64 protein-coding genes (2 of these 64 running past the window's edge) are annotated in these 54796 nt (G+C 60.1%); 15 read left to right on the top strand and 49 right to left on the bottom strand.

Features of this window, described 5'->3' with window-relative positions:
• From J3P86_RS07420 to J3P86_RS07390, 7 genes are all read left to right on the top strand, one after another.
• On the top strand, nt 1-705 hold the 3' portion of the coding sequence (locus J3P86_RS07420; RefSeq protein WP_434699807.1) for a 2-hydroxy-3-oxopropionate reductase. Its footprint begins 186 nt before the window's first position; 705 of the gene's 891 nt are visible here — the last part of the coding sequence; the start codon falls outside the window, past its left edge; its stop codon occupies nt 703-705.
• Between the two features lie 148 nt (nt 706-853).
• The gene (locus J3P86_RS07415) at nt 854-2134 is read left to right on the top strand and encodes a glycerate kinase type-2 family protein (protein ID WP_434699806.1); all 1281 of its coding nucleotides are present in this window, start codon (nt 854-856) and stop codon (nt 2132-2134) included.
• A complete protein-coding gene (gene pyk, locus J3P86_RS07410; RefSeq protein ID WP_434625296.1) occupies nt 2124-3539 on the top strand; it encodes a pyruvate kinase in 1416 nt (471 codons plus the stop codon). Before J3P86_RS07415 ends, pyk begins: the two co-directional genes overlap by 11 nt.
• Nucleotides 3540-3663: 124 nt before the next feature.
• Nucleotides 3664-4563, top strand: a complete 900-nt coding sequence (locus J3P86_RS07405) for an urea transporter (protein ID WP_434699804.1) — start codon at nt 3664-3666, stop codon at nt 4561-4563.
• A gap of 21 nt (nt 4564-4584) precedes the next feature.
• Nucleotides 4585-5409, top strand: coding sequence for an ion transporter (locus J3P86_RS07400; protein WP_434625300.1), 825 nt, complete (start codon nt 4585-4587; stop codon nt 5407-5409).
• 93 nt (nt 5410-5502) lie between these two features.
• Complete coding sequence (locus J3P86_RS07395) at nt 5503-6501, top strand: sulfate ABC transporter substrate-binding protein (protein WP_434569423.1); 999 nt, start codon at nt 5503-5505, stop codon at nt 6499-6501.
• 235 nt (nt 6502-6736) lie between these two features.
• Complete coding sequence (locus tag J3P86_RS07390; protein ID WP_434699802.1) at nt 6737-7936, top strand: MFS transporter; 1200 nt, start codon at nt 6737-6739, stop codon at nt 7934-7936.
• Between the two features lie 60 nt (nt 7937-7996).
• Here the strand turns inward: J3P86_RS07390 and J3P86_RS07385 are convergent, their stop codons facing one another.
• The 4 genes from J3P86_RS07385 to J3P86_RS07370 all read right to left on the bottom strand — a co-directional run bounded on the left by J3P86_RS07385 (nt 7997) and on the right by J3P86_RS07370 (nt 11315).
• Complete coding sequence (locus J3P86_RS07385; protein WP_053149901.1) at nt 7997-8188, bottom strand: PLDc N-terminal domain-containing protein; 192 nt, start codon at nt 8186-8188, stop codon at nt 7997-7999.
• A gap of 70 nt (nt 8189-8258) precedes the next feature.
• A complete protein-coding gene (locus J3P86_RS07380; RefSeq protein WP_434569425.1) occupies nt 8259-8789 on the bottom strand; it encodes a hypothetical protein in 531 nt (176 codons plus the stop codon).
• A 90-nt stretch (nt 8790-8879) separates the two neighbouring features.
• Nucleotides 8880-9398 carry an ankyrin repeat domain-containing protein gene (locus J3P86_RS07375; protein WP_305496129.1) on the bottom strand — a complete coding sequence of 173 codons (519 nt, stop codon included), beginning with the start codon at nt 9396-9398 and terminating at the stop codon, nt 8880-8882.
• A gap of 93 nt (nt 9399-9491) precedes the next feature.
• Complete coding sequence (locus J3P86_RS07370; RefSeq protein WP_434699801.1) at nt 9492-11315, bottom strand: long-chain-acyl-CoA synthetase; 1824 nt, start codon at nt 11313-11315, stop codon at nt 9492-9494.
• Nucleotides 11316-11670: 355 nt separating this feature from the next.
• Between J3P86_RS07370 and J3P86_RS07365 the strand changes: the two genes are divergently transcribed.
• Nucleotides 11671-11949, top strand: a complete 279-nt coding sequence (locus tag J3P86_RS07365; protein ID WP_186637286.1) for a DUF3509 domain-containing protein — start codon at nt 11671-11673, stop codon at nt 11947-11949.
• Nucleotides 11950-12035: 86 nt separating this feature from the next.
• Here the strand turns inward: J3P86_RS07365 and mtnC are convergent, their stop codons facing one another.
• From mtnC to aroC, 5 genes are read right to left on the bottom strand one after another with little or no spacing between them, the layout of a single operon-like run.
• Entirely contained in the window at nt 12036-12719 is a 684-nt protein-coding gene (mtnC, locus tag J3P86_RS07360; RefSeq protein WP_434625309.1) for an acireductone synthase, read from the bottom strand.
• A 4-nt stretch (nt 12720-12723) separates the two neighbouring features.
• On the bottom strand, nt 12724-13269 hold the full coding sequence (locus J3P86_RS07355; protein WP_434699799.1) for a 1,2-dihydroxy-3-keto-5-methylthiopentene dioxygenase: 546 nt from the start codon (nt 13267-13269) through the stop codon (nt 12724-12726).
• 18 nt (nt 13270-13287) lie between these two features.
• A complete protein-coding gene (locus J3P86_RS07350; protein ID WP_434699797.1) occupies nt 13288-13908 on the bottom strand; it encodes a methylthioribulose 1-phosphate dehydratase in 621 nt (206 codons plus the stop codon).
• Nucleotides 13905-15050: an MFS transporter gene (locus J3P86_RS07345; RefSeq protein WP_434699796.1), complete on the bottom strand. Its 1146-nt coding sequence runs from the start codon at nt 15048-15050 to the stop codon at nt 13905-13907. Before J3P86_RS07345 ends, J3P86_RS07350 begins: the two co-directional genes overlap by 4 nt.
• Nucleotides 15051-15084: 34 nt before the next feature.
• Nucleotides 15085-16176 (bottom strand): chorismate synthase, encoded by a 1092-nt coding sequence (gene aroC / locus J3P86_RS07340; RefSeq protein WP_434625315.1) that lies wholly within the window; start codon nt 16174-16176, stop codon nt 15085-15087.
• 129 nt (nt 16177-16305) lie between these two features.
• On the opposite strand from aroC, the gene J3P86_RS07335 reads away from it, so the two are divergent.
• Together J3P86_RS07335 and J3P86_RS07330 are read left to right on the top strand one after the other, a co-directional pair.
• Nucleotides 16306-17271, top strand: coding sequence for an alpha/beta hydrolase (locus J3P86_RS07335; RefSeq protein ID WP_434699795.1), 966 nt, complete (start codon nt 16306-16308; stop codon nt 17269-17271).
• Between the two features lie 118 nt (nt 17272-17389).
• Entirely contained in the window at nt 17390-18178 is a 789-nt protein-coding gene (locus J3P86_RS07330) for a hypothetical protein (RefSeq protein WP_434569433.1), read from the top strand.
• A gap of 281 nt (nt 18179-18459) precedes the next feature.
• On the opposite strand, the gene prmB is transcribed toward J3P86_RS07330, so the two are convergent.
• Complete coding sequence (gene prmB, locus J3P86_RS07325) at nt 18460-19368, bottom strand: 50S ribosomal protein L3 N(5)-glutamine methyltransferase (RefSeq protein ID WP_434699793.1); 909 nt, start codon at nt 19366-19368, stop codon at nt 18460-18462.
• Nucleotides 19369-19621: 253 nt separating this feature from the next.
• Here prmB and J3P86_RS07320 point away from each other — a divergent pair, with 253 nt between their 5' ends.
• From J3P86_RS07320 to J3P86_RS07305, 4 genes are all read left to right on the top strand, one after another.
• Nucleotides 19622-20212, top strand: coding sequence for a cysteine hydrolase family protein (locus J3P86_RS07320; protein ID WP_434699789.1), 591 nt, complete (start codon nt 19622-19624; stop codon nt 20210-20212).
• Between the two features lie 129 nt (nt 20213-20341).
• Nucleotides 20342-20662, top strand: coding sequence for a hypothetical protein (locus tag J3P86_RS07315; protein ID WP_305496140.1), 321 nt, complete (start codon nt 20342-20344; stop codon nt 20660-20662).
• A gap of 74 nt (nt 20663-20736) precedes the next feature.
• The gene (locus J3P86_RS07310) at nt 20737-21294 is read left to right on the top strand and encodes a Smr/MutS family protein (RefSeq protein ID WP_434603147.1); all 558 of its coding nucleotides are present in this window, start codon (nt 20737-20739) and stop codon (nt 21292-21294) included.
• A gap of 278 nt (nt 21295-21572) precedes the next feature.
• The gene (locus J3P86_RS07305) at nt 21573-22442 is read left to right on the top strand and encodes an HNH endonuclease (RefSeq protein ID WP_434699788.1); all 870 of its coding nucleotides are present in this window, start codon (nt 21573-21575) and stop codon (nt 22440-22442) included.
• On the opposite strand, the gene J3P86_RS07300 is transcribed toward J3P86_RS07305, so the two are convergent.
• From J3P86_RS07300 to J3P86_RS07275, 6 genes are all read right to left on the bottom strand, one after another.
• On the bottom strand, nt 22428-22958 hold the full coding sequence (locus J3P86_RS07300) for a hypothetical protein (protein WP_434699787.1): 531 nt from the start codon (nt 22956-22958) through the stop codon (nt 22428-22430). The genes J3P86_RS07305 and J3P86_RS07300 overlap by 15 nt on opposite strands.
• Nucleotides 22959-22985: 27 nt before the next feature.
• Entirely contained in the window at nt 22986-24074 is a 1089-nt protein-coding gene (locus J3P86_RS07295) for a DNA cytosine methyltransferase (RefSeq protein ID WP_434699785.1), read from the bottom strand.
• On the bottom strand, nt 24074-24784 hold the full coding sequence (locus J3P86_RS07290) for an MAE_28990/MAE_18760 family HEPN-like nuclease (protein WP_434699784.1): 711 nt from the start codon (nt 24782-24784) through the stop codon (nt 24074-24076). The genes J3P86_RS07295 and J3P86_RS07290 overlap by 1 nt, the downstream gene beginning before the upstream one ends.
• The gene (locus J3P86_RS07285; RefSeq protein ID WP_434699782.1) at nt 24781-25953 is read right to left on the bottom strand and encodes a DUF262 domain-containing protein; all 1173 of its coding nucleotides are present in this window, start codon (nt 25951-25953) and stop codon (nt 24781-24783) included. The genes J3P86_RS07290 and J3P86_RS07285 overlap by 4 nt, the downstream gene beginning before the upstream one ends.
• A gap of 65 nt (nt 25954-26018) precedes the next feature.
• Complete coding sequence (gene umuC, locus J3P86_RS07280; RefSeq protein WP_434699781.1) at nt 26019-27296, bottom strand: translesion error-prone DNA polymerase V subunit UmuC; 1278 nt, start codon at nt 27294-27296, stop codon at nt 26019-26021.
• On the bottom strand, nt 27289-27714 hold the full coding sequence (locus tag J3P86_RS07275) for a LexA family protein (protein ID WP_043041970.1): 426 nt from the start codon (nt 27712-27714) through the stop codon (nt 27289-27291). The genes umuC and J3P86_RS07275 overlap by 8 nt, the downstream gene beginning before the upstream one ends.
• Before the next feature lie 99 nt (nt 27715-27813).
• Here J3P86_RS07275 and J3P86_RS07270 point away from each other — a divergent pair, with 99 nt between their 5' ends.
• Nucleotides 27814-28515 (top strand): SOS response-associated peptidase family protein, encoded by a 702-nt coding sequence (locus tag J3P86_RS07270; RefSeq protein WP_434699780.1) that lies wholly within the window; start codon nt 27814-27816, stop codon nt 28513-28515.
• Here the strand turns inward: J3P86_RS07270 and J3P86_RS07265 are convergent.
• From J3P86_RS07265 to J3P86_RS07105, 33 genes are all read right to left on the bottom strand, one after another.
• Nucleotides 28512-28703 (bottom strand): hypothetical protein, encoded by a 192-nt coding sequence (locus J3P86_RS07265; protein ID WP_411386991.1) that lies wholly within the window; start codon nt 28701-28703, stop codon nt 28512-28514. The two genes, J3P86_RS07270 and J3P86_RS07265, sit on opposite strands and share 4 nt — an antisense overlap.
• Nucleotides 28704-28786: 83 nt before the next feature.
• Nucleotides 28787-29581: a DNA adenine methylase gene (locus tag J3P86_RS07260; RefSeq protein ID WP_434699779.1), complete on the bottom strand. Its 795-nt coding sequence runs from the start codon at nt 29579-29581 to the stop codon at nt 28787-28789.
• A 504-nt stretch (nt 29582-30085) separates the two neighbouring features.
• Nucleotides 30086-30628 (bottom strand): lysis system i-spanin subunit Rz, encoded by a 543-nt coding sequence (locus J3P86_RS07255; protein WP_434699778.1) that lies wholly within the window; start codon nt 30626-30628, stop codon nt 30086-30088.
• Nucleotides 30610-31173, bottom strand: a complete 564-nt coding sequence (locus tag J3P86_RS07250) for a glycoside hydrolase family 19 protein (RefSeq protein WP_434699777.1) — start codon at nt 31171-31173, stop codon at nt 30610-30612. Before J3P86_RS07250 ends, J3P86_RS07255 begins: the two co-directional genes overlap by 19 nt.
• Nucleotides 31174-31240: 67 nt before the next feature.
• The gene (locus tag J3P86_RS07245; protein ID WP_434699776.1) at nt 31241-32287 is read right to left on the bottom strand and encodes a phage late control D family protein; all 1047 of its coding nucleotides are present in this window, start codon (nt 32285-32287) and stop codon (nt 31241-31243) included.
• A gap of 63 nt (nt 32288-32350) precedes the next feature.
• Nucleotides 32351-32557: a tail protein X gene (locus J3P86_RS07240; RefSeq protein ID WP_434699774.1), complete on the bottom strand. Its 207-nt coding sequence runs from the start codon at nt 32555-32557 to the stop codon at nt 32351-32353.
• On the bottom strand, nt 32532-33377 hold the full coding sequence (locus tag J3P86_RS07235; RefSeq protein ID WP_434699772.1) for a phage tail protein: 846 nt from the start codon (nt 33375-33377) through the stop codon (nt 32532-32534). Before J3P86_RS07235 ends, J3P86_RS07240 begins: the two co-directional genes overlap by 26 nt.
• 9 nt (nt 33378-33386) lie before the next feature.
• Nucleotides 33387-35963 (bottom strand): phage tail tape measure protein, encoded by a 2577-nt coding sequence (locus J3P86_RS07230; RefSeq protein WP_434699771.1) that lies wholly within the window; start codon nt 35961-35963, stop codon nt 33387-33389.
• Nucleotides 35964-35978: 15 nt separating this feature from the next.
• A complete protein-coding gene (locus tag J3P86_RS07225; protein ID WP_014339634.1) occupies nt 35979-36101 on the bottom strand; it encodes a hypothetical protein in 123 nt (40 codons plus the stop codon).
• Nucleotides 36064-36390 carry a phage tail assembly protein gene (locus J3P86_RS07220; RefSeq protein WP_434699770.1) on the bottom strand — a complete coding sequence of 109 codons (327 nt, stop codon included), beginning with the start codon at nt 36388-36390 and terminating at the stop codon, nt 36064-36066. The genes J3P86_RS07225 and J3P86_RS07220 overlap by 38 nt, the downstream gene beginning before the upstream one ends.
• 66 nt (nt 36391-36456) lie before the next feature.
• A complete protein-coding gene (locus J3P86_RS07215; protein WP_043041982.1) occupies nt 36457-36966 on the bottom strand; it encodes a phage major tail tube protein in 510 nt (169 codons plus the stop codon).
• A 12-nt stretch (nt 36967-36978) separates the two neighbouring features.
• The gene (locus J3P86_RS07210) at nt 36979-38142 is read right to left on the bottom strand and encodes a phage tail sheath subtilisin-like domain-containing protein (protein ID WP_434699768.1); all 1164 of its coding nucleotides are present in this window, start codon (nt 38140-38142) and stop codon (nt 36979-36981) included.
• 87 nt (nt 38143-38229) lie between these two features.
• Nucleotides 38230-38655, bottom strand: a complete 426-nt coding sequence (locus J3P86_RS07205; protein WP_434699767.1) for a phage tail protein — start codon at nt 38653-38655, stop codon at nt 38230-38232.
• Between the two features lie 9 nt (nt 38656-38664).
• Nucleotides 38665-40830 (bottom strand): phage tail-collar fiber domain-containing protein, encoded by a 2166-nt coding sequence (locus J3P86_RS07200; RefSeq protein ID WP_434699766.1) that lies wholly within the window; start codon nt 40828-40830, stop codon nt 38665-38667.
• A complete protein-coding gene (locus J3P86_RS07195) occupies nt 40823-41431 on the bottom strand; it encodes a phage tail protein I (protein WP_434699764.1) in 609 nt (202 codons plus the stop codon). The genes J3P86_RS07200 and J3P86_RS07195 overlap by 8 nt, the downstream gene beginning before the upstream one ends.
• Entirely contained in the window at nt 41428-42312 is an 885-nt protein-coding gene (locus J3P86_RS07190) for a baseplate assembly protein (RefSeq protein ID WP_434699763.1), read from the bottom strand. The genes J3P86_RS07195 and J3P86_RS07190 overlap by 4 nt, the downstream gene beginning before the upstream one ends.
• On the bottom strand, nt 42309-42635 hold the full coding sequence (locus tag J3P86_RS07185; RefSeq protein ID WP_069971005.1) for a GPW/gp25 family protein: 327 nt from the start codon (nt 42633-42635) through the stop codon (nt 42309-42311). The genes J3P86_RS07190 and J3P86_RS07185 overlap by 4 nt, the downstream gene beginning before the upstream one ends.
• Nucleotides 42636-42639: 4 nt before the next feature.
• A complete protein-coding gene (locus tag J3P86_RS07180) occupies nt 42640-42888 on the bottom strand; it encodes a hypothetical protein (protein ID WP_434699762.1) in 249 nt (82 codons plus the stop codon).
• A gap of 58 nt (nt 42889-42946) precedes the next feature.
• Nucleotides 42947-43510 (bottom strand): phage baseplate assembly protein V, encoded by a 564-nt coding sequence (locus tag J3P86_RS07175; RefSeq protein WP_081352406.1) that lies wholly within the window; start codon nt 43508-43510, stop codon nt 42947-42949.
• Nucleotides 43507-44031, bottom strand: coding sequence for a hypothetical protein (locus J3P86_RS07170; RefSeq protein WP_434699761.1), 525 nt, complete (start codon nt 44029-44031; stop codon nt 43507-43509). Before J3P86_RS07170 ends, J3P86_RS07175 begins: the two co-directional genes overlap by 4 nt.
• On the bottom strand, nt 44024-44686 hold the full coding sequence (locus J3P86_RS07165) for a hypothetical protein (protein ID WP_434699760.1): 663 nt from the start codon (nt 44684-44686) through the stop codon (nt 44024-44026). The genes J3P86_RS07170 and J3P86_RS07165 overlap by 8 nt, the downstream gene beginning before the upstream one ends.
• Nucleotides 44683-44997: a head-tail joining protein gene (locus J3P86_RS07160; RefSeq protein ID WP_434699759.1), complete on the bottom strand. Its 315-nt coding sequence runs from the start codon at nt 44995-44997 to the stop codon at nt 44683-44685. Before J3P86_RS07160 ends, J3P86_RS07165 begins: the two co-directional genes overlap by 4 nt.
• 2 nt (nt 44998-44999) lie before the next feature.
• Complete coding sequence (locus J3P86_RS07155) at nt 45000-45995, bottom strand: major capsid protein (protein ID WP_434699758.1); 996 nt, start codon at nt 45993-45995, stop codon at nt 45000-45002.
• Nucleotides 45996-46055: 60 nt separating this feature from the next.
• Nucleotides 46056-46265 (bottom strand): hypothetical protein, encoded by a 210-nt coding sequence (locus J3P86_RS07150; RefSeq protein WP_417693725.1) that lies wholly within the window; start codon nt 46263-46265, stop codon nt 46056-46058.
• A gap of 45 nt (nt 46266-46310) precedes the next feature.
• A complete protein-coding gene (locus tag J3P86_RS07145; RefSeq protein ID WP_014339648.1) occupies nt 46311-46655 on the bottom strand; it encodes a head decoration protein in 345 nt (114 codons plus the stop codon).
• Complete coding sequence (locus J3P86_RS07140; protein WP_434699757.1) at nt 46652-47812, bottom strand: head maturation protease, ClpP-related; 1161 nt, start codon at nt 47810-47812, stop codon at nt 46652-46654. Before J3P86_RS07140 ends, J3P86_RS07145 begins: the two co-directional genes overlap by 4 nt.
• Nucleotides 47809-49290, bottom strand: coding sequence for a phage portal protein (locus tag J3P86_RS07135; RefSeq protein WP_434699756.1), 1482 nt, complete (start codon nt 49288-49290; stop codon nt 47809-47811). The genes J3P86_RS07140 and J3P86_RS07135 overlap by 4 nt, the downstream gene beginning before the upstream one ends.
• On the bottom strand, nt 49290-49496 hold the full coding sequence (locus J3P86_RS07130) for a phage head-tail joining protein (RefSeq protein ID WP_014339651.1): 207 nt from the start codon (nt 49494-49496) through the stop codon (nt 49290-49292). The genes J3P86_RS07135 and J3P86_RS07130 overlap by 1 nt, the downstream gene beginning before the upstream one ends.
• 1 nt (nt 49497) lies before the next feature.
• Nucleotides 49498-51510, bottom strand: coding sequence for a phage terminase large subunit family protein (locus J3P86_RS07125; RefSeq protein ID WP_434699754.1), 2013 nt, complete (start codon nt 51508-51510; stop codon nt 49498-49500).
• A 4-nt stretch (nt 51511-51514) separates the two neighbouring features.
• Nucleotides 51515-52117 (bottom strand): hypothetical protein, encoded by a 603-nt coding sequence (locus J3P86_RS07120; RefSeq protein WP_014339653.1) that lies wholly within the window; start codon nt 52115-52117, stop codon nt 51515-51517.
• Between the two features lie 147 nt (nt 52118-52264).
• Nucleotides 52265-52609, bottom strand: a complete 345-nt coding sequence (locus J3P86_RS07115) for a phage holin family protein (protein WP_417693736.1) — start codon at nt 52607-52609, stop codon at nt 52265-52267.
• Nucleotides 52610-53121: 512 nt separating this feature from the next.
• Nucleotides 53122-53481, bottom strand: a complete 360-nt coding sequence (locus J3P86_RS07110; RefSeq protein ID WP_053124085.1) for a hypothetical protein — start codon at nt 53479-53481, stop codon at nt 53122-53124.
• Nucleotides 53474-54796: the 3' portion of a VapE domain-containing protein gene (locus J3P86_RS07105; protein ID WP_434699753.1), read on the bottom strand. The gene runs 897 nt beyond the window's last position; only the last 1323 of its 2220 coding nucleotides appear in the window; its start codon lies beyond the right edge, outside the window; it ends in the stop codon at nt 53474-53476. The genes J3P86_RS07110 and J3P86_RS07105 overlap by 8 nt, the downstream gene beginning before the upstream one ends.

Here is a 54796-nt window from a genome sequence, read left to right as displayed (position 1 = left end):
GTCATGGTCCCGGATACCCCACAGGTCGAGGACGTGCTGTTCCGCGCCGACGGCGTAGCGGCCGGCGTGGGCGCGGGCAAGGTGGTGATCGACATGAGTTCGATCTCCCCCACCGCCACCAAGGCGTTCGCGGCGAAGATCAATGAAAAAGGCGCGCAGTACCTCGACGCCCCGGTGTCCGGCGGTGAAGTCGGCGCCAAGGCCGCGACCCTGAGCATCATGGTCGGTGGCGACAGCGCCGCGTTCGAGCGTGCGCTGCCACTGTTCCAGGCGATGGGCAAGAACATCACCCTGGTGGGCGGCAACGGCGATGGCCAGACCGCCAAGGTGGCGAACCAGATCATCGTCGCGCTGAACATCCAGGCCGTGGCCGAGGCCCTGCTGTTCGCCTCGAAGAATGGCGCCGACCCGGCCAAGGTCCGTGAAGCGTTGATGGGCGGTTTCGCCTCGTCGAAGATCCTCGAAGTACACGGTGAGCGCATGATCAAGGGCACCTTCGACCCGGGCTTCCGCATCAGCCTGCACCAGAAGGACCTGAACCTGGCCCTGCAAGGCGCCAGGGAGCTGAACATCAACCTGCCCAACACCGCCAACGCCCAGCAAGTGTTCAGCACCTGCGCGGCCATGGGTGGCAGCAATTGGGACCACTCGGCGCTGATCAAGGGGCTGGAGCATATGGCCAATTTCTCGATTCGCGATAACTGACATAGCCGACACCCTGTGGGAGCGAGCCCGCTCGCGAAGGCGGTCAACCTGCCAATCAAGCGTTGACTGACACACCGCCTTCGCGAGCAGGCTCGCTCCCACAGGTAACCGAGTCGCCTCAGCCAATAATAAAAATCGGGAGCCCGCCATGTCGGTCGATCCGCAACAATTGCTGCGCGAGCTGTTTGCCACGGCCATCGACGCGGCCCATCCGCAGCACGTCCTCGAACAGTACCTGCCCGCTGACCGCAGCGGTCGGGTGATCGTCATCGGTGCCGGCAAGGCCGCCGCGGCCATGGCGCAAGTGGTCGAGCGCTGCTGGCGCGGCGAAGTCAGCGGCCTGGTGGTGACCCGCTACGGCCATGGCGCGCCCTGCGAGAAAATCGAAGTGGTCGAGGCCGCTCATCCAGTACCGGACGCCGCTGGCCTGGAAGTGGCCGGACGGGTGCTCGAACTCGTCAGCAACCTCAACGAAGACGACCGGGTGATCTTCCTGCTGTCCGGCGGGGGCTCGGCGTTGCTGGCCTTGCCGGCGGCCGGCATCACCCTGGCCGACAAGCAATCGATCAACAAGGCCCTGCTCAAGTCCGGCGCCACCATTGGCGAGATGAATTGCGTGCGCAAGCACCTCTCGGCGATCAAGGGAGGCCGACTGGGCAAGGCCTGCTGGCCGGCGACCGTCTACACCTACGCGATTTCCGATGTGCCCGGCGATCTCGCCACGGTTATCGCCTCCGGCCCCACCGTGGCCGACCCCAGCACTTCGGCCGACGCGCTGGCGATTCTCAAGCGCTACGGCATGGAGATCCCGGCCTCGGTGCGCACCTGGCTGCAAAGTCCGGAATCGGAGACCGTCAAGCCCGGCGACCCGAGCCTGACGCGCAGTCATTTCCAGCTCATCGCCCGCCCTCAGCAATCCCTCGAAGCCGCGGCGGTGAAGGCTCGCCAGGCCGGTTTCAGCCCATTGATCCTCGGTGACCTGGAAGGCGAATCCCGGGACGTGGCGAAGGTCCATGCCGGCATCGCCCGGCAAATCGCCCTCCACGGCCAGCCCTTGGCTGCGCCGTGCGTGATCCTTTCCGGCGGCGAAACCACGGTCACCGTGCGCGGCAATGGCCGTGGCGGGCGCAACGCCGAGTTCCTGCTGAGCCTGACCGACAGCCTCAAGGGCCACCCCGGCATCTATGCACTGGCGGGCGACACCGACGGCATCGACGGCTCCGAAGACAATGCCGGCGCCATCATGACCCCGGACAGCTATCGCCGCGCCACCGAGCTGGGCCTGAACGCCAGTGATGAACTGGATAACAACAACGGCTACGGCTACTTCGCCGCGCTGGACGGGTTGATCGTCACCGAGCCGACCCGCACCAATGTCAACGATTTTCGCGCCATCCTGATCCTCGAGAACCCGAAAAATGACGCCTGACAAGAAGGTCAAGATCCTCGCGACACTCGGCCCCGCCACCCGTGGGATCGATGACATCCGCGAACTGGTGCAGGCCGGAGTGAACATCTTTCGCCTGAACTTCAGCCACGGCGACCACGCCGACCACGCCCAGCGCTACCAGTGGATCCGCGAAGTCGAGCAGCAGCTCAATTACCCGCTGGGCATCCTGATGGACCTGCAAGGACCAAAACTGCGGGTCGGCAAGTTCGCCGATGGCAAGGTGCTGTTGCAGCGCGGTCAAGCCTTGCGTCTGGACCTGGACCCGACGCCAGGCGATCAGCGTCGGGTCAACCTGCCCCACCCGGAAATCATCGCCGCGCTGGAGCCGGGCATGGACTTGCTGCTCGATGACGGCAAGCTGCGCCTGCGGGTAACCGCCAGACACACCGACGCCATTGATACCGAGGTGCTCAACGGTGGCGAACTGTCGGACCGCAAGGGCGTGAACGTGCCCCAGGCCGTGCTCGACCTGAGCCCGCTGACCGCCAAGGACCGCCGCGACCTGAGTTTCGGCCTGGAGCTGGGCGTGGACTGGGTGGCGCTGTCGTTCGTGCAGCGTCCCGAGGACATTCGCGAAGCCCGCGCGCTGATCGGCGACAAGGCGTTCCTGATGGCCAAGATCGAGAAGCCCTCGGCCGTCGCGCAACTGCGGGAAATCGCCGAACTGAGCGACGCGATCATGGTTGCCCGAGGTGACCTGGGCGTCGAGGTGCCGGCCGAGAGCGTGCCGCAGATTCAGAAAAACATCATCGGCACCTGCCGCGCCCTCGGCAAACCGGTGGTGGTGGCGACACAGATGCTTGAGTCGATGCGCTTCTCCCCGGCGCCGACCCGCGCCGAAGTCACCGATGTCGCCAACGCCGTGGCCGAAGGTGCCGACGCGGTGATGCTGTCGGCGGAAACCGCCTCGGGCGACTATCCCCTCGAAGCCGTGCAGATGATGAGCAAGATCATCCGCCAGGTGGAAAACGGCCCGGACTACCAGGCACAACTCGACGTCAGCCGACCGAAAGCCGAGGCCACGGTGTCGGACGCCATCAGTTGCGCGATCCGCCGGATCAGCAACGTGCTGCCCGTGGCGGTGCTGGTCAACTACAGCGAGTCGGGCAGCTCCAGCCTGCGGGCGGCGCGGGAACGGCCGACGGTGCCGATCCTCAACCTGACGCCCAACCTGCAGGCGGCCCGTCGCCTGACCGTCGCGTGGGGCGTGCATTCGGTGGTCAACGATCGGCTGCGGCAGGTGGACGAAGTGTGTTCCACCGCGCTGGAAATCGCCCAGGCCCAGGGCATGGCCCAGCGTGGCGACACCCTGCTGATTACCGCCGGCGTGCCGTTCGGGCAGCCGGGGTCGACCAACTCGCTGCGTATCGAGACCCTCATCTAGCGCCTGTACTGGCCCCTTCGCGAGCAGGCTCGCTCCCACAGGGTTTTGTGATCGCCGCAAATCCAGTGTGGGAGCGAGCCTGCTCGCGATGAAGTCGACCCGATCCCTCTGACACACACCAACCATGCCCAACACCCACTGCCCAGACTGGGCCACCGCCCTGCTCAACGGCTTCAGCCAGATTTTCCTCCAGCGCCATCCCCTGTGCGGCCTGTTCTGCCTCTTGGCGATTCTGCTCACCGCGCCAGCGTTGTTCGGCGGCGCGCTACTGGGCGGCGTGGCCGGATTGCTGACGGCCCAACGACGTGGTTATGCCAAGGAGGATCGGCAGGCCGGGCTGTTCAGCTATAACGGCATCCTGCTGGGTTTGCTGCTGAGCCTGGCATTGCCTTGGTCAGCCCTGTTGCCGCCATTGATCATCGCCGCTGGCGGCCTCAGCGCAATGCTCACCCAACAGTGGCTCAAGCGCACCCGAGGCCCACGCTGCCTGCCCGCCTACACCGCGCCTTTCGTCGGGCTCGGCTGGTTGCTGCTGGGTCTCGCCCCGCCTGCGCCCTCGCCCGCTGCACTGGAGCAGACACTCCCCAACCTGTTGCTTGCCCCGCTTAACGGCCTCGGCCAGGTCATGTTTCTCGACCAGCCCCTGGCTGGTGTGCTGATCACCATCGGCCTGCTGATCGCCAACCGTCGCGCCGTCGGCTGGGCGCTGTTCGGTTCCGTCGCAGGCTTTGCCTTCGCCTGGCTGCACGATTGCCCGCACACCTTGTCCGGCCTGGGCGGCTACAACCCGGCCTTGGTGGCCGTGGCCCTCGGCCAACAGGCACGCGGGCCATGGCAGCCGCTGGCGGGCGTGCTGCTGGCGGTCCTTCTCGCACCGGGTTTCGCGGCGCTGGGCGTGGCGCCATTGACGGCGCCATTCATTCTCGCGTGCTGGCTGGTGCATGCCACCGCGCGGCTTTGGCACCCAGGCTGTCTCGACATCGCGCCTTGCGCTCTGCGGGGCAATCACCCTAGGCTGCGCTGATCATTGGTGCAGGCGAAGGTTATGGACAGCAATAACAACTGGCGTGAACGCCTCTACGTGATCATTTTCCAGACCGACACGGTGGCCGGCCGCCGCTTCGACAGCACGCTGCTGTTGATCATCCTTGCGAGCCTGGTGATCGTGATGCTCGACAGCATCGACAGCGTGCACAAGAACTACGCGGCCCTGCTGGCCTACATCGAGTGGGGTTTCACGTTGATTTTCATCGTTGAATACGGCCTGCGCCTGTACTGCTCGCCCAAGCCGCTGCGCTATGCGTTCAGCTTTTATGGCCTGGTGGACCTGCTGGCGATCGTGCCGGGCATCCTCGCGTTGTACTACAGCGATGCCCAGTACCTGCTGATCGTACGGATCATCCGCATGCTGCGGATTTTCCGCGTTCTCAAGCTCAGCCCCTACCTCAAGCAGGCCAACTATCTATTGGCCGCACTGCGCGGCAGCAAGCAGAAAATCATCGTGTTCCTGGTCAGCGTGTCGACCCTGGTGACGGTGTTTGGCACCCTGATGTATGTCATCGAAGGCCCCGAGCATGGTTTCACCAGCATTCCCAAGGGCATCTATTGGGCTATCGTGACATTGACCACCGTAGGCTTCGGCGACATCGTGCCGAAGACGCCGCTGGGCCAAGTGGTTTCGTCCCTGGTGATGATTACCGGCTACTCGATCATCGCCGTACCGACGGGTATCTTCACTGCGGAACTGGCCACCGCCATGCGCGGTGACCAGCTCAAGCACAATTGCCCGGTGTGCAGCAAAAACAACCACGACCATGGCGCTGCTTTCTGTTCTCGTTGCGGTAACGCACTGTTTAAGAAATTGGAATAAGCAAAGCACTTTTTAATTCTTGATGACCTATAAGCTAATCGCTAGGGTGCTGGCTTATCGCCCGCATCCCTTGCCAATAAAAAGGACCTCGCAGTGAAGAATTTCTTTGGCGCCTCCCTCCTCGCCGCCGGCCTGGCGTTCGGCAGCCTGGCCCACGCCGCCCCGACTCTGCTCAACGTTTCCTACGACGTGATGCGGGATTTCTATAAGGACTACAACGCCGCGTTCCAGAAACACTGGCAGGCCGAGCACAACGAAAGCATCACCGTGCAGATGTCCTTTGGCGGTTCGAGCAAGCAGGCGCGCTCGGTAATCGATGGGCTGCCAGCGGATGTCATCACCATGAACATGGCGACTGACATCAATGCCTTGGCCGACAACGGCAAGCTGGTTCCGGATAACTGGGTCACCCGCCTGCCGAACAACAGCGCGCCGTTCACCTCGGCCACCGTGTTTATCGTGCGCAAGGGCAATCCGAAAGCGCTGAAGGACTGGCCGGACCTGCTCAAGGACGGCGTCCAAGTGATCGTGCCCAACCCGAAAACCTCGGGCAACGGCCGCTATACCTACCTTTCGGCCTGGGGCTATGTGCTGAAGAATGGCGGCGATGAGAACAAGGCCAAGGATTTCGTCGGCAAGCTGTTCAAGCAGGCCCCTGTGCTGGACACCGGCGGTCGTGCCGCGACGACTACGTTCATGACCAACCAGATCGGCGATGTGCTGGTGACCTTTGAGAACGAAGCGGAAATGATCGCCCGTGAATTCGGTCGCGACCAGTTCGAAGTGGTCTACCCAAGCGTCTCCGCCGAAGCCGAGCCACCGGTCAGCGTTGTGGATAAAGTCGTCGAGAAGAAAGGTTCCCGCGCCGCCGCCGAGGAGTACCTCAAATACCTGTGGTCGCCCGAAGGCCAGGAAATTGCCGCCGCCAACTACCTGCGTCCTCGCGACCCGGCGGTGCTGGCCAAATACACCGACCGTTTCCCGAAAGTGGATTTCCTCTCGGTGGAAAAAACCTTCGGCGACTGGCGCACCGTGCAGAAGACCCATTTCAACGATGGTGGGATTTTTGACCAGATCTATAGCGGGCAATAAGCCCCGGCTCAGCTAACCAGTCAAAACTTGTGGGAGCGAGCTTGCTCGCGATTGCGTCTGTATACTTAGCATCACTGATACAGAAAGACCGCTATCGCGAGCAAGCTCGCTCCCACAAGAGTCTGAAGACCACCATCAATTCCGGGCATGACTGCTATCAACCCCAAGCCCTGTTCCAGTGCCCTGCAAGTCTTTAGCCTCTCGCCATCCCTTTCAATCGATCGATGAGATTGCCATGAGTGCTCATTCACCCGCCTCGCCCGCTGCCCTGACCCGAGGCATGGTCCTGCTGTTTGCCTTCTGCTGCGGCGCCATCGTTGCCAATATCTACTACGCCCAACCCATCATCGAACTGATCGCGCCCGACGTCGGCCTGTCCAGCACCATGGCCAGCCTGATCGTCTCGCTGACCCAGATCGGCTACGCCCTGGGCCTGTTTTTCCTGGTGCCGCTGGGGGATCTGCTGGAAAACCGGCGCTTGATGATTTTCACCACCGTGGTGGCAATTGCCAGCCTGCTGGGCGCGGCGTTTACCGAGCAGCCGAACGTGTTCCTGCTGGTGTCATTGCTGGTGGGGTTCAGTTCCGTCTCGGTGCAAGTGCTGATTCCGCTGGCGGCGCACCTGGCACCGGAAGAATCCCGGGGACGGGTCGTGGGCGGGATCATGGGCGGCCTGCTGTTGGGGATCCTGCTAGCGCGGCCGGTGTCCAGCCTTGTCGCCGATCACCTTGGCTGGCGGGCGATGTTCATGATCGCCGCCGCGTTGATGGCGGCAATCAGCATCGTCCTGGCATTCACCGTGCCCAAGCGCCAGCCCGAGCACCGCGCCTCCTACGCGCAACTGCTGGGCTCGCTCGGCACCCTGTTACGCCAGCAGCCGCAGTTGCGCCAGCGGGCTTTGTACCAGGCGTGCATGTTTGCCACGTTCAGCCTGTTCTGGACCGCCGTCCCCCTGGAGCTGTCGCGCAACCATGGTTTGTCCCAGACTGAAATTGCGCTGTTTGCGCTGGTCGGCGCCATCGGTGCCGTCGCCGCGCCGATTGCCGGCCGCCTGGCGGACGCCGGCCACACCCGAATTGCTTCGCTGCTGGCCATGCTGTTCGCCAGCCTGAGTTTCCTGCCGGCGTTCATCCATCCCGCTTATAGCGTGATCGGCCTTGCGGTGACCGGCGTGGTTCTGGATTTCTGCGTGCAGATGAACATGGTCCTGGGCCAGCGCACCATCTACGCCCTTGACGCAAAAAGCCGCAGCCGCCTGAACGCGCTGTACATGACCAGCATCTTTGTCGGCGGCGCTTTCGGTTCGTCCATCGCCAGTGCCGTCTACGAACATGGCGGCTGGCTGTGGGTGGTGATCATCGGTAGCGCCTTCCCGTTGCTGGCCCTGTTGCGTTTCCTGAGTGCTTCGCAGAAGGCTTCGCTGGCGACGGCCTGATACCGTCGAGCAAAAAAAACCCGACAGGCCAGGACCTGTCGGGCTTTTTTCATGGAGCGGTCAGACCCGCACGTTGCCCCGCGGCCCGGCAATCGCCCAGATGATCAGGCCCAACACCGGCAGCAGGAGAATCAGCAGCACCCACAGGACTTTCGCCCCGGTGCCCGCGCCACTCTTGAGCACATTGATGATCGCCCAGATATCGAGCGCCAGGATGATCAGGCCAATCAGGCCGTTGAAAGTGGAACCCATGGTGTCGCTCCCGAATGGTGGTATGCACACTTAGGATAGCGGGGTCCGGGCAAGGGTTCCGTTTATTGTTTCAGACGTGAACCGCGATCTTGAGCGCTTCCAGGGCGGGGGCCGCGGCGATGCCGACTTCGCCACACAACTCCAGCACACGCGGCACGTCGTTGCCGTACACCAGCACCATCTGCAATTCATCGTCGAGCAACTGGCTGAAGTTCATCAGCACGTAGCCGCCGCTCTCCTTGTTCAGGCTGCTCATCTGGATCTGGATACGATTGAGCGCGGTCAGCGCCTCGGTCTTCGCCAGTTGCTTGGGCTTGAGGTTGAACGCGACGCCAGGGCCGAACGAGGCGACGATCTGCTCGAACAGGTCGACGTAGGAGTCGGCCTGGAACAGCACGGTGTCCGGCAGACTGCCTACCACCACCCACTCCCCCAGCGGGATCGGGAAGCTGTCGTCATAGTTGATGTCCGGGTTCGCCGCCAGGAACGTCACCGGGTCGGCGTAGGCCTGGGCCGCTTCGTCGGCGATTTTCTCGATGTCCGCCTCGCCCAGGCAGCCGGAGCTGATTTTGCTGATGAGTTCGACGAGTGCGGCTTTCATGGGGCGGATCCTGTGGCTGAATTTTCTGGCGCGCAGGATAGCGCATCACCCCAGGTCAAGTCAGGAACCCTGTAGCCAGGGAGCCAGGCTTCAGCCCAACAACTTTTCCAGCTGCGCCGTGGTGTCCACCGCCCCCATGGTCCTGGCCGCGTCCAGCGCCGAGACGCCGTTGGCATCCTTGGCCTTCGGGTCGGCGCCTTTGCTGATCAGGTAATCGACTATTTCCACTCGGTTGAACATCGCCGCCATCATCAGCGCCGTGCGGCCATCGAACGAGGAGCCTTCGACTTGCGCGCCGCCATCGACGAGGGCCGAAACCACCGCCAGATCGCCCTTGAACGCCGCACCGGCAATCGGGCTCTGGCCGTTGTCGTTGCGGATTTCCGGATCGGCCTTATTCTCCAGCAGCACTTTTACCGTCTCCACGTGCCCGTGGTACGCGGCCAGCATCAGCAAGGTGTCGCCCTTGTGATTGCGCAGGTTCGGCGGCAGGCCCTTGCTCAACAGCGCGGCCATCATCGCGGCATCGCCCTGACGAGCGACGTTGAATACCTGCTCGGCAAACTCCGCAGCTTCTTCCGGGGTCATCTGGCGGCTTGTATCGGACATGGACAACTTCCTCTGGCTTTTGCAAAGCCGCTAGTTTCCCGAGGGACTCAAAGCCTGTCATCCCTTTTTTCTCTGCAAGAGCCATAGCCACAATCAATAGCGGTACTGCCCACCCTGGATCCGCGTCGCCAGTTGGCGGTCCACCCGCACGTAGGTCGAGGTGTCGGGGAGCCAGGCGTAGATCGGTTCCTCGCCCGTGAGGCAGGGGTCAAAGGCTTCGGCCTTGAGGCGGGTTTTCTGGTACTTGAACGTGCCGGTCGTTTCCATCTTCACCTTGATCCGCAGGAACAGCGGCACCGCGTAGGCCGGCAGCTTGCCTTGCAGAAATTGCAGCAGCTCGCTGAAATCCAGGGTCGCCAGGGACTCGGCCGGGGTGATCGCGGCCATCCCGGCGCGGCCGTTGGTTCCGGTGATCTCCACGCCGTAGGCCACCGCCTCGGCGATCTGTGGATGTTGCAGGAGCGCGTTTTCGACTTCGGTGGTGGAGACGTTTTCGCCTTTCCAGCGATAGGTGTCGCCGAGGCGATCAACGAACTGCCCGTGGCCGAAGCCGATATTGCGCAGCAGGTCGCCGGTGTTGAAATAACGATCGCCTGGGACGAAGACGTCTCGGCAGACGGTTTTTTCGGTCTTGGCCGGATCGGTGTAGCCATCCAGCGGCGCCTTGTCGTCGATGCGCGCCAGCAGCAGGCCCGGCTCGCCCTTGGGGACTTTCTGCATGCGCCCTTGCAGGTTGCGCAACGGCGCGCCGCTGTCATGGTCGTACTGCACCAGTTCCCAACCCATCAGGGAAAACCCGACCGTGTTATCGAAGTTCAGGATGTTGGTGAAGCCGATATTGCCGTCGCTGGCCGCATACAATTCACAGATATGGCCAATCCCGAAGCGGGTCTTGAAGGCCAGCCAGGCGCCCGGGCGCAAGCCGTTGCCGATCATCTTCCGGACCTCATGCCGCCGGTCGTCGGCGCTGGCGGGCTGCTCGATCAGGTAGCGACACAGTTCGCCGACATAACCCAACGTGGTCGCCCGGTAGCGACGCACGTCGCTCCAGAATTGGCTGGCGCTGAACTTGCGGCGGATGGCGAACCCCGAGGCACCGCAAACTGCCGCGCCCCAGCACACACACAGGCCGGTGGCGTGATACAGCGGCAGCGTGCAATAAACGACGTCATCGGGCTGCATGTCCAGGGCGATCAGGCCAAAACTGGTCGAGGTGCGCATCCAGCGTCCATGGCGGAATACGCCGGCCTTGGGTAACCCGGTGGTGCCCGAGGTGTAGAGATAAAAACAGGGATCGTTGAAAAACACCTGTCTGCCAAGCGGGTTATCGCCTGGGTAATCCTCGCTGCCGACCATCAGGTCGACGAATCCGCACGGAACCGCGCCACTGTCCTGGTCGGCAACCCACCAGGTCCGCGCATCCGCCAGCGCCGTTCGGCCGCGCACGTCGTTGAAGACAGCGACCCGTTCATCCCCGACCACCACCGCCACCGGCGCGACCAACGCCAGGCTGTGCACCAGGGCATCTCCGGTTTGCGATGTGTTGATCATCGCGCTCACCGCCCCGACCTTCGCCACCGCCAACACCGTAATCAGCAGCTGCGGGCGGTTTTCCAGAACAATCGCCACGCAGTCGCCCTTGCCAAGACCTTGCGCCAGCAAGTAATGGGCAATGCGATTGGCCTGTTCGTTGACCTGTGCATAAGACAGTACCGTGTCGCCGCAGAGCAGCGCCGGGCCGTGGGGATTGCGTTGCGTGGCCTGTTCGAAACACCAGCCAAGGCCGCAAGGCTGGGTGGGGTCCTGGACGTTGGCGAGTTTCAGGCCCTTGATGATTCGCGGAACAACTTTGGCGATGACGGGCAGTTTGCGCAGCATCATGCCCCAGGTAATAGCGTCGCTGGGTGTACGACTCATGGACGATCCTTCCCCGTTCGACCTTGTGGGCCGCGGTTCTTGTTATGGGTTGGGCGAATCTGGAGGGAAATTACGCCAGCGATTCCGGTGCTGTACATGCGGTTTTTGCAATGTTTTGTATCCGCTGCGGGGAACAGGCGAAGCGGGAGCGCCAGGATGCGGTTTGGTTCCAAAAATAATCGAGCACCCCCGCAAAATGCAGGATGCACGATGGCCGTTCATGCAAGATGCACGAATGCAAAAAACCCTGAAAATATTAACTTATTGTTTTTAAACGTATTTTTTATAATTCCAATGCTGGCATAGACACTGCAACTACCCCTCCACGGTTTGCCATACCATGGAGCAGTCAACTATGAACATGATTCAAGAGAAGTTTGCATCGCTGTTTTCCAACTACGAAGTCACCACGCAGCCTCGCCCGGACGGCGGCATTCTGCTGACCTTGCGCAACAGCGATGGCAAACTGTTCAAGCGTACGATTTCCTACGCTCAGTTGCATGCCGGGGACCAACTTTCCTGGGCGATCAGTGCCATTCGCCGCGACCTGGCTGAACAGGCCAGCGAACTGCCACCGGTCGCGATGCTGCAGAGCCAGCACCGTTTCGCGCTGCCGACCTATCACAGCGCCTGACAGCCAACAGCTTCAAGCTCTGAACAAAGACAGGCCATGGAACCCAGCGGTTCCATGGCCTGATTTTTTCAGCAGCGAGAAGGCGTTCAGAAGCGCGAAGGTTCGATCTGCGCGAAGCTTTCAACCGTCGTGTGGCCGGCCAGATCACCGCCCTCGCGGGCCAATCCACAGGTTGCCATTCCGGCATTCCTGGCCGCGTCCAGTTCCTCGACGATATCCGACAGAAACAGGATTTCCTGCGGCGCGATCCCCATCGCCTCGCTGATTCGCCGATACGACTGCGCGTCCCGCTTGGCTCCCGACGTGGTGTCGAAATAACCGCTGAACAACGGCGACAGGTCGCCAGCCTCGGAACAGCCAAAAATCAGCTTCTGTGCCTGGATCGACCCCGAGGAATAGACAAACAACCGGTAACCTTGCTGATGCCAGGCCTCGAGCGCCTGCGCCGCGTCAGGATAAACGTGCCCTTTCAACTGGCCGGCCGTGTATCCCTGCTCCCAGACCATACCCTGCAAGGCCTTGAGCGGCGTGGCCTTGCGGTCTTCGGCAATCCAGCCCAGCAGGATCGCGATGACCCGTTCGACGTCTGCGTCCGGCTCGGCACTGTCGCGGCGCACGGCGTCCAGTTGCTCCGCGACGTCGGCACGCCCGGCGTTGTGCCGGACAAAATCCGGCAGGTGTCGGGCGGCATAGGGAAACAGCACGTCGAATACAAAACTGACCGCGCTGGTGGTGCCTTCAATGTCGGTGAGGATGGCCTTGATCGTCACGGGCTCAGTCCTCCAGGCGCGGGAAACGGCTGGCGATTTCATCACCGGTGAACTTGGCGACCCAGCCTTCCGGGTTATTGAACAGCCGAATGGCGACGAAATGGGGGTGTTCGCCCATGTCGAACCAATGCGGCGTACCGGCGGGCACCGAGATCAGATCGTTCTTTTCGCACAGTACCGCGTAGACGTAGTCGTCGATGTGCAAGGTGAACAGGCCACGACCGGCGACAAAAAAGCGCACTTCGTCCTCGCCGTGACGGTGTTCATCCAGAAACTTGGCGCGCAGTTCGGCTTTTTGCGGGTGGTCGCTGTTGAGGCTGATGACATCCACCGTGACGTAGCCGCGCTCGGTCATGAGCTTGTCGATCTGGCTCCGGTAGGCGCCAATCACTTCCTCCTGGCTGGCGCCGGGCTGGATCTTCGTCGCGGCTTCCCAACGATCGAAGCGCACGCCTTTTTCGGCGAGGGTCGCGGCGATGTCTTCGAAATGGGTCAGGACCTTGTTCGGAATCTCGGGACTTGAAACGTGATAGACGGACAGGCTGCTCATGGTCATGGCTCCAGCAATTTAACGGTTCAAGAGTGTGCGAGTCTTGAGCTCGCATTCGAACAGGAACTCGAACGCCTCGATTTGCCGCAGCGCATCGTTCATGCCCGGCCCCCAGGTGTACAGGCCGTGCCCACGGATCAGATAACCGACGCAATCGGGGTGCGCGTCGAGCCAGGGCTGAACCTTGGCGGCGAGACGCACGATGTCCTGGTCGTTGTCGAAAATCGGCACGCGAACCTGGGACTCATGGGTCGTGACTCCGCTGAAGGCCTTTTGCAGCTCGTAGTCCTCGAAGTCGATGAAGGCTGCGCCGGTCAAGCGCGAGAGCACCGTGGCATTCACCGAATGGGTGTGCAGCACCGCGCCGATCTGCGGCCGCCAGCGATACAGCTGCGTGTGCAACAGGGTTTCGGCAGACGGTTTCTTGCCCGGCTCCAGGCTGTTGCCATCCAGGTCGGTGGCGAGCACATCGTCGACGCCCAGTTGCCCCTTGTGTTTGCCGGAAACGGTAAGCAGGGCCTGGTCGGAAGACAACCGGGTCGAATAATTGCTGCTGGTGGCCGGGGACCAGCCGCGACCATACAGAAAACGCCCGGCGTCGATGATTTCCCGGGTGAGTTGTTCACGGGTAAGGCTCATGGCCTGTCCTCTTGCATGCGTGTGGCAATGATAACGGCTGCAGCGAAGGCTGCGAGACTGGCGATGTTGAAAGTCCAACCGGCGCCCAGGGCATTCCAGCTGTAGCCGGAATACAACGCGCCCAGCGCCCCGCCGGTTCCGGCCAGCGCGGCGTACAGCGCCTGCCCCTGACCTTGCTGGCGTGAGCCGAAGCTACGTTGCACGAAATGGATGGCAGCGGCGTGAAAGCTGCCAAAGGTCGCTGCGTGCAGGACCTGGGCAAGCAACAGCACCCAGAGAAACTCCGCCAACGACCCCAGTAGCAACCAGCGCAGCGCCGCCAGCAGGAAGCTGGCCATCAACACCCGGCGCATGGAAAACCGCGCCAGGATCCGGCTCATCAGCAGGAAAACCAGCACTTCCGCAACCACGCCGACGGCCCAGAGCATGCCGATCAATCCGCGGCTGTAGCCCAGGCGCTCCAGGTGCAACGTCAGGAAGGTGTAATACGGCCCATGGCTCAGTTGCATCAGGCCGACGCAGGCATAAAACGCCAGCACGCCCGGATTGCGCAACTGCCGCAGGAAACCGTCCCCGGCCACCCGCGGCCCCTGAACGGGCTGGGCGTTGGGCACCCAGAAACTGCTGAGCACGATGCCACCCATGATCAACGCCAGCGCCACGGGATAGATGTCCAGGCTCAACCATTCGAACAACCGACCGAGCGCGACCACGGTGATGATGAAGCCGATGGAGCCCCACAGTCGGATCTGGCTGTAGCGCGCCGCCTGCCCGCTCAAGTGGGCCAGGGTGATGACTTCGAATTGCGGCAGTACCGCGTGCCAGAAGAACGCATGCAGCGCCATGACCATCGCCAGCCAGGCGTAGCTTTTGTCGATGAAGATCAGCGAGAAACTGAGCAGCGTACAGATCGCGCCAAACCGCACGATTGCCAGGCGCCGGCCGGTGTAGTCACCCAGCCAACCCCAGAGGTTCGGCGCGACGCAACGCATCAGCATGGGAATCGCCACCAGCTCGCCGATGCGCGCGGCGTTGAACCCGAGGTGATCGAAATACAGCGCCAGGAACGGCGCGGTCGAACCGAGCAGCGCAAAGTAAAACAGATAGAAGCTGGAAAGCCGCCAGTACGGCACTGCCGCCATGGTCGTCAGGCCACGGCGGTCGGCAGGCCAGCCATCAAAGCTGACCCAACACCGGCGTGCCGACCCGAACGTCGGCGTTCTGTCCGCGATGACGCAACAGGTGGTCCATCAGCACGATCGCCATCATCGCCTCGGCAATCGGCGTTGCGCGAATGCCCACGCAAGGGTCGTGGCGGCCCTTGGTGATGACATCCACCGGGTTGCCGTGGATGTCGATCGAGCGTCCCGGCGTGGTGATGCTGGACGTCGGCTTCAATGCCAGGTGGGCAACAATCGGCTGGCCCGAAGAGATGCCGCCAAGGATGCCGCCGGCGTTGTTGCTCAGAAATCCCTCGGGAGTCAACTCGTCGCGGTGTTCGGTGCCACGCTGGGCGACACAGGCGAAACCGGCGCCGATCTCCACGCCCTTGACTGCGTTGATGCTCATCAGCGCGTGCGCCAGTTCGGCGTCGAGACGGTCGAAGATCGGCTCGCCCAGGCCAGGCATCACGCCTTCGGCGACCACGGTGATTTTCGCGCCGACCGAATCCTGATCCCGGCGCAACTGGTCCATGTAGGCTTCAAGCTCGGGTACCTTGTCCGGGTCGGGGCTGAAAAAGGCGTTCTGCTCCACCGAATCCCAGGTCTTGAACGGGATTTCGATCGGGCCCAGCTGGCTCATGTAGCCACGGATGACGATGCCCTGGCTGGCCAGGTACTTCTTGGCAATTGCCCCGGCCGCTACGCGCATGGCGGTTTCCCGGGCCGAACTGCGACCGCCGCCACGGTAGTCGCGCTCGCCGTATTTGTGATGGTAGGTGTAGTCGGCGTGGGCCGGGCGGAACAGGTCCTTGATGGCCGAGTAGTCCTTGGACTTCTGGTCGGTGTTGCGAATCAGCAGGCCGATGGCGCAACCGGTGGTGCGACCTTCGAACACACCGGAGAGGATTTCGACTTCATCGGCTTCCTGGCGCTGGGTGGTGTGGCGGCTGGTGCCGGGCTTGCGGCGATCAAGGTCACGCTGCAGGTCCTCCAGGGAAATCTCCAGGCCCGGCGGGCAGCCGTCGACAATGGCGACCAACGCCGGGCCATGGCTTTCGCCCGCGGTGGTGACGGTGAACAGCTTGCCGTAGGTATTGCCGGACATGCAGGGTGCTCCGTGGAATCGCTGAAAAATCGAGATGGGCGCCAGTATACGCAGGCTCCCCGAGTAGTTCATCCTCGAACCTTATCGGTACGCGCCAGTCCAACCGGCACCTTCGCAACTAATGGCGTCATGATGTTAAAACTGTTTGCCTTGAGTCTCGCCCTCTTGACTGGCCTGGTTTGCGGCCAGGCCCAGGCCACCGTCCTGCAACGTCCCATCAGCCTCGACACCGGCAACGGTGAACTTTTCGGCTCGCTGCTGTTGCCCAAGTCCGACACACCGGTGCCCGTTGTCCTGATCATTTCCGGGTCAGGTCCTACGGATCGTGACGGAAACAACCCCGAGGGCGGGCGCAACGACAGCCTCAAGCGCCTGGCCTGGGTACTCGCCAGGCATAACATCGCCAGCGTGCGCTACGACAAGCGCGGTGTGGCCGCCAGCCTCGCCGCCACGCCGGACGAGCGCAACCTCAGCGTCGAGGCCTACGTCGCCGATGCCGTGGCCTGGAGCCACAAGCTCGCCGCCGATCCGCGACTGGGCCCGTTGATCCTGCTGGGCCACAGCGAAGGTGCGCTGATCGCCAGCCTCGCCGCGCCCCAGGCCAACGCTGCGGCAGTGATTTCGGTGTCCGGCAGTGCACGGCCGATCGACCAGGTGCTACGGCAACAACTGAGCAGCCGCTTGCCACCGGCGCTGATGTTGCGCAGCAACGAGTTACTCGACAGCCTCAAGGCCGGGCGCCCCGACGCGGACGTTCCTGCGCAGCTGCAGGTGATTTTCCGTCCCAGTGTGCAGCCTTACCTGATCTCCTTGTTCCGCCAGGACCCGGCCCAAGCCTTCGCGGCATTGAAGATGCCGGCGCTGATCATCCAGGGCAGCCATGACATCCAGGTCAGCGTCGAGGATGCCAGGCAGCTGAAAGCCGCCAAGCCTGACGCACAACTGGCCCTGATCGAGGGCATGAACCATGTGATGCGCATTGTGCCCAACGACGTGAAGCGGCAACTGGCGTCCTATAAAGACCCCAATCTGCCCCTGGCGGCTGAACTGGGTGTGCAGATCCTGCGCTTTATCGGCTCGATCGGTTCCCGTTGAGCGGACTTGATCGCCATACCGGCCAATTGCCCTCCAGTCCTGGCGAAAACGGCCGATAAACCGACGTCGGTCAGCGCAATGGCTGTCGACAAGCCGGCCTGGACAGGATTTTGCCGTTATGACTGAGACTCAAACTTCTCCCGACACCGTCGCCGAACCGGCCGCCGCGCCTGCGGTGGAGCAGCCTTGGGCGGATGTGCAGGCCGAGCAGCATAAAATGCTCCGGCTGGCCCCGCTCAAGACCGATCGCGCCACCGGTGTGCGGCCCTTGCGCTTTGTCGAGTTCAGCTACGCCGAGCGTCACAGCAAGGAGCGCAGTTTGCTGCGCATGAGCATCAAGTTGCCGGGCCAACGGGTGCGCAAGGAACAGAACCATCTGGACGTCTGGGCCGACCACGTCGAGAAACGTCTGTCTTTCTCCCCTGACAACTTGCAAGTCGAGCCTTTGAATCGTGGGCTCGGACGCTTTCTCGCCGCTCAGGGCATCACCTGGGCGAAGAAGCGCTGGTCGAGCTATCGGGTGGACGGCAGCGACCTGAACAACAAGGACGCGCTGAACGAAGACACGCGCCTGCGCCGCGATCACTTCCTCAAGGCCCACGGCTTCGAGGTGGTCTACGCCGACGCCCAGCATCTCAAGGGCAGCGTCAAGGCCGCCCAGGTTGGCGACCTGGTGGGCGACTGGAACACCGAGAAGCTGCAGTTCGTCGAGATTCTCGAAGCCGCGCAGATGCTGCAACAAGCCGAGCAGAACCTGGCGGAGCAGGAAGTCAAACTCAAGAAGCAGGAAGAGAAGGTCAACAAGTTCAAGCGCGAAGACACCGGCTTGCGCTTTACCATCACTTGCCTGGTGGCGTTTGCGATGTTCCAGGCGGGATTGCTGATCTGGATTGCGACGCGGCATTGAATCCAAGCGCGTGAATAACCCTGTGGGAGCGAGCTTGCTCGCGATAGCGATTGAACAGGCAACACATCTGTTGGTGACAGGCCGTCATCGCGAGCAAGCTCGCTCCCACATTGGATTTTCGACGGATACAAATTTCACGGCCCACAGGGAATCACTGTGGGAGCGAGCCTGCTCGCGAAGGGGCCGGCACATCCAATATCTTCATCGACTGACACTCCGCCTTCGCGAGCAGGCTCGCTCCCACAGTAACTGTGGCGCGACGCCACAAAGGCAGCCCAGCGTCAAACCCTTGAGGCAAACAACACCTGATGCTGGCGGCACTGTCCGGCGCTGAGCATGAACACGCCATGCCCGCCGCGTTCGAAGTCCAGCCAGGCGAAGTCGACCTCCGGGTAAAGCGCCTCGACATGCACCTGGCTGTTGCCCACCTCGACAATCAACAGGCCCTTCTCGGTCAGATGGTCGGCCGCCTCGGCCAGCATCCGGCGAACCAGGTTCAAGCCGTCATCGCCACAGGCCAGGCCCAACTCAGGTTCGTGCTGGTATTCCTGGGGCATGTCGGCGAAATCCTCCGCGTCGACGTAAGGCGGGTTCGACACGATCAGATCGAAACGTTGCCCCGGCAAGCCATCGAAACCATCGCCCTGGACTGTGAACACCCGCTCATCGACGCCATGGCGCTCGATATTCTGATTGGCCACCTCCAGCGCTTCGAACGACAGGTCGGCCAACACCACTTCGGCTTCCGGGAATTCATAGGCACAGGCGATCCCGATGCAGCCGGAACCGGTGCACAGGTCGAGGATCCGCGCAGGCTCCTGGCCCAGCCAGGGCTCGAAGCGTTTTTCAATCAGCTCGCCGATGGGCGAACGCGGGATGAGCACGCGTTCGTCGACGATGAAAGACATTCCGCAGAACCACGCTTCACCGAGCAGGTAGGCAGTCGGAATGCGCTCGGCAATACGTCGGCGCAGCAGGCGCTGTACATGCACCAGCTCTTCGTCTTCGAGACGGCAATCCAGATAGCTGTCGGCAATTTCCCAAGGCAAATGCAGCGCGCCCAACACCAGTTGGCGAGCCTCATCCCAGGCATTGTCGGTGCCATGGCCAAAGAACAGATCCTCGCCATGGAAACGGCTGACGGCCCAACGAATATGGTCGCGCAGGGTACGAAGGCGGGAAGTGATCACAGCGGCAAACTCCAGAGAAATCGACGGGCGAGTCTACCAGCCAAACCCGCACTCTCCCAAACACCCCCCGCGAGAAACGAAAAACTCCGATCCAGCCGTAGGATCTTTCCATTTTTTGCACCGCCCGTTGAATAAGATGGCGATCTTGATAAGGCTGTAGGCCAGCAACGACGGCCCTTGCGATGGAAGCGATTCACAGAACCGCTCAGCCGGAGGAGAATGTCGCAAAAGCCCCACTCGAAGGAGCCCCAGAATGTCCGTTCCAAAAACGATGTTTCAACTCAGCGGCCGCGGTTATGCAGCGGCCAACCTGAGTCAAGCGACGCTGATCATCATCGATGCCCAGAAAGAGTATCTCGCCGGCCCCCTGGCCCTCAGCGGCATGGATGCGGCGGTCGCGAACATCAAGCAACTGCTCGGCGCAGCCCGCACCGCCGGCCGGCCCATCGTGCATGTACGCCACCTCGGTACCCACGGCGGGCTGTTCGACCCACAGGGCGAACGGGGGGAATTCATTCCAGGCCTTGAGCCGCGGGACGACGAAACCATTATCGAAAAGCTCTTGCCGAGTGCTTTCCACGGCACCGAACTGAAGAAGCGCCTGGAAGATTTCGGCCCACTGGATCTGATCGTCTGCGGTTTCATGAGCCATTCCAGCGTCAGCACCACCGTGCGCGCCGCCAAGAACCTGGGCTTTCGCTGCACCCTGGTCGAAGACGCCTGCGCCACCCGTGATCTGCCGCACAAGGCCGGCGTGCTGAGCGCCGAACACGTCCACCAGACTGAAATGGCGATCATGGCGGACAACTTCGCCACCCTGGCCATGACCCGCGACTTCACCTGACAGCGCTGATGAGCGGCTGGTTGCGCCGCTCATCCGCAAAAACGTCTCATTTGCTGCAATTGTCCCGGCTTCAGGAACAACCCGAACATCTTCCGGTCGAAGGGCCGATACCCATTGAGGAAGGTCGGAATGAAGTTATCCGATGGTTTTGACGCACGTCGCTTGCGGCCCAAGGGCCCGAGCAACTGGCGATTTCGTATCGGCGCAGGGATCGCGGCGCTGCTGGCAACGCTCGGTGTGCTGCTGGCGATGGCCGGCGCCGCCAGCCTGCTCGGCCGTCCGCCCGCGCTGGGCGAGTTGAACGCCACCCCGCTCGGCTCGGCGATCATCCTGGCAATCGGTCTGTTGGTCCTGCTGTTGGGCATCTGGCTCTGGCGCCGTTGCCGCCGTCGCGCCCGCCAATCCCTGGAGCTGGCCATGGCTCCCCATCTGATGAAAAAACACGACTGATCCGCCATCCGACGTTTTGTCGCGCCCTATCCCAGCGGAGTTGGGTAAACTGGCCGGCCTTCGCGGAGGCTGACATGCAAGACGACGACTTTTCCCTGTTCAAAAGTGCGATCCAGGGCGTAAAACCGATCAAACACGATCGCGCCGAAACCGGCAAGCCAAAGGCCGATCGCGCGCAGATCGCCAAGTTGCGCCAGGCCGCCACCGTGCGCACCGATGCAACAACCGTGGATGGCCTGTCCGATCAGTTCGTCATCGACGTCGGCCCTGAAGACGAGTTGATGTGGGCGCGCGACGGGGTCCAGGAAAGCCAGATGCGCAAGCTGAAGGTCGGTCAGATCCCCTTCGAAGGCAGCCTCGACCTGCACGGTATGACTGTCGAAAAGGCCCGGGAAACCCTCTGGGCCTTCCTCGCCGAAGCCACCCGATTCGAAATCCGCTGCGTGCGCGTCACCCACGGCAAGGCGGTGCGGCTGGACGGCAAGCGACCGATGATCAAGAGCCACGTCAACACCTGGCTGCGCCAGCACCCGCAAGTGCTCGGCTTCACCTCCTGCCAGGCCAGGCACGGCGGCGCCGGGGCGGTCTACGTGATGCTCAAGCGCACCATGATGGAAGGTCGCGACGAGTAACCCTCGATTGCCGAGCTTGCAGCGCCGTGTCCGCCACCGTACCCTTGCCCTTTGCGTAAAATCCCACAGGTAGTTTCATGTCTCTGGAACAGAATTACACCGCTATGTGGGGTGGGTTCTTCTAAGACGCACGGGGCAATGAAAACGGGACTTCTGCACTCAGCATCACCTGCTTAATCACTCCAAAACACGTCCAGTGGTACGGAAATTGGTACGAGCGGTCTTCCTAGGACGGCTTGTTTGCGGCGTTCATCCACGAGCAGGGACTATAAGCTCAAATGACATCTAACAAGACATACGAAGAGCCTCGACCAGCCATCCCAGCAGACCTCCGCCGGTCTGTTGAAGTCGAATCAGGCCACTGCTGCGCTATTAAAGGCTGCAATGAGCATACCTACCTAGAAATTCACCACATTGACCAGAACCGTAACAATAACACTCTAGAAAATCTTATTCTGCTATGCGATAAGCACCATAAAATGTCTCATGCCAACGTCATTGATCGAAAGGCATTGAAACAATATAAGGATCTGCTTGCTGACTCTTTCAATAATTTGATCACTGATAAATTCGAAGAACTAAAGGCTTTAATCACCGGTGACAAACCGTCAACCCTTGCGCCAATAAACTCCACTGACCAGCCTGCCAACCATCAAGTTGAGAAGCGTGCTGCCTCCAGATCCGACATACTAAACTTTGCTCTTATCCATGTAGCTATAGCCCACTATGAAAAAGAGAATAAGCTGTACTTTGAGCATCAAGTAGAATTTCGCCAAGGGGATACTTCACTAACGCTAGACGCTCTACGCCAAGACGACGATTTACAAGAGGACATCATTCTTGATGTCCATTACTTACGTAAACCTTATCTGGATGCGCCTGTTTACGGCCCTTGGCTCGCTAAGAAAATCGAAATCTACGAGCTTCTCACTGGACGTCCCGCCAAAGGTGTGCTTATCGCAGTGGTAGGTCGCGAGCGTATGCTTGAAGGGAGTTACCTAGACCTTACTCAACAAGGCATCAAGTCATGCGAAGGTAAAGTTACACTTCAGGTTTATAGTTGCGAGCAGGTAGGCTTTCACCCCGGAACAGTAAGTGCCGCCATGTTTGCCTCGAATCTTAAGAGCTCAACTTTACCGTCGGCTTAGCAATATACCACCTAAGTCCTGTGTAAGTTTATCAGCATGCACACCTAATTGAGCCCATATCGCCATGCAGCGTAATCGAACGACCAAGGCGTGGGTATCTTCCGACTCGCTTTTATGCTGATAAGAATGGTATTCGCCTTTAAAAACATTACAAGCCGTTTGGTCGGTGTCCCTGAAGAACTTTGTTAATAGCTGATCTAACCGCGCAGGCTCATATCGGTGCCCCACGGCATTACGGAGCGCGTTTAACGATGCAACCGCTTTCCATAAATCAACATCTCCGGCAGAACCTATGATTGCCTGGGCTAGCTTGGCTGCAGTGCCGAAGGTAAATATGTCGTTCTCTTTGAAAGGGCGGCTATAAATGGCTACACCAGCCGATATCACATCATGCAGCCTTTCTTCGACCATCATGTGCCCTCGAAGTACTGCGGTGAGCAAATTAGCGGGGCCATCAAATGCCTTATGGAACAGCGCAATTTTCGCGTCTAAATCTGTAGCAAATAACTTTCTCACTATGCCCCCTCCTTAAATACCCCCTATTTATCCTGCACGCTGCTCAACGGTACGCAATTGACTATATTCAGTGACATGCTGCCTGATAAATCGACCAATCACCTCTCCCAATGTTACAGGTACGGCATTGCCAATTAACCTACCAACCTTAGCAAAGGAAACAGGCTCTCCATCGGGAAGAAACGAGTAATCACGTGGAAACCCTTGCAGCATTGCTGCTTCGCGAAGGCTTATAGCTCTGTCCTGCTCAGGGTGTCCAAAACGACCGTTTCCATAGCCAAAACATTGCGTTGTAATGGTGGGAGCTGGAGAATCCCACTCCATCCGTCCGTAAACTGAAGGGTAAGTTGCACCAGTTTCCTTTGTGTGGCACGAGGAAAGAAGTTCTTCAGGCCAGTCCCTCCAAGTACCGCCGGGAATCGAAGAGCGTATCCGCCTCATATTCAGTGCACTGAGTCGACTAGCTTTATGAAGTTTATCGTTCGGATCTCCTCCCCCCGCTACTATCTTAGGAAGACCACCAATTGTGTCCTGCACTGTTTTCTGAGGCAAATCGAAGTCAGGGATTTCGATTGGACCCAACTTCGAAGCAACAAGCACTAGTCGCTTTCTAGTTTGGGGAAGACCGATCGAATTACATTCGATAACCTTCCAATCCACCCAATAACCCTCAAGCTTTTCTAAAAAAGTTTTAAACACGTCCTGCTGCGCCAATGGAGGGACGTTCTCCATTGTCACGATATCAGGCTGCACCTCACGTATAACATTTCCGAAGTGCTCCGCAAGACGCCAATCCTCGCTTCGCCCATCACCCGCACCAACTCCATGCCTCTGTTTTGCGGCACGTGAATATGTGGAGAAAGGCTGGCACGGCGCGCAGCCGGCAAGAAGTGTAAAATCACCGCCCGACAGCGCCTTCTTAACTTCCGCGACGTCCAACGAAGCAACGTCGGCTTGCAGAAACCTAGCATTTGAATTTGCTTCAATAGCATGAGCACAGTTCGGGTCGATATCAACTCCAAGGGTCACTGAAATACCGGAGCTCTCCAACCCGTAAGTAAGACCGCCGGCCCCACAAAACAAATCGACCGCCAAAATTTTTTCTGTATTGCGCATCAAACGGCCGCCACATAATGTTTATCGTCTACAAACTTCTGAAATGCATCTACAGCATGCTCCATGTACTCAATAGTTACATCAGCAAGATCCTGTATACTCTGCAAACTCAATTCACGCGCACCGTCTTCAAACGAGCGCCTTCCATGTGCAATCGCATTTCTTCTGTCAGCCAAAAACTCCAGCGGGGTTTTATCTGCATATGTCGAGCTCTTGGCCATCTTTATCGCCAACGCCGCCGTAAACCTAAAATCCACTTTCAGTCGTTGCGAAAAAGTATAAATTACCTTATCCGACCACGTTCCAGATGGCTTTTTAAAAGTAAGCTCTCGAATTGGCTCTTTGGTTAACAGTTTTAAGGCAGCCTTGTGAACAACGTCCAGGCGGGTGTCTTCATTCCCATCCCCTCCTGAAGCCGCATAGTACCGAAGCCATTCTTTCAAAGTTTCCGTTGTCCATTCAGAAGGACGAGCGGCTTGAACTGCCTCTCCAACCTCCTGAATCGTTCGTGTCATTACTGACTCAACTATGTTATACAAATGGACTATCAGGCCTGACTTAATTGTCAGCAAGTGCCGCACTGTTACTGCCGTCTCTCCAATCGAAACCGGATCGCCGGAGATAAGTCTGCGGTCCAAAGCGTGCGCCAGGGCCATATGGACAGAAAACTCTTCTTTCCGCTCTGCCAAAGCCGCTCGTAGAGTAGTCATTCGTTAACCAACATACGTACCACAACGTCAATCCGTCCCTCTAGCTTGGAACGCACGTTCGCTCCATCGGAGACAACGACACTGTCGAAATGCTCGGTTTTCATTCGTTCTGAAATCACCTTAGAGTCAACTTCCAAATCAGGAAACTTCCTCAAGGCAAGTGCTGAGCCCACCGCTATAGCTTCAAACCTGACACGCGGCACCGTGTTCGCAGTTCCATTCTTTCTGAAGCCCAACTCAAATGTTTTTCGGACAAAATCCAACATCCGAAAAAACTCTTCACTCATCTGCTCGATAATTTCCGGATTATCCTTAGCAGCCGAGTTAGCATCTTTCAGATAATCATATATAAATTTCTTTGGACGATCTCTATAACCAGGAAACCGACCATCGGGGGTATCATTTCTATTCAGGTACGCAAAGAAACGAGTAACGAGTTCTTCACGCTCCCGTGAACTTATCGCTTTAGCAGTTAGTGGAGTCATCGCCACAAACCTGCGATCCTCTGCTAATTTGGTTATCATTTCGGTCACTGCACCTGGCAGTGATCCTCGGCGAATTTCTGCTTCGTTTGCAGTCGTTCCCATCCGATTGATACGTGCAAACATCTCCGCTCGTGTAGACGGGTCAGTATCCGTATCAAGAATAATTGTACGTATAGTTATATCTTCTAGCTTATTAACTCTGTCAGCATGAAGATCCTCAACCGAAAAACCGTTCAGCTCAGGGACCAAAACCAAGTCACGCAGACGGAGCCCTTCTTTGAGGAACGACCTCATAGCTCTCATTCTCTGAGACCCGTCCACAATTTCCATCCTACCGTCCCCTGTTTGATAAAAAAACATAAATGGGATAGGCAAACCTATTATTAACGATTCAATAAATTGCGATTTCTGCTCATCGTTCCAAGCAAGATTTCGCTGGTATGATGGAACAAAGTATCGGTCATCTATATCGTTTTTAAATCTGTCGACATACATGGAAACGGGATACTCAGCGACGTTAAACTTAACCTGACGCGCTACAACAGAAACGGCAGCCTCAGCCTCACGCTTTGACTCTTCAGTTGGCTTAACGCCCCTGCTTTTCTTGACCATTTGTATTGCAACCCCCGGGCTGAGTAACATAGCTGTTTTAAACCATCGAAAAATCAAATACTTGCTGAGCAATCAAAAGGCTCGCATGATATCACGCCTGAAATGGCCAATGCTCCTGCCCTAGCGTTGACCGGGCATTATCGACACGTAACCCGCCAAAGCTGACCCAGCTTGGTGGTGTAACTCCGGCTCATCATTTCTCTACGCATCCCCCAGTCCGGTTCTGCAGGCACCCCGGCCGTGCGTAACGTCCCTCTCCCCCACCGACTATTGATCTCATCCAGTACGGTCATTAGCTTCGTGGCGTCAGTTGGCTGGGAGAATGCGAACAGATCGTCGGTATACTCTCCCGGTTGACAGAGGTTCATCAACAACACTTCCGCCTTGCTGTACTTGAAGCCTGGCCGAAACACCCGATCAAGCGAATCCACGGCCGCCTTCGTCAGCAATCGTACATCGTCAGTCGGATATGGCAGGTCAATCAGCACCCCATTGGCATACTTCGCCTCCTCGGGATTAAACATGCCGGTGCGGATGCTCACGCGGACCTTCTTGCACAGCGACTTCTGCGCTCTGAGCTTTTCCGATGCGCGCATCATGTAGGTGGCTACCGCTTCCTTGATCGGGGCCAGCTCCGTGAGCCGCATACCAAACATCCGGCTACAGCAGATTTCTTGCTTCGGCGGGTCCGGCTCGTCCAGCTCCAGGCACGGCGTGCCGGCCAGCTCCCGGGCGGTCTTTTCGATCACCACGCTGAATTTCTTCCGTAGCGTCCACGGATCGGCCTTTGCCAGGTCCATCGCGGTCTTGATGCCCATGGTGTCCAAGTGAAGTTTCATCTTGCGACCGACTCCCCAGACTTCAGACACGTCGGTGTTGCGCAACACCCAGTCGCGCTTAAACGGGTCGCAGATGTCGACAACGCCGCCCGTTTGCGCCTGGAGCCGCTTGGCGGTGTGGTTCGCCAGTTTTGCCAGGGTTTTGGTATGAGCGATCCCTACCCCAACCGGGATGCCGGTGCAGCGCAGCACCTGGCTGCGGATCTTCCGGCCGAGGGCATCCCGGCCGTCGATGCCGGTGAGATCCGCGAAGGCTTCGTCGATGCTGTAAACCTCGACGGCCGGCACCATTGCTTCAATGAGGGTCATCACGCGCTCGCTCATGTCACCGTAGAGCGCGTAATTCGACGAGAACGGGACGATGCCGTGTTTCTGCAGCTTGTGCTTGATCTGGAAATACGGCTCGCCCATCTTCACGTAGGGCTTGGCGTCGTAGCTGCGGGCGATCACGCACCCGTCGTTGTTGCTCAGCACGACGATGGGCACGCGGACCAGGTCCGGGCGGAACACTCTTTCGCAACTGGCGTAGAAGCTGTTGCAGTCGATCAGGGCGAAAACGGGCTGGGCTTTAGACATGGCTGCGCACGCTGCAGGTGATAACGCCCCAGATGACCAGCTCGTCGCCCTCGAGCACGTACCTTGGTGGGTACTTTGGGTTCTCCGACAGGAGAATCACCTCCTTCCCACGGATGCAGAGGCGCTTGCACACGGGTTCGTTGTTCAGCAGCGCCACGACGATGTGACCATGCGCAGGTTCCATCGCACGGTCCACAACGGCTAGGTCCCCTTCAAAGATCCCAGCGCCTTGCATGCTCTCCCCGGCGATGGAAACCAGGTAGACATGCGGAGCGCGAATGTTCAGAACCTCATCCAATGAGATGTGCGCTTCGATGTGGTCCGCCGCTGGAGATGGAAACCCGGCGGGCACACGAAACGAACACAGGGGCAGCTTCAAGCCACCCTCAGCAATAGGGCCTAGAATTGAAAAGCTCATGACGCACCGATCCAAAAATACTGTACGAACATACAGTTAACTTTGTACAAGGTTCGCGGTCAATTTTGTATAGGAAAAATCTGACAGGCGGGACAGCTCATGTGCGGGAGATTCGTGCAGTACGAGGGCATGGCGGTGTTTATGGAGGAGCTTGGCCCTCAGCTGCCATTGTTCGGCGGGTACGACGCAGAGCCGATCAGCCGGTACAACGTGGCTCCGACGACCCGCGTGCAGATCCTGCACAGCACAGAGGCAGGTATCCACATCACTCCAGTGAGGTGGGGATGGGCGCCCTTTTGGGCGAAGGGAAAACGTCCGGATCCGATCAATGCCAGGATCGAGACCGTTACGACGGGAAAGTTTTTCAAACAGCTTTGGCCGGCCGGGCGCGCACTGGTGCCCAGCGAGGGTTGGTATGAGTGGGTTAAAGACCCAAATGATCCGAAGAAAAAACAACCCTATTTCATCCGGTTGAAGGATCAGAAGCCGATGTTCTTCGGGGCGCTCGCACAGGCCCGTCCAGGTCTGGACGAGCAAGACGGTGACGGTTTCGTAATCATTACCGCGTCATGCGACCAGGGCATGGTAGATATCCATGATCGCCGGCCGTTGGTGTTATCACCTGAGCAAGCGCGGGAGTGGCTGGACCCGGATCTCAGCCCAGGGCAAGCAGAGGAAATTGCAAGAGACCATTCCAGGCCTGAGGCCGATTTCGAATGGTATGCCGTGGGAAAAGAGGTGGGGAATGTCAGAAACCAGGGAGCACAGTTGTTGCTCCCCTGGAATCCGGAAGAAAACTAAGCCTGACTGCGTTGATCCAGAAGGCGGGCCGCCTCTGGGAATCCCACCCAGCGTGCGTTCTGGTCCAACCCTCGCCCAGCCAGCACCACGCCGGCCCAGTGATTCAGATCCACCTCCCCGCGTGCCACCGCCGCCAGCAGCTCGGAGGGGAAGATGTTCAAGTATTTATCAGCGGTTTCGGTTTCCATGGTCTTGGTCCTTCGTTTGTGTGACCACAGTAACGCTCCAGCGTAATCACATAGCAAGCGGATCAGATCGAGCGCGACAACCATTAAAACAGCCCTCCCAACGCTGCCGGCTCCCAGTTCATGATCACCAGTTCACCGCTGACCTCAGCCTTGCACTGACGCTGGTTCGTGTTGCTGTACCGAATGTCCAACGTCTCGAAGTGAAAGCCTTCAAACACGCGACGGATGTCCGGGTGGTCGTTGATGCTGACCATTACCTTGCCCTTGCAACGACGCATAAAGTCGGCCATCCGCTCGTAATTCTCGAACGGGAAATCCACGCCATATCCAGCGGTCTGCCAGTACGGTGGGTCCATGTAGTGGAACGTATGAGCGCGGTCGTAGCGCTCAGCACAATCAAGCCAGGGAAGGTTTTCGACGTAGGTGCCGGACAGTCGCTGCCACGCGGCCGAGAGGTTCTCCTCGATCCGCAGCAGGTTGATGGCCGGGCCAGTGGTCGCGGTGCCGAACGTCTGCCCGGTGACCTTGCCGGCGAAAGCATGGTGTTGCAGATAGAAGAACCGGGCGGCGCGCTGGATGTCGGTAAGGGTTTCGGGACGGGTCATTTTCTGCCACTCGAACAACTGGCGGGAGCTGAGCGCCCATTTGAACTGGCGCACGAATTCTTCCAGGTGGTTCTGCACAACGCGATAGAGCGTCACCAGGTCGCCGTTGATATCGTTCAGGACTTCAACGGGTGCGGCCTGGGGTCGCATAAAGTAAAGCGCGGCACCGCCGGCAAAGACTTCGACATAGCACTCGTGTGGAGGAAAAAGCGGAATGAGGCGGTCGGCTAGGCGACGTTTGCCGCCCATCCAAGGAATGATGGGTGAAGACATTTTGAGCAAGACCTTACTGTATGGATAGACAGGTGCTAGACTCGCCGCGCTTTGTGCACGGAGCAGGAGCCTTGGCTGGACTTGCAGGGGTAATCTGCGAGCGAAGCGGTCAGATTGAATGTTGTCGCATCCAATCTGACCGCTCCTTTTAGTTTTATTGACCTACCCAAGGCACGCACTTGAACCGAACTCGGCTTGCACCAATGGGTAGCGGAAACGGATCCTCATGATAATTAGGTGGCTATTACAGTTTCATAGGTCCACTGTGGGAGGCTACAGAGGACTTACACATGGACAGTCATCAACGTTTGCATGACAAAGTTATGAATTACGCGGAGACTCAAATTCACAGTATTTTGCTAGGCGTAGGAGAAGCTCAATATCATCATGACCAGCTTCTACGAATGTTAAATGGGTTTGTTCACTGCGCAATAATCTCCAATACCGAAGCGGAGCTGATACGAGGCGACGCCAAAATGGCTCTCGATAACTCTTTCCACGCAGCTACCGCGCTAAATTTATATCCTTCAGATAAGCCTGACAGGCGGCAAGTTTAATTAATCCTTGGTCGCCGTCATTGGTGATGCTGATAATTCTTTGAGCATGCGCCGGGTTAAGTCGGGCACGTGTGGTTCCATGAACCACGCCGCCGGCGCTGGTGGTGGCTGGCACCGCACCGCTGCAGGTGGTATCGGTGGCGTCGAGTAGGACTGACAGCCGGACATCAGCAGTAGCGAGGCGATCACGCAGGCGATCCTGGTCACGTTGGGCATCGGTTAGGGCTCGATAGTGGGTTTGGTCATTGGCGGCCAGCCGCTGCTCCAGGGCCAGGCGCTTGTCCTGCTCGGTGCGCTGCAGCGCGGTCGAGGCCAGGGTTATTTGGTTGAGAGTTTCGGTGTGGAGCCGGGCTTGTTTTTCCAGCTGCTGACCGTATCGCCAGCCTTGAACCGTCCAGGCGATGACCGCCGAAGCGGCAACCAGAGCGAACAACAGAAGCCCGGCGGCCAGCACGCGGTACTGCAGCGGGATCATGTCGACGAGACGCATAACACCGCCCTCGCCCGCTCCCACAGCTGCAGGCGTTCCTGCAGACCATTGAGCCCGCCATTGATTTTCCGGGTGATCGTTTCGAACTCACCCCGATCAGCCAACACGTTCAACTCCCTGACCCACCAGAACCATGCAGCCGACTCGGCCGCCCATAGGGGCAGCTCCAGTAGTTCAGGCGTACGCAACAGGCGCTCGTCCCCGAACAGCGCCAAGCTGCAGCGCAGGTAATTGTGGGCACCGGTAATCTGGATTAAGCCGCGACCACGATAGCGCTGGCCATCACCGTCAGGCTCGGGCGTGTTGCCGAGTTTCGAAGCCAGCGAACCGGTGTCGTATTTACTGAGGTACTGATCGCCGCCCAGCTCCCGCACGTACTGCAGTTGGCCGGACTCATGCCCAACCTGGGCCAGGAATGCCGCCTGCCGCTTGGGCGTATCGATCTGTCGGTGTGCCATGGCGGCGTTCAGGGCCGATACAAAAACGCCCGCTTGGCGGCGGGCGTTGGGCATGATGCGCTGTAGTTGCTGCTCAGTGAGTGGCATGGGGACTCCAAAAAAAGCCCGCTCGATGGCGGGTTACGGTTGTGTTTGAGGGCAGTGCTTGGCGCATCTAAAGCTGGACGACCTTGACCGGCTTGGCTTCCTTCTTCTTTTTCTTACCTTTGGCATTGGCCTTGCCCTTCTTGCCGCCGTTGCACTCGACGGTGGTGGTCCAGCCACTGGAGGTGAACAGTTGCTCCACCGCCTCAGCCAGGTATTCACCATCAAGCCCGGGCTTGATCCCCTGGACGATGATCGACCGCTCGGCAAATACATCGGTGCGCCCGGCCATTTCCAGGCGAACCCCGGCGCTGCTGCGATTGAACGCAGCCAAGCGCGCCTTGGCGGCCTGCTCGGCGGCTGACTTGTTGGGGTAGATATGCCGGTCGGTATGGACCGCTGGCAGGCCGTTCGGCAGGTCGTCGTTGTCCAGCTCGACTACCTTCAGGGCTCCTGACTTTTTGTCCTGGTGCTTGGTGCGTACCGCCTTTTGCGTATTGCGATCGCCGAGACGGAATTGATAACGGCTCAGATCAGAGCGCCTCAGAACCACAGGGCTCAGGTTCTTGCCGCTCGCGGTCTGGCCGCCCTGCCGAGGCATGACCAACAGCTTGCCGTCGGCCAGCTTGGCCGTGCAGTCATACTGTTTGGCAAGGCGGGTGATGAAGTTGTAGTCCGACTCGTTGAGCTGGTCGACGCGGGGCACTTTGGTTTGCACTGGGCACACTGGCTGCCAACCATTGCGGGCTGCCACGTCGCGGACAATCTGCTGCAGGGGCACGTTTTCCCAGGACCCGCTGCGCACGGTCTTGCCGCTGCCACGCATGTCACTGGCTTTACCCCGGATCACCATCGTGTCAGGCGGCCCCGACAACTCGATCTCGTCGACGGTGTAGCGCCCCAAGCGGGTCAGGGCCTGGCCGGTATATCCCAGGTAAACCTCGACACCCGCCCCACGTGTGGGCAGCGCAACCGCTTGATCACGATCATCGATCCGCAACTCGAAGTCGTCCGAGTCCATGCCCGGCTTATCCGAGGTGCGCAGACTCAATAACCGGTCATTGATCAACGCGGTGATGTCTTTGCCGTCCGCAACGATGCGATAGGTCGGCTTCATGGTGATACTCCAGAAAAGAGAAACCCCGCACGGGGCGGGGCTGGTGACTTGCGACGGTGCTGGTTAATCCCACAGCTGGATATCCTCCAGCGTCTGCGCTGGCAGATCCGGCAGCAGGATAATCACACCAGCGCGAAACGGTTGAGGCTCATCGGCCAGGCCTTGATTGGCGGCAAGCACGGCCTCCACCGTGCCATTCAAATGGCCGTAGTAGTGATGACATACGGTGTCCAACAGATCCCCATCAGACGTTCTGCAGATCGTCGCCATAGCTCACAAACTCCAGTGAAAAGGATTGCTTACGCGGAATGCCACCCGCGAGCAGGTTGCTTTGATCTTCCTCGATGTTGAGCAGGCACCAGGTGCCGAGCACTTCGCCGTAGCCGGTGGTCAGGTTCACCGGCTGCAGACGTCGCCCGATGGTGCGCAGGGTGTCCAGCTGTTTGAGCCCACCTTTGAAGCCCGGAAAAATCGCGCCCTTTAGGCTGATCTTGTCCTCTCCTTGGCCGACCGCCTGCTGGGCGATGCTGCGTGTCAGCCGTTCCTGGCCTGCCCAACGAAACGACGTCTGCCGACGTAGTTCCTCGAAAGCCGCCGTATCCAGGTTGAAGTAGTACGGCTGCGCGTTCGGCACCAGGGGCTGCATGATCAGCAGGTGCGGGAACGGCTTCACCGCCTCGGCAGCTGGTGTCAGTTGGGGGGCAAATGAACCCGTGGGCATGATGTTGCTCAGCGATGGGCTCACCTGGCCGGCGATGCGATTAATCGCTGCACCCGCTTTGCCAGCCTGTTCTTTGAGCGAACCCAGCCGCTTCTGGACTTGGCCGGCTGCGGTGACGGATTGGTTGTACTTGGCCGCCACCTGGCCCACGGTGGACTGCGCCGCGTTGATTGCCCGCATGGTCCGTTGCACCTTGGCGCCGATGGCAGGCCCAATGAAGGGCACACCCTCCAGCTCCGAGGCTGCGCCCGTCATGTCGCTGACGGCGCCGTTGAGCGGGCCCAGCATGCCGTCGAGACTGGTACGGCCAGACTCCCCCGCTGCAAGCAGCGATTTCAGCGCCGATTGCATTTGCTCCATGTAGGCCATGGCACCTCCTTAAACGTGGGGAGCATCGAACAACTGGCTCGACGACTGTCGAGCAAGCGTCTCCCGAGAGAAAGCCTCCATGAGCTGACGCAAATGCGGCTCCAGCTCCCGAGCCAGCTGCGCAGGATCTTTAACATCGCCCTGAACAGTGATGGAGACATTCGGCGCAAAGCTGAAAGCTTGCTCAACCTTTGGCGGCACGGGCGGTGTGGGGTCAGCTGGCTTGGCGACCTCGGCAGGCTTGGCCTCTTCCGCCTTGGCCTCACTGCCAAACCAGGACTTACCCAAGAAGCTGCCGATGCTTTCGCCACCCAGGCCGCCCAGCGCGGCACCGATTGCGCCGCCGATGGCCGTACCGATGATCGGCACCACCGAACCGATAGCGGCACCTGCTGCACCGCCGGCCAGGGCGCCCGCGAAACCACCCGCAGCACCGCCGTATCCCTCGGCTTTTTCGTCTTGGGTCTTGGCGTTAAGCGCGGTATCGATAACTCCCACCCCGGCATCTAATACCGAACCGCCGGGGAGACGCTTGGTGGCTCGGGTGACGCCCCTAATCGACTGAACCGCACGGCCGAGCGAGCTATCGGGCACCGCCTCCGCCGCAGCGGCAATAGGCGCAGCAGCCAACAGGCCAACCTTTGGCATCATAGAAACGGCGGCAGGAGCCGATACGGACGGGATATTCGACGCCCGGCCGGGCAATCGGCGACGTGGGAGGTTTCCGATGCCGGAACGGCGACCGCGTCGCCCACGCTGACGTCTGCCTGCAGCGTCGGGGCCTGAGCTTGGACCAGAGCCTGCTCGGCCTATCGCATCAGCGTTGACGACGAACACGCGTTGCGGCTCAGTGCTCAGCCCCCCACCGGAATCATTGCCCGCTCCCATCAGCTTACCGAGTACGCCGAGCCCCTTATCCACCGTCTTGATACCGGTTTTAGGAGCCTTGGCAGCGGCGTTACCGAGGGCGCCCACGCCTCGCTCCATCGCCCGACCACGCGATATGTTGTACAGCCCCTTGCCAATCTTCACCGCGCTGGCAGCCGTCTTGAGGGCCAACAGGCCGGTGGTGATAGCAGCAATGCCAAGCACCACCGGTTGCGAGCCATCCGAAAGCTTCGTCAACCCACGCACAATTGAGGTCAGGCCCTGGGCGACCGCATCGGTCGCCGGGCGGATGGCGTCACCCACGCTGCGCATGCCATCGCTAACCGCCTGGCCCAGCTCGTCCCACATCTGTTTCGACGTTTCGCGCCGCTCGGCCAGGTTCTTATCGAGGATCCCGCCAGAAGACTGCGAATCCTTTTTCAACTGCTCGTACAGCGACTTGTTTTGCGAGTAGGCAGTGAGCGCTGCCTTGACCTGCATGTCGGCGAACAGGTCACCGGTACGCAGGGATTTTTCCAGCGCATCGAGCGCCGCCTTGGCCTTCTCCGGGTCCGTCTCCTTGCTGATCTTGGCCTGGGCCTCGGCCATCTTCGCGGCCTTCGCCGGGTCGGTGGCCTGGATGTATTTCATCGCCAGGGCGAAACTGGATTCCAGGGTCGACATGCCCTTCTGAATGCCAGTGTTCAGGGAGCCTTGATAGTCAATGCCGGCGTCCTTGTACGCCTTGACCACGTCGCCCGAACCGATTTTCTCCATCCAGTTTTTCAGGTTGTTGGCCGCTTCGTCCGAGCCGCCGGCCGTTTTCATCTGGACTTGAAGCATCGCGCCCAAGGAGCTGACCGCCTCCATGCCGGTGCTGCCGTTCTTCTCCATGCTGGCCAGCAGTTGCGGGAACCACCGGGCCATGTCGCTGGCCTCGAAGCTCCCCGCCTGTCCTTGGTAGGCGATGGCCTCCAGGGCCTGTTGCATTACCTTGGGGTCGGTGATCTTGGCGTTTTGCTGCAGCGCCATGATCATGCTGGCCGTGTCGACGCCGGAGGCGCCCTGGCCGATGGCAAACTTCGCCGCCGTCGGCGCGTAGGCCATAGCCTGCTTGAGGTCCATACCGGCACCAACCAGCTGGTTTACCAGGTCCGCCACGTCGTTACGGGCCATGCCCGTATCGCGGGAGGTCTGGATTACTGTCTGGCTAAGCTGTGTTTCTTGCGGCTTGTTGACCACATCCGCCTTGATCGCAATGTCGCGGATGATCGCCTGATAATCCGCGCTGACCTTGGTCGGAATCGCTGCAAGGCCGGTGGCGACAACACCTTGACCAATGCTCGACGTGAGTCCTTTCTTGCCGGCATCGAGCTGCTGGTGACCTTTAAGCTGCAGATCGGCGGCTTTGGCTGCCCGGCCGAGGCGCTGGTACTCCTGCCCCAGCCTGCCCACCTCCACGCCCTGTTTACGCAGGGCGTCAAGGTTGCCGTTGAGCTTGCGCAACAGACCATCCGCCGAAGCAGCACCGCTGTCGTGCGCCCGCTTCCATTCATCGCGCAGGCGAATGGTTTCGCCAATGGTGCTCTTGAGCACCTTGGCCTTGCTGCCTTTTTCCTCCAGCTTTTTGATGTGGCCATCAACCGTGCGGAAGGCAGACGCCATCGTCGAACTGACGGCGCCGCCAATCACCAGCGATAACGCCAGTTTGCTAGCCATCGTCTACCCCTTGTTTCAGTCTGACAGCCACCAGACCATGTCGGAGAACGGCATGGCGAGGATTTCAGCGGCGGAAAAGTTCAGTTCGGTGGCAAGACGCTTAGCCAGTTGCTTCTGCACCTTGGGGTTGAAATTCATCTTCTCGCACCAGGCGAAAATAGCCGGCCTGTATGCGGTTGAAGTCCTTCAGCGTCAAGCCATCCAGATCCTTGGTCCCGACTTCGGCCAGGGAGGCGAACAAGTTCAGATCTTGTTGCTCCTCATCATTGGGCGCTGTCTGGCGGGCAATCCGAAGGTCACGCACGGTCGGTGTTCGGAGGCTCAGCGTATCGACACGCACGCCGTTGGCTTCTGATGGCACAGTCAGTTTCACGGTGACGCGGTCAACGGTCAGGGTCATCCAGCTTGGAGTTGCGGTACTGCTCATAGAGATGTGTCCTTAAAAAGAGGAACCGCCGCCCGGGCGAATCGCCAGGCGGGGTATCAAGAGGAGTTAAAGGCCCAATGCGGAACGCTGGGCGGCCAGTTGATCAACGCCATTAATCACGCGGCGCATGCCGATGGGGTCGATCTCGTAGACGGTTCGGCCGTCCACTTCGAGCTTGTAGTACGTCAGCCCGATGGAGTGTTTGATCTCGGCCTTGTCGCCCGGCTTCCAGTCGCCCATGTCGACTTCTTTCAACGTGCCGCGCAGGGTGACGATGACCGGCGTGACTTTGCCCTTGAGCCCTTTATAGGCCCCTCGGAACGTACCGTTGAACGCCGTGCCGTCGGCCAAGCCGAAGAACTTCAACGACTCACGGCGTACGCCAGTGGTAGTAAAGTTCGCTTCCTGTTTTTCCATGCCCATGTCCAGCTCGACCGGCGCATCCATACCGCCGCCGCGATGCTCTTCCATCTTGAGCGTGAGCTTGGGCAGCGTCAGGCTCGGCACATCGCCCTGGAAGCTGACGCCGTCGGCGAACAAGTTCAGGTTCGCCAGGGTTTCGGGAATCATTGCCATTGAGGTCGCTCCTTAAGCGGCGGTGTCGAGCACTTCGGTCAGCCATTGGTTGGTGACCTCTACGCGGAAGTTGGGGTTTTCTGCCGGCGGAACGTCGGTGAAGCGGATGTTCCAATACACCTTGCCCTGCTCCAGCTGGCTGGCCGTGTTCAACTCCGGGTCGGCATACACCTCGAAGTTGATGATTGCGCCTTGGGCTTTCAGGTCGCGCATGAACGCCTGCAGACCTTCAGTCACGTCCTTGATGTAAGTCGCTGTGATGGAGCGGTCGACCGCCCATTTGTGGCCGTAGAGGATCGCGTCCATGACGATGTCCATCGTCCGTACGCGAGTGACGAACGCCCACTTCGGATCGCTCGAAAGGGTGCGGTTGCCCCACAGGCGGAAGCCGTCATCACGGATGATCGTGGTGATGTTGGCGTTGTTGAGCAGGTTGGCCCGGCAGGTTTCGTCACCGTCCAGGAACTCAATCGGCCGCGTAGTGCCAGTGATACCAACAAACTCCTTGTTCGAAGGCGAAGCCCAAAAGCCGTATTCGCTGTCGGTCCAGGCGAACAAGCCCGCCACCCAGGCCGAGCCCGGCGCGTCGACCGTGGCGTCCGCCGTGGTGTCCCAATACTGCACACCCGGATCAACCAGGTACGCCCGCTTGGCGCCGAAGTTCTCGGCGTAGGCCATCACCGCCTCATCGGTGGTGTTTGGACCGTCGAGAATGGCGAGCCCTCGCAACTTGTCGGCCACTGCCACCAGGGCGGTACCGACAGCCTGTGTCGCGCTGTGCTTGGGAGTGACCAACAGCCGCGGCTGCGCGTTGAACCGGCTCTTGCCGTCCAGCAGCGCCTGCAGACCGGTACGCTTACCGTCAGCCTGAACGCCGCCGATGATCGCCGAGGTCTGTGCAGCCGGATCGGCCAACTGGGCCACACCACAGGCGACGATCACCGCCTTGGCTCGGGTATAGATGGCCTTGCAGGCTTTGGTCATTGCCGAGTCGGGGCCGAAGGCGGCCACCGCTTCGCGTTCGTTGGTGATCACCACCAGGTCGTTCGGCTGCGCGCTGTAGGCCGGCGCCGGTACAAAGGTGTCAACCAGTCCAATGATCGAGGACGAAGGCAACGCAACGACACGAGCGCCGGTGTCGACGTTCGTGGTGGTAACGCCGTGAAAGAAGCTCATAGATTCTCCAGATACGAAAAAGCCCCGCAGTGCGAGGCCTTGTTTTTGGTGAGGCGGAAAAGAAAACGCCCCGTCAATGCGGGGCGTTTAATGGGTATGTTCGGCGAGCCAGCCCGGGGCAATGGGGCGATGTTCTGCCAGTGGAAACTGGCCCGCTTGTGGCCAGTCTCGCAACTGGCGCCGATAGGCCTGCAATGCAACGTATTGTTCAGCAGCAAGTGTGGTAGTCATACCGCTTTCTGATTCGTCCCGGTGGCGCGCAACCACACCGTCAGTCGCAGACAATTGCGACGCACGCCAGCTGCGTTCGATCTCGGTCAACTGTTCCAACGACAACGGTGGTCGCTCGAGGAGAGATGGCGGCTCGGTATCGAAGTTGATAGCCAAGCCCCGCGTCTGCCCGTCCAATAAGTGTTGGCGCAACTCAAACGATATTTCGGTTGCGTCTGCCGGCAGATCCGCGCCCCAGTCCGAGTCATAGAAGAGATTTGTTGTTTTGCTGGAATAAATCATCAAGCCCCCTTAATAACCGAACGCAAGTACCCGGACAGCCGACTGACTGGCGGTGTAGTTGGATTGCAAAAGAACCTGACCCAGTCCGTTGGGCATTCCAGCCACGAAGGGCTGACCGGTACTGTCGTAAATGGCGCTGTCCGTCAGACTGACGCTGCACCCGAAAAACTGGTTAGGGAAAGCAGCTGGCAGATTGAAGACGACCCCCTTAAACGCCGAAGCAAAGTTTGCAGTCATCCACTGCATCAACAAGCCAGACGGCAATCGCTGGTAACCATTCGGGGCCAGCAGAGCGCCGAACTGACGGGTTTTCCCAGCGACCCCTGTACCCATCAACATCCAAACTCCGGATCCGATGTATATGCAATCTACGTAAGTGTCCGGCGGAATCGACCGGGTAGCCGCAGAAGAGGTGGTGTCATTGTTTTCCTGCGCTTTGTCTGCGCCTTGCACGGCGAGCGCCAGGTTTGAAACGGACCAGTTGTGAAGCCGTATTACCGCGCCTGGGAGTATGTTGTTCGCGGTGGAGTCGGGCAGGCTGTAGGAGGGAAAGCCCGCGCCGGTAAAATGCACAATCCCACCGATATGCGAAACGTTACCTGGCACTGCGCCGCCGAGAGAAACAAAGCCGGAATATTGAAGGCCTCGGGCCTGTACCGCTGCCGCCGTCATCACCTGATCACTGACATCGAAACGCGGCGCTTTGGGCGCCGTCGGCGTTCCTCTGAGTACAGGACTGATGAAATCAGATTGCTGAAGGTAAATATTCGAGCCGTCACCGAACAGGAGCGACGACTGGCCCTGACTGATACCGACGCCGGTCCCCGCCGCAGTTTTTACTGTAAGCGTGAAGTTTCCGGTCGTGGCGTTCCAGAACTGATAACGCCCGATCACTGTAGGAACAATTACCACCCTGTTGCCAGTCAAAGCACCGGTTAACACAATCAACCCGGCCCCTAGTTGCGAGGCGGTCAACACGATATTCCCCGAGCCTGCAACGTTGAGAACGCTGCCGCCGTTCAATGCCTGCTGAACGTAAGCGGTGGTCGCTAGGGAGGTGTCGCTATCCCCAGGCGCCGGGGTAGGCGCTCGTGGCTCGCCAGTGAAAACCGGACCGTTGAGCGGCGCTTTCGTGGCTAAAGCGTTGGTGACCGTGGTGGCAAAGTTTGGGTCGTCGCCCAGCGCGGCAGCCAGCTCGTTGAGCGTATCCAACGTGCCTGGCGACGAGTCCACCAGTGCCGCTATGGCGGCCTGAATAAATGCCGTCGTTGCCAACTGGTTGGTATTGGTCCCCACCGGCGCCGTCGGGGCAGTAGGCGTACCGGTAAATGCAGGGGAACTGATGGGTGCCAAGCCATGATTGACGTTCTGGAAAACCAACGGCGTTGTACCCAGGACGATTGCCCCATCCGTCACTAGCTGCCAGCGTGTATCCGCCTGCGAAGCGCCCTGCTCAACCGAGACCAACAGCGCAGAGGTCACTTCAACGCTGCTGTCAGCATCAAGTGAGCGCGACCACGCTCCCGTGGCTGCGACATAAAGGCCATTGTCCTTAGCAGCAGCCTGGTTTTTTACCAGCACACGGTCGCCGTCGAGCAAGACTACCGAATCAATCGTCTGCAACCCCGCCAGCGTGATGTTCGCCGTGGTGGCAACCCGCACCGATTGTTTGGTGTCCAGCTTGCACAATTCTTCAAAGATTCTTGTATCGACGTACTCACGTGTGGCCAGCACCACTGCAGGGTCTATTTTGAGCGAGATGTTGGCGGTGCTGGAAACGATCAAATTCATCCGCACCACTTGCGTACGGCCCGATCCCTGCGACAGCACCGGCTTGAAGCTCGGCGCGCAATTCGCCACCGCCACCAGATCCCCGTCCGCGTCATACAGACCGATTTCGCGAATCCACTTGCCACCCTCATCAGCCGGGATGATCTGCTCGGCAATGATGACCGCCGGGTTGACAGGATCAACTTTAAGTTGATTCAGTGGCCTACGGCGCCATTCGTTGATGAGTTTGGTTTGAGCTGCATTGGGGATAGGGTCAGTACCATTGGCATCCCCCACCCCCATTTCAGTGATTTTCCAGGGAATACCGAGGGCGTCGGCGTTCGCTTGTTTTGCCATACCCACGTTCGTGAGGATCGCGAAAAATTGCGAGTTCACATCAATCATAATAAACGTCCAAGGTGTCTATGGAGTGTTCGCGTCCCACCACACCAAAACGGCCCGTAACTTCAATGTCACGCATGACCGGCGGGTACACGTCGATTTCGTCGCCTTCATACAAGGCAACGCCGATGTTCAAATGGCCTGTGGTTTCGAGGCTGATCGCCAGCCCTGTCATGTGGCGACTGACCGGCCGAGCGTCATCGATCAACCACGTCAGTTCCTGATAGGTTTCTTCGCTGATGCCTCCATCGGAAACACCGATCTTCAACGCGAACGTTCCCGGCACGCCCTTGGGCTCTGTCTGGAACCACTCGACGACCTCGATCAGATAACCGAACGGTTCCACCACCCGGCGCAGGGCGCCAATGGTTCCCTTATGGGCATGAACGTAGAACGAAGAGCGAATCACCGAACGCTTGATCTCTTCGGGCCATGCCTCGTCCCAGCGGTCCACGGACCAGGCCCAAGCCAGTTGGTAAAGCAGGTGCGCCGGGCAGGTGTCCGGGTTGTATAAGGTTCGAAGCGGTATCTCTGTTGTTTCGTCGATAGCCGCTTCAATTGCCCGTTCGAGCTGCGTGCTGTTGAGGGGAAGCAGACTTTTCATTTGCTACCCCGCGTTATGGTGAACCCCGTGCACCACGCCGCTTGGGCTTTGGTTGGGCGGATGTCCATCCATCCAGGGATCTCGACCCGGGCCACGCCACTGACGTGGATTTGTGCATCAATCGCCGAACGGGCCACCTCAACGCCTAAGCGGCGCCGGGGGTTGATCCAGGCCTGCAATCGCGCATTGCATTCGGCCAGCGCTGCCTCGTTTTCCGGGCCATTACCGGCCATGTACACCACGGCATCGATTCGATAAGGCAGGATCTCGGCGCCCTGCACCGTCAGCCGATCAGCAACAGGCCGCCGATCTTCGTCGTTGAGGTGAGTGGCCACCTCGGCCAACAACTCGGGGCTGGCCGTACCATCGCCCTCCAGGGACAGTACCGTCACGACCACCTCGGCCGGCGCCGGGCTTTCGGCCGTGGCGTCTGCCACCAGGCCCGAGGCGTTACGGGCGTGCAGGATGTAACTGTTCCGAGGCCCAGCAGTGGTCAGCCCTTCGTACCTCAATTGGATGCGCTCGCGCAGTGCGTCGTAGCTTTCCAGCACCGCCGACACCGGCGGCACGGCGGACAGGTCCTCGGCCTGAATGACCAGCCGTTCAAGGTTCACGTTCGCGGCCAACTGCACCAGGTCAGCACCAGTGGCATGAGCCAGAAACAGTGCCTTGGCCGCGTCGTTGACCCTCGCCCGATTCTGCATGCGTCGATAGGCGCCCAGCTCCAGCAGCTTGGTCACCGGATCGCTTTCAAGGAAAGCGGTCCAGTTATCGCCCATGTAGTCGCGGAACGTCGCCAGCTCGCCCTGATACAACTCTTCAAAATCCAGACTCTCCAGCACCTGTGGTGCCGGCAACGCCGAAAGGTCGATAGTGCTCATGCGTTCACCTCCAGCACCACGCCATCGCCAATGTAAGAGCCCGTCAGTTGCAAGGTGATTTGTCCATCCACCACCGCAATGACCCGGACACGTTCAAGTTTCAAACGGGGCTCCCAGCGCCCGAGGGCACGAGCGACTTCAGCCTGTACCGCGCTTTTCCAGCCCTCATTAACTGGCAGGTCGACATAGCGACGCATTTGGCTGCCGTACTCTGGCCGCATGCGGCGGCTGCCGACAGGCGTGCTCAGAATGTCCTCAATAGACTGCCGCAAATGCGCCTGCCCGGACAGCGGCTGCCCCGTGCGACGGTCCACTCCGATCATGGAATTACTCCGTCAGCTGTTGCATATCCGGGTGGGCCTTGAGAAAGGCGTATTGATCATCGCCGCAGGCTGTGACCTGGCCGGCGATGATCGGCAAGCTGCTGCCGTCCGGCATGATCAGCGTGCGTGAGGTGTATCGGGTGTCACGAAACACTCGTGCCGCTCCGATGGGGGCCGACGACTCGGTTTGGAAGGGCTCAGGCACCGCCGCGACGGCAGTTGGCCGCTCGGTGTCTGTTCGCGTTTTGCTCATTTGGGTAGCTCCAGAAATGCGAAAGCCCGCACGTGGCGGGCTGTGGATAATGTCGGAGTCAGTGTTTGTGGTTCGGCGTGTTGCCACCGGTATCGATGATTTTTCCGCCGCCGTTGATATCGCCCGTGACCTGCAACGGGCCGTTGATCAGCACATTGCCCGTCAGGGTGATATCGCCTGCCGTGGCGTTGATCTCGCTGTCCGTTACGACCACTTCGGTTCCGCCGACTTTGATCGTCACGGTACCGCTTGGCACGGTGATGGTGTAGGTGCCGGCCTGCCAGTCATAGACCAGCGAGCCCCCATCCTCGAAACGCCATACCTCGACGTGGTCGCGGTTGTCCGGCGGTGCCCCGGCATCGCCATAGAGGCCGGGGATAAATGTGCCCTGCGCCACATCGCCGCTGGCACTTACCAGAGTTCCCTGCTCGCCCATGCTGGGGGCTCGCCAATGACGGGCTTTGCCGGCGGCGATGCTGTGCCAACGCACCCAGGCACTGACCCAGTCCCCATCCGACACCCGACATGCGGGTGGCGAAGCGGTCAGATCCAGCGCGACCACATAACAATCCTTGACCAGGCCGGCCAGCATGCGGTCATGCTGCGCACTGGGGTAGCTCATGCCATATCCTCCGGTGTCTGATAGTTACCTTCGCTACCAGGTCCCGTGTCAGGGCTGAAACCCCAGAGCAAGGAACCCGGCGGTTGATTCGGCCACGGCCACTCCTCCTGACCGAGGTAAATTGTCTGCGTCCATTCAACGACCCAGACCGCGTAACCATCCAACTCGGGGCGGGTCCAGTCTTGGGCTGCCCGAACAAACTCGGCGGGCTCGACCTCCAGCCCCCATGTCTGGATACGCAACAGCACGGCCATTTGTGCGGCGGCGAATGCCGCTTTCTGTTGGCACTCGGCATCCTCACCGCCAACGATGAAGCGCACCTCCAAACGCGCAACCAGCGCCGTCTCCCCTGTTCCGGGATCTCGGCCGGGCTCCAGCTCGACCAACTCAATCACCGCAGCAGGCAAGTCGATGTGATCGGCCATATAGGGCATGGTCCGCACGCAGGCCAATCCTGGGATCGCTTGGTCGATATGAGCCTCAACGGCCTGATACAAAAGTTCAAGACTGAAGTCAGACACGGGCCGATCCTCGCAGATACTTCTGCAGTTCAAAGTTCAGCTCCTGCTCCAGGATCTCAAGCAGGCGCTGGTGAGCCCGATTGGTCCAGGACTCGAAGTGCGGCCGGACGTCTTCCAGGGATATCTTGGCCTTGGCGAGCGGAAAGCGGCTATCGTTCTCCGAGACCCAGCCTGAGCTTGCCCCACCACCGCCAGACACCTCACTGTCGGGGTAGTCGCTGGCCTTGAAGTGCTTGCTCGCGGTTCGGATCCAGATATCGGGCCGACTGCCGTAGACCTTCTTGAAAAACGCTCCCCCATATCGACGGCCTGCTACCGAAACACCCGACCGTGATTGTCGAGGTCGACCCGCACGGCTGGCCTCAATCGCATTGATACCGAACCACAGCTTGCCCTGACCGTTTCCAGAAAGCGGGTAGGCCCTCAGGCGCTGCCGTACCGCAGCCACTGCAATGCGCTCCTGCCGGCTGACGGTGCGGGCAATGTGAGTTCGCAGCCACCGCAACGTTTTGTTGATGGCCCGGCGCTGTGCAGCTAAGGAAGCCTTGGGTACCAGCGCAGCGAAGTCCGCAAACGCTTTCAGATCCGACCGATCAGCCTGCAACGTGATCATGCCGCTGCTGGCTGACTGCTTGACATAGCTGCCGACACTCATGGGGATTTCCTCAACACCAGAGTTACCAAGCCATCGCCGCCGGGCTCCAGCCTGACGACGATGTAGTTGCCACCGCCGTCATGCACCGGCAGGTCGACCACGACCTGGTGCCGCTCACTGATCCCTTCAGCGTCCGCCACGCGGATGACCAGGTGCGGCTCGCGAAGGCCGGTGTTAATCCGGCCGAGTTTGGGTTGCAACCAGGGAGCGGAGAACATGCCCAGGACTGGTCGGCCTTCGATCAGCACCGAGTCGCCGAGGACATCAAATACCGTGTGGTCCAGGTCACCGACCAGCTCGCGAAAGCTCATGGTTAGAGTTCCAGCAGGATCTGCGCACGGGGCCGTGAGCACAGGTGCAGCGGGTTGGATTGCGCTTCGCCGGCCACCCCCTTGTTGAACGGCAACGGCTCCAGCTTGCTGTAGTACGGAATGCCCTGGGTATTAACCGTTTCCATGTAATCCGCTGGAGCGAACACCGAGATGTACAGGTCCGGCACGCCTTCAGGGACCAGCAGCGCCTTGTCATCATGGACGAAGGCCACACCGGCCACCTTGCCACGGTAGCGCTCCCAGACGATGCCGCCGAACTCGAAACTCTCCCGAGCGTCACCGCGCAATGCCGCCGCTTGCTGCGTGGCGATGTAGGTTTCCTTGACCGACTTGTGAACGATCAGCTTGTTCCAGAAATTCTTGCCACAGAAGGCGCGGGAGCCGGTGCTGGTGACGCTACCCAGCGCGTCCTCCTGCATGTCCAGCGCCTCCCCGCACATAACGCGCAGTTCGGTACTCGGGTCATTCAGCCCCATGGACAGTTTTTGTCGAGACACTCCGAAGGCGGCGTAGAGATCGAGCAGTGGTGTCTTACCGTCGGCATCCAGCACCAAGCCGTTGAGTGCGCCCATGCGTTGAAACTCGTGCGTCGCGTCCAACTGGCGGCGCGCTTTTGCCAGCCGGGTATTCACGACGTCCTGTACCGCTTGCAACTCGGTGCGGGTGCCGAACGCCCGGATGCCCTGGATCTCGTCGGCCTTGATGGTGAAACGTTCCGGCAGGTGCACGGTGTTGAAAGGGATCATCTTGCGTTTGCTGGCACCGACGACCAGACCTGAAGTTCCGCGCTCACCTGCAGGCACAAGGGCCAGGGTGTCGCCATCCTTCTCGATTTGCACTGTCAGGGTAGCAACGCCCTCTTCTTGAAACAGGCCGAGGCTGCTGATACGGCCCGGCAGATAGGGTTGTTCGTTGATTGCGGCGGTGAGCGCCGGTACGGCAAACGCTTCGTCGTCAAAAATGGCGATATCGGCCATGGGTACACTCCAGAAATGAAAAAACCCGCCGGAGCGGGTTCAAAAAGATTGTTTGTAGACCTATCCCTGACGCAGGACTCGAATTGCATTGCCAATCCCATCGGCATTGAGGTCCAGTGTTTCTAAGGCAGTCGTGACGTTGTCCGCAACGTCCGATGAGCCTCGCTCAGCGACCCACTTGGAAAGTTCTTCAACAGCAGCGCCGATGGCGTTCTGATTGATCAGCAACAGCTCCAGGGCGCTGGCTAGGGCTTCGTTGTGGTCTGGCATAGAAATCGTCCTTGGTGGAGTTTCTCTCATGCTAGTTCAACCACTTTAACGAACGATCAGAAAATGCGCGGCGAGGGCTTTTTCCGCGTCGGGGTCGAGTCCGGTCAGATGGACTTCGCTCACCTCCGCAAGACGCACCACGGCGCGGGCTCGACGTACCACGTCGGATTCGCCAAGCGGGCCGAAGAGGATCGCCACGGCGGTTTGCGTGCCGTCTTCAGCTGTCGGGTCGTAAGGGGCGAACTCGCCAGTGGCAGTGATCAGCCCGAGTACTTGCCCTGGATTCAAGGCTGGGCCTGCCGCGACATTGATCGCTTCACGCGAGATGTTCCCGGCCCCCTCGGACAGGAGGAATTCTCCGGCGTGCATCGGTTCCAGTTTGATGGTCATGGTCTTGCTCCTTTCGAGGTATTAGCGGTACCTGACTGCGCCGCCTGACGGGCTGCCCAGATAGAGGTGGGGTCGGGTTGTTTGGCCTGAACCTTCGGGGCCGGATCTGCATTGAGCGGTAGGCTGTTATCGATCTCGAAGCCTTTGCCGCTGCCCACCAGTTTGTCGAACAGACGCGCTCGAACCGAGGCGGCATCCAAACCGGCCGCGACGTATTCGGCGCTGAACTCAGGCAGTCGTGCGGCAACGCAGAGATCGTTTACGGCTTTGGCACGGGCCAAGCCTGCCAGGACGATGGCCTCGCTTTCCAGCTTGGTCGAGTTGAGCAGCGGCTCAATCAGGTTGCTGATGCCGTCCGCCGTACAACGCTGGGTGATCATCAGGGCCAGCTTGGCCGAGTTCGCCACAGGAGGATCCTGGAGCGGATCAGTAGGTTCAGGCTCCTGCTCGATATCCGGTTCAGGTGGCTCGTCCAGTTGGGCAAGCAATTCAGCCGGGGCATGCTGGTAACGCTGCAGCACGGCGCCCTGCCCCAGACACGCCTTGACCTTCACCCCGTCGCCCACCTCATCGGCCAGCCCCAGGGCCACCGCTTCGTTGGCGGTCAGCCAGGTTTCAGCCGCCACCAGACGCCGAAGCTCGGCTTCGTCGATATCCGGCGCCTTGGCCTTATAGGCCGCGATAATGGCCTCCATGGTTTGATCCAGGACGTCGGCTACCTTGCGAAAGTCTTCGGCGTCCCCCGCCGCGTAGGTCCACGGGTTGTGGATCATCAGCATCGCGTTGGAGGCGATGACCACACGGTGCGCCCCGCATACCGCGACACTGGCCGCGCTGGCTGCCAGCGCATCGACACGGCCGGTGCAACGCTCGCCCAGGCGAGACAGCGCGTTGTGCATCGCCAGCCCGTCGAACAGGTCGCCGCCGATGCTGTTGAATGCCGCGATAACCGGCGATACGCCGTCATCCATGGCGCGCAGATCCTGCACGAACTGATTGGCGGTGATGCCCCAGGTGCCGATCTCGCCGTAGACGAACACCTCGATAACCCGCTCTTCGGCATCGCCGCTCTCTTGCATGGCGTACCAGGTCTTGTCCTGGACCTTCACCCGCTGGCCGGCTCTGTTGTAAATGCGCGGAAGCGCTGGTTTGCTCATGGTTGCTCCTTGTCGTCAGTAACCTCGACGGCTTCGTGCGTGTTGTAGTTGAGGCCCAGCGCTTGGGCCCTTGCGTTGTCGGCAGCGTTTTCCGCGTCGACGGTTTCGGCGTCATAACCGGTACGGGTGACCATTTCGCTGCGTGAGGCGAAGCCAGCTTGCACTTCCATGCGGCGGGCCTGCACGTCCTGAACAGGCTGGATGTAGGCCCAGCCTTGCGGCACCCAGCGTGTGCGCAGGTATTCGCGGCGCCGTTTGGCGTAGTCGTCCAACACCAAGGCACCGGACAGGACCGCCATGTCCATCCAGGCAGCACGGATCGGGCGGCAGAGCTGATGCACATACACGCCGAATTGCAGTTGTTCCAAACGGCGCCGGAACTCGTTCAACACGACGCGCAACGCCCGGTCATTCACTTCGCGCATATCACCGGTGAGGATCTCGTATGGCGTGCCGGTACCCGCAGCTGCGGCCATCAGTTGTTGGCGCATGAAGTCGGGGTAGTTGTTGCCGGCGTCCGGCGGTTTGGAGAACTCAACCTCCTCACCCGGCCCCAACTCCTGCATGGTGCCGGGCTCCAGCGCGACCATGGGCGTGAATCCGTCACGGTCAAAGCTCAGCGGCTCACCGGTGACGGGATCCCTTGGCACGGGGCCAGAGTCCGGCGCCGGGCGGCTGATGAAGCCGGCGAAGAGGTTTGCTACTTCCTGCCTGAACAGCACCGCGTCGTCATAGTTATCCAGGCTACGCAGGCGCTTGAGTACGGGAGACAGGCGCGGTACACCGCGCAATTGCCCCGGCTCTACCGGTTCGAAGACATGCAGCACCTGCGATGCCGGTACCCGCACCAACTGGTTATAACCCGCGTTCAGCGATACGCCGTCGCGGGGGTGCGACAGGTACATCCAGTAGGCCACCCGCTTGCCCTCCGGATTGAACTCAATGCCAGCACGAATGGCGTTGCCGGTGCGCGTGGTCTCGAATTTATCGTGGGGTACGAACTCCGGCGCGAGGATCTGCACCTGGAGTGGTACCGCCAGCCCCTCATCCAGGCGGCGTGGTCGTAAGCGGACAAAGCATTCGCCGGAAGTCTCGACGGTGCGAGCGACCAGCGCCTGCTGCCCATAGAAGTCGGTGTGCTCATCGGCGTCCGACTCGTCCACCCAGTCATCCCATAGCAGCTGCAGCAGCTTGCGAAGCGCGTTGTCTTCGGTGTTCGGCCTGGGCGTGATGCCCGTGCCGATCAAGTTGCTGACGCGTTTGTCGATGACGTTGAAGGCATACGGGTCGTTGCGTACCGCTGCCCGCGACCGGCCGCGCAGGTTGCGCAGTGCCGGTGTGTTGATGCTGTTGATTCCGTTGTCGGGCGCATCCCAGCCAGTGGATCGGCGACCCTCTCCGGCGCCTTCGTAACTGGCCTTGATGTTCGACGGCAACAAGAATCCGCTACGGCTGAGCGTCGGATAGTGTCGGGCCATCAGACTCCTTTGCCTCCATGATAAAGTCGGACTACGCGGGAGCGCGGCCCGGCCGAGTTGACCAGAGAGGTGCGGATCTCGTCGCGGGCCTTGATCAGCTCGTCGACGGTGCGGTACTCCACGGTGCGGTCGGTGTAGCGCACGACTTTCTCACCGCGAGCGATGGCCGCCTCAACCGCGTCGAGGTGCTTTTGTGTAAAGGACATATCAGCGTCTCTTCAGATAGCCGCTAGTGGAACTGCGGCGTTGAGGGGGTGGCGTAGCGGATCGTGGTTGAGCCGCTTGGGCGACGGGTTGCGGTGTTGGTTGTGACAAGGCCGCCGGAACCGGCTGAGTGACTCGTTCGCCCTGCACGGGCTTGATGCCCAACGCGTCATCGAACAACCCAGACTGCGCCAAGGCCTGACGGACCCGCTCCCAGTCGTGCTCCTTGTAGCGGTTGATGCCCAGGTAATGCGCCATGGCAAGGCAGTACACCATCAGGTCGAGGGCCTCGTTGCGCTCAGCCTTGCCCTTGACCCATTCGATGCGTTTGTGACCACGCACATATCGGGCGACCTTACGTTCGGCCACGCACTGCGCGAAGAAGTCGTCCGGCAAGTCGCTGGCAAAGTGCAACGCGCCCGGGCCGGACTCGAATGGGTAGCGGTTGTAGATCCAGTCTTTCGCCGTGTCGGTACCGACAAACCACAGCTCGGCGCCGTTGCGTTCTGTCTGGCCTTTCCAGGTCACATCCACCATGGACGGCCGCTGGGCAATCACCGGCTTGCCGGGCTTGCTCGCGCCCTTGATGGCGAACACGTTTCGCCAGCGGCGCACGCGGCAGAACTGATAAACCTCGTCGGTGTGATGACCGCCGGAGTCGACAGCCGTTGCCAGGATGCCCAGGCCAACACCGCATGGATGCCGATACTTGGCCTTGAGCAACTCGTCCAGCGCCGCCCAGGTGCGGTCGTCAGCCGGGTCGCCCGCGACGATCTGGTAGTCAATGACCCAGCGCTCCATGCCGACGCCCCAGCCCATCGCCATGAACTCTAGGCGGTTGGCCTGGACGTCAACGGCGCCGGTGACCATGAGCACGCCGGCCGGCATCGAGCCGAGGGTGAAGTTTTCCAGGCGTGCCCGGTGCTTCAGGGTATCGGCCTTGGTTTGCTCCTGGGCGCTGTCCCACACCTTCGCCAAACGGGTGTTATAGAACACCTGCATCGGTTCAAGGTCGCCCTTGGCCTGGGCTTTTTTAGCCTTTTCGAACTGCTTGGCGAGGGATTTCCAGTCCATCCAGCCGAGCGGTGAATACAAGGCGTTGAGGGTAAACCCTACCGTCTCGCCGTCACCCTCGGCATGGGCGCGCCATTCGCCTTTGGCGAGCATCTCGGCCTTGTGGTACTCCTCGATCAGCACGTCACAATCAGGGCCTGCGCACTGGTAGTGCACCACGCTGAAGTCCCGCGAGTAGTGCAAGCTTTCCCATTCCAGAGTCTGCATGTGGCCGCAGGTGGGGCACGGCACGTAGTAGTGACGCTGGTCGCTGCCCTCGAACAGGTCGGAGATCCGCGAGGCACCTTTGATGGTTGGCGAACTGGAGAAGTAGAACTTCGCATTGCGACCGAACGTACTACCCCGCGTTTCCGCCAGCTCGATGGGGTCACCCTCCTCGCCGATGTCCACTTCCCAGCGGTCGATCTCGTCGCCGTAGACGTAGCGCGCCGATAACTCCGAAAGGTTGGCCGCCGAGCCGGCTGTGGTGACGTACAGCGAACCGCCTTCGAACTCCTTGGTGTCCATGGTGTTGCGTGAGTCTCGCGAGCGGCTGGACGCCACCCGTTCACGCAGTACCGGCGTAGCCTTGATGGTCTTGCCAATCCGCGAGGAGACCCGCTTCGCCAAGCCCAGGCTCGGCAGCAACGTCAGAATGTTCGACGGCGCCATGTGGATCAGGCCGCCGATCCAGTTCAAGGCGATCTGGGTTTTCATCAACTGCGAGGCGACCATGGTCACCACGCGTTTGCAGGGGTGAGCCGGTGACAAGCAACGCATGGGTTCGCGGGCATACGGCGTGCGCGAAGTGCGGTACTGGCCGGGCTCGGCGGCACCGGTGTCACGCGGGATGCGCATGTATTCGTCGGCCCATACATCGATCCAGACATCCGGGTCGGGACGCAGCCCACGGAAATACGCCTCGCGGTACACCTCTGCACCGTCAGGAATTTCCGTGGGCATAGGCTCAACTCGTGTTCAGGGCGTGTTCAAGGTCCGCCGAGGACAAGCGCTCCGCGTCCTCCAGCGTGCGGCGCAAGGCCGCCGTCAGGTGCTTTTCGATTTCCCAGGGGTCAGTCATGACCGCCAGCTCCGGCGCCAGCTGTGGCGGCATGCCGAACAGCTGATCGCGCAGGAGGCGGCCAGCGTTGTAGGCACCCAATTTCACAGCGGGTAATGCGACTAGCGATCCCTTGGCTTTGTGCAGCTCGATTTCCGCGAGCTGGGCCAAGTTGTGCTCGCGCAGAGCGCGGGCTTTCTGGAAATCGGGGAGCTGCCCCGCAGGGGTGTTCGCGGGCGGCGGCGCAGCCGTGCAAGTCGGCTCAACCGAGGTTGAAAGCTGGCCGTACACGTCACGCTGAATCCGGTCCTGCTGGTGACGCTCGGCGACGGCGGCTTTGCTCGGGTCGGCAGTGTCGCGAATCAACGCTTCGCTGGCCTGAACATCAACTTGTTTGCCGTCGGCACTGAGCACCAGCCGGTTGTTGTTTTTCAACCAGGTGATGTAACTCGGCGCCCTGCCGATCCGGGCCGCGAAGGCGCTCTTCGACAGGTACTGTGGTTCTGTCATGAGCCCTCCTTTCAACGGCTTTTCAATGCAGACCTTTCAATTTCAATGGCTTGAATTTCAGTAAGCTGGCAACCCTGCCGCTAACGCTTTCCCGCGGGTTTGCGACCCCGTACCCCAGGGAAAACGGCAGGGTCCCCGGCGTCAAAATCATCCCTGCCCGCCACCGGCCGGCGGTGCCTCTGCTACACCCAGCCGCTTGGCGGCCCAGCGTTCGTAAAGGCCGATGGCGACATCGGCGCCGGCCATCGCGGTGATGCTGCCCAGGCTGCCCGCTGTCCAGAGCGACATGCCGGCGGCGATCATCAACATCATCGCCGACACCCCGCAGACAACGCAGGCACCGGACCGCAGTGCCAGGCGCCTCAACAACGCCCAGCCCCGCGCCCCATCCTTGTCGGCCCGCCACATCTCCCCCGATACGCCGCCGACCAAGGCCAAAAGAATTACTAACCAGATCGGCATTTCTGCCAGTGCTTGCTGCTCGTTCGTCATTGCCCCGCCCCTTAAACGCAAAAACCCGGCGCAAGGGCCGGGTTTGGTGTGTGGTGCCTGCCGCTTTATGCGGTCGCACCTATCGAAGATGAGTACTTTTTACAGGTCGATTCCGGTGGCAGCAAGGCCGTTTTAATGCCACCCGGTGAATGTCTGGTGAACGCCTAGGCAATGTCGGCGAATATCTTTATTTCGGCTTCCAGCGCCTGGGGCGCTGTCCTTCCTGTCCCACTATCTCGGATCGAAGTAGGACAGCTACAGGCGCCTAGAATCGGGGCCTGCCCCACTGTCCTACTTTATTTTCTCTTCTCTCCCGTAAAGAGAAAAAGCTAAGAGCACGCGTCCGCGCCATGGGCGCGTATGCGCTCCCGCTACGCTCACACATGGGCGGGACGTGCCGGAAGGTTGGACAGTAGGACAGCTCAACAACAGCGCGGCCCGCACTTGTCCAACTGCATCAAACAGCAGTGGGACAAGGCGAGCCGGTAGGACAGCCACGGACGCAAACGAGGTCAAGCAGCAACTCCCATCAGCAGCCAATAGATGCACAGGTGCGCGTCATGCAGACGCTGGTAGTAGGTGTCGCGCCCGCAGCCGCAGTGGGCATACTTCAAGCGCATGTCGCTGTCCTGGTTGCAGTAGTGCTCTCGCACGATTTGCACATGCAGAGGATCGAGATGTTTGGTCACGATCAGCTCGATATCAAGCGAACCTTCCAGCGGCGCACGGAACGCCCGCCGGCCTCGAATCAGCTGTCCATTGCTCTCCATCATCATGGCAACCATGTTCCCACCGGCGAGCCCGCCGGCACTAAGGTCGCTATGCAGCTCCTCGGCCCATTTGCGCAGCCGCGCGTCGATCTCCTTAATCATCGAAACATGGCTCCTCAACCGGCTGCTGCTCAAGGTTCGATGACCTGCCCCAGTTTTCTGGCTTCTTGTAAGCCCAAGGCCTGATGCCGCTCTTACGCAGAGCAGGTTGCCGGACCTTGCGCCAACCCAACCGGTGCATGATTGCCCCGACCCGCATCTGTTCTGGTTTGCCCCAGTGACCGAAGTCCAGCTTCAAAGCCCCCAGAAGAATGTCGGTGCCGGTCGCGGTTTCGCCAATCTGAGACTCTTCGAGCCAGGCCAGAATCGGGCCTTCCCATTCATCCACCACAAAGCGCTCTTCCTGCGCCTCGGCGAACAGCGGCGCCTCCTCCCGGTTGACCCACCAGATATCGCCGGACTGATAGCAAAACATCGCCTCGGCCCACAGCTGGTCGCGGATCTCGCGCAACTTATCAAGGTCCACCTTGGTACAAGCCACCGGCCAATACCGACGGTTCCCTGTGGCATCCTTCAGGTACTCATCCTGGTTCGTCGTACCCACGAAAACACACTGGCGTGGCACGTCCATCGTTCTACGGCCATAGCTCTCGCGGTAAGTGTCCGTCGAGGCCGAGAAGAACTGCTTTGCCTTGGTGGACTCGGCCTTGTTGAAACTGTCCAGCTCTCCCAGCTCAACGATCCACTTTCCGCGAATGGCCTGGAACCCATCCTTGTCGCCCAAGGCGAAAGGAGTGTCCATAAACCAAGCGCCGCCCAAGACCGACATGGCGGTGGACTTACCGGCACCTTGCGCGCCTTCGAGAATCATCACCGAGTCAGCCTTGCAGCCCGGCTGCATCACCCGGCCGACCGCCGACACCATCCAGCGCTTACCGACCTTGGAGCTGTAATCCGTCGGGGCTACGCCCATGATGTCTGTCAACCAGGTGTCGAGCCGAGGTACCCGATCCCACTCCAAGCCATTGAGATAATCGCGTACCGGGTGAAAGGCATGGTCATGTGCAACAACACTGACAGCTTCAATAACGCTGCTCGCCTTGACCCGCAGGTTGTACTGTTGCGCGAGCCACTTCATGACCAGCATGTCATCAATGTCGGCCCAATCGCCGACACCGCCGCCATACGGGGCAGCACGCAGCTTGACGATCTTGGAGCTGAACGCACTGAAGCCAATCACACCGGCCCAACGTTCGTCGTTGCCCAGGATCAGCTCTACGTTTTGCATGTGCGCGATCAACATGCCGTTTTCAGTGCGGGCCAGCTGGTCTTTCCAGCCACCCGCTGCAGGTGGCTTGACCACCGCCAGTACCTGGCGGCGCACCGCCTCCAATCCTTCAGCACAGTGCAGGTCGTT

Source organism: Pseudomonas sp. D1-1, from assembly GCF_051132225.1.
Taxonomy (GTDB): domain Bacteria; phylum Pseudomonadota; class Gammaproteobacteria; order Pseudomonadales; family Pseudomonadaceae; genus Aquipseudomonas.
The sequence above is the reverse complement of the archived record's forward strand: the minus strand, read 5'-3'. Positions and strand labels throughout refer to the sequence as shown.

Bases quoted from the DNA above. Each gene is read 5' to 3' on its own strand.
- J3P86_RS07110 (WP_053124085.1), bottom strand. From the start codon at position 53,481: ATGATTAAGGAGATCGACGCGCGGCTGCGCAAATGGGCCGAGGAGCTG.
- J3P86_RS07205 (WP_434699767.1), bottom strand. From the start codon at position 38,655: ATGATTTATTCCAGCAAAACAACAAATCTCTTCTATGACTCGGACTGG.
- J3P86_RS07400 (WP_434625300.1), top strand. From the start codon at position 4,585: ATGGACAGCAATAACAACTGGCGTGAACGCCTCTACGTGATCATTTTC.
- J3P86_RS07225 (WP_014339634.1), bottom strand. From the start codon at position 36,101: ATGAATTTCAACCCCAAGGTGCAGAAGCAACTGGCTAAGCGTCTTGCC.
- J3P86_RS07415 (WP_434699806.1), top strand. From the start codon at position 854: ATGTCGGTCGATCCGCAACAATTGCTGCGCGAGCTGTTTGCCACGGCC.
- J3P86_RS07145 (WP_014339648.1), bottom strand. From the start codon at position 46,655: ATGACCATCAAACTGGAACCGATGCACGCCGGAGAATTCCTCCTGTCC.
- J3P86_RS07160 (WP_434699759.1), bottom strand. From the start codon at position 44,997: ATGAGCTTTCGCGAGCTGGTCGGTGACCTGGACCACACGGTATTTGAT.
- J3P86_RS07125 (WP_434699754.1), bottom strand. From the start codon at position 51,510: ATGCCCACGGAAATTCCTGACGGTGCAGAGGTGTACCGCGAGGCGTAT.
- J3P86_RS07355 (WP_434699799.1), bottom strand. From the start codon at position 13,269: ATGAGCAGCCTGTCCGTCTATCACGTTTCAAGTCCCGAGATTCCGAAC.
- J3P86_RS07365 (WP_186637286.1), top strand. From the start codon at position 11,671: ATGAACATGATTCAAGAGAAGTTTGCATCGCTGTTTTCCAACTACGAA.
- J3P86_RS07315 (WP_305496140.1), top strand. From the start codon at position 20,342: ATGAAGTTATCCGATGGTTTTGACGCACGTCGCTTGCGGCCCAAGGGC.
- J3P86_RS07245 (WP_434699776.1), bottom strand. From the start codon at position 32,287: ATGAAGCCGACCTATCGCATCGTTGCGGACGGCAAAGACATCACCGCG.
- J3P86_RS07270 (WP_434699780.1), top strand. From the start codon at position 27,814: ATGTGCGGGAGATTCGTGCAGTACGAGGGCATGGCGGTGTTTATGGAG.
- J3P86_RS07130 (WP_014339651.1), bottom strand. From the start codon at position 49,496: ATGTCCTTTACACAAAAGCACCTCGACGCGGTTGAGGCGGCCATCGCT.
- J3P86_RS07115 (WP_417693736.1), bottom strand. From the start codon at position 52,609: ATGACGAACGAGCAGCAAGCACTGGCAGAAATGCCGATCTGGTTAGTA.
- J3P86_RS07305 (WP_434699788.1), top strand. From the start codon at position 21,573: ATGACATCTAACAAGACATACGAAGAGCCTCGACCAGCCATCCCAGCA.
- umuC (WP_434699781.1), bottom strand. From the start codon at position 27,296: ATGTCTAAAGCCCAGCCCGTTTTCGCCCTGATCGACTGCAACAGCTTC.
- J3P86_RS07290 (WP_434699784.1), bottom strand. From the start codon at position 24,784: ATGACTACTCTACGAGCGGCTTTGGCAGAGCGGAAAGAAGAGTTTTCT.
- J3P86_RS07380 (WP_434569425.1), bottom strand. From the start codon at position 8,789: ATGAAAGCCGCACTCGTCGAACTCATCAGCAAAATCAGCTCCGGCTGC.
- J3P86_RS07240 (WP_434699774.1), bottom strand. From the start codon at position 32,557: ATGGCGACGATCTGCAGAACGTCTGATGGGGATCTGTTGGACACCGTA.
- J3P86_RS07265 (WP_411386991.1), bottom strand. From the start codon at position 28,703: ATGGAAACCGAAACCGCTGATAAATACTTGAACATCTTCCCCTCCGAG.
- J3P86_RS07140 (WP_434699757.1), bottom strand. From the start codon at position 47,812: ATGAGCAAACCAGCGCTTCCGCGCATTTACAACAGAGCCGGCCAGCGG.
- J3P86_RS07215 (WP_043041982.1), bottom strand. From the start codon at position 36,966: ATGGCAATGATTCCCGAAACCCTGGCGAACCTGAACTTGTTCGCCGAC.
- J3P86_RS07185 (WP_069971005.1), bottom strand. From the start codon at position 42,635: ATGATCGGAGTGGACCGTCGCACGGGGCAGCCGCTGTCCGGGCAGGCG.
- aroC (WP_434625315.1), bottom strand. From the start codon at position 16,176: ATGTCCGGCAATACCTACGGCAAGCTGTTCACCGTCACCACCGCGGGC.
- J3P86_RS07335 (WP_434699795.1), top strand. From the start codon at position 16,306: ATGATGTTAAAACTGTTTGCCTTGAGTCTCGCCCTCTTGACTGGCCTG.
- J3P86_RS07200 (WP_434699766.1), bottom strand. From the start codon at position 40,830: ATGATTGATGTGAACTCGCAATTTTTCGCGATCCTCACGAACGTGGGT.
- pyk (WP_434625296.1), top strand. From the start codon at position 2,124: ATGACGCCTGACAAGAAGGTCAAGATCCTCGCGACACTCGGCCCCGCC.
- J3P86_RS07175 (WP_081352406.1), bottom strand. From the start codon at position 43,510: ATGAGCTACCCCAGTGCGCAGCATGACCGCATGCTGGCCGGCCTGGTC.
- J3P86_RS07210 (WP_434699768.1), bottom strand. From the start codon at position 38,142: ATGAGCTTCTTTCACGGCGTTACCACCACGAACGTCGACACCGGCGCT.
- J3P86_RS07255 (WP_434699778.1), bottom strand. From the start codon at position 30,628: ATGCGTCTCGTCGACATGATCCCGCTGCAGTACCGCGTGCTGGCCGCC.
- J3P86_RS07190 (WP_434699763.1), bottom strand. From the start codon at position 42,312: ATGAGCACTATCGACCTTTCGGCGTTGCCGGCACCACAGGTGCTGGAG.
- J3P86_RS07235 (WP_434699772.1), bottom strand. From the start codon at position 33,377: ATGGCCTACATGGAGCAAATGCAATCGGCGCTGAAATCGCTGCTTGCA.
- J3P86_RS07155 (WP_434699758.1), bottom strand. From the start codon at position 45,995: ATGGCCGATATCGCCATTTTTGACGACGAAGCGTTTGCCGTACCGGCG.
- J3P86_RS07260 (WP_434699779.1), bottom strand. From the start codon at position 29,581: ATGTCTTCACCCATCATTCCTTGGATGGGCGGCAAACGTCGCCTAGCC.
- J3P86_RS07250 (WP_434699777.1), bottom strand. From the start codon at position 31,173: ATGCCACTCACTGAGCAGCAACTACAGCGCATCATGCCCAACGCCCGC.
- J3P86_RS07195 (WP_434699764.1), bottom strand. From the start codon at position 41,431: ATGAAAAGTCTGCTTCCCCTCAACAGCACGCAGCTCGAACGGGCAATT.
- J3P86_RS07375 (WP_305496129.1), bottom strand. From the start codon at position 9,398: ATGTCCGATACAAGCCGCCAGATGACCCCGGAAGAAGCTGCGGAGTTT.
- J3P86_RS07120 (WP_014339653.1), bottom strand. From the start codon at position 52,117: ATGACAGAACCACAGTACCTGTCGAAGAGCGCCTTCGCGGCCCGGATC.
- J3P86_RS07230 (WP_434699771.1), bottom strand. From the start codon at position 35,963: ATGGCTAGCAAACTGGCGTTATCGCTGGTGATTGGCGGCGCCGTCAGT.
- J3P86_RS07350 (WP_434699797.1), bottom strand. From the start codon at position 13,908: ATGAGCCTTACCCGTGAACAACTCACCCGGGAAATCATCGACGCCGGG.
- J3P86_RS07165 (WP_434699760.1), bottom strand. From the start codon at position 44,686: ATGAGTGTCGGCAGCTATGTCAAGCAGTCAGCCAGCAGCGGCATGATC.
- J3P86_RS07180 (WP_434699762.1), bottom strand. From the start codon at position 42,888: ATGAGCAAAACGCGAACAGACACCGAGCGGCCAACTGCCGTCGCGGCG.
- J3P86_RS07405 (WP_434699804.1), top strand. From the start codon at position 3,664: ATGCCCAACACCCACTGCCCAGACTGGGCCACCGCCCTGCTCAACGGC.
- J3P86_RS07370 (WP_434699801.1), bottom strand. From the start codon at position 11,315: ATGAGTCGTACACCCAGCGACGCTATTACCTGGGGCATGATGCTGCGC.
- J3P86_RS07310 (WP_434603147.1), top strand. From the start codon at position 20,737: ATGCAAGACGACGACTTTTCCCTGTTCAAAAGTGCGATCCAGGGCGTA.
- J3P86_RS07330 (WP_434569433.1), top strand. From the start codon at position 17,390: ATGACTGAGACTCAAACTTCTCCCGACACCGTCGCCGAACCGGCCGCC.
- J3P86_RS07135 (WP_434699756.1), bottom strand. From the start codon at position 49,290: ATGGCCCGACACTATCCGACGCTCAGCCGTAGCGGATTCTTGTTGCCG.
- J3P86_RS07390 (WP_434699802.1), top strand. From the start codon at position 6,737: ATGAGTGCTCATTCACCCGCCTCGCCCGCTGCCCTGACCCGAGGCATG.
- J3P86_RS07295 (WP_434699785.1), bottom strand. From the start codon at position 24,074: ATGCGCAATACAGAAAAAATTTTGGCGGTCGATTTGTTTTGTGGGGCC.
- J3P86_RS07345 (WP_434699796.1), bottom strand. From the start codon at position 15,050: ATGGCGGCAGTGCCGTACTGGCGGCTTTCCAGCTTCTATCTGTTTTAC.
- J3P86_RS07275 (WP_043041970.1), bottom strand. From the start codon at position 27,714: ATGAGCTTTTCAATTCTAGGCCCTATTGCTGAGGGTGGCTTGAAGCTG.
- J3P86_RS07150 (WP_417693725.1), bottom strand. From the start codon at position 46,265: ATGCCAGACCACAACGAAGCCCTAGCCAGCGCCCTGGAGCTGTTGCTG.
- J3P86_RS07385 (WP_053149901.1), bottom strand. From the start codon at position 8,188: ATGGGTTCCACTTTCAACGGCCTGATTGGCCTGATCATCCTGGCGCTC.
- J3P86_RS07320 (WP_434699789.1), top strand. From the start codon at position 19,622: ATGTCCGTTCCAAAAACGATGTTTCAACTCAGCGGCCGCGGTTATGCA.
- J3P86_RS07220 (WP_434699770.1), bottom strand. From the start codon at position 36,390: ATGAGCAGTACCGCAACTCCAAGCTGGATGACCCTGACCGTTGACCGC.